We start from the raw sequence: 51,894 nt of genomic DNA, 5'->3' as shown, positions 1-51,894 counted from the left end.
AAAAACCGCCAATTGGCGGTTTTTTTATCGATGTACAAAAAACACTATTAGACTTTAAAGTATCCCAACTGCTGTCGCTGTTTCTCTGCCAATTGAGATAGCTCTTGGCTAGCTGCCGCTGATTGAGTTATGCCAATCACGTTTTGGCTGACCAGCTCATAAATGTTACCTAAATTGACATTAATATCTGCGGTCACTTGCCCTTGTTCTATTGATGCTGTCGTTACTTGAGTGTTGATGCTTGACAGTTTTGTAATGGAATCACAAATCTCAGTCAATGCCGCACTGACTTGGCCTGAAAGCGTTTGGTTATTTTCCAACATGGTTAAGCTTGAATTCATACTCTCGTTTGCTAAGCCCGATTTTGATTGCAGCTCTTCAACAATCGCTTGTATCTCTTTGGTCGATTCTTGTGTGCGTGCAGCCAGCATTCTAACTTCGTCGGCGACCACAGCAAACCCTCTTCCACTCTCACCTGCACGTGCAGCTTCAATGGCAGCATTCAGTGCAAGCAAGTTGGTTTGCTCTGAAATACTTTCGATCACTTCAATGACCTTGCCAATTTGCTCTGACTGGTTTTTAAGTGAGTGGACAACCTCAGCCGCATCATTAAGTTGATCCGCCATTTTGTCGTTAGCACGATTGCTTTCTTCAAACATGGTTAAGCTGTTTATCGCCAATTCATTGGCTTGAGACGATGCGGTGTCTGCAATGTTAGCGTTGGCTGTGACATCACTTGCGGTGTGTTCTAACTGGCTAATCGCAGAGGCCACTTGTTCCATTTCGATTTTTTCTTGATCGGAATTTGCCGTTGATTGGGTCATCACAGTGGCAAGTTCTGTTGAAGCGGAGGCGACATCAACACTGATTCGAACTAACTCATCGACCGTACCATGAAGCTGTTTAACTGTAGAGTTGACATCTTTAGCCAAAGCCGTGATTTCATTATCACCGTCTTCATTCGCTTCCACGAGTAGATTACCATGAGCCACTTCTTTCATCGTTGCTTGAAGTTCGATGATCGGCTTAACGATAACGCCCGCTAGTAGCCAACAACTTAACGCACCCACAAACACTAGGGCAGCAAAACCGATCAGTGAATTATTGATAACGGCGGTGTGTTTTTGGCTATTTATTTCAACCCTTTGAAGTGAGAGCAGGTTGATTTTATCTGACAGGTCCGAGATCGCTTTCACCATCATTTTACCTGCATCGCGATATTCGTCTGAAGCACGTTGGTATTTTTCATCAAAACCCACGGGAAGGTTGTTCTGCTGCTTGGCATTAAGAAGTGGAATCATGACGTTTATCGAATGGTCAATATAGGTGTCCATAGCAACATTCATTGCGTTCACTTCTCGTTCCATCCCATTAATCTGAGACAGTGATCTGAGCAGTGTTTGATTCTGCTTTCTTCTTTCCTTTAACACGCTCGGTAATACTTTGACTTCATCGGCTCTGAATAGGCTGTATATTGCGCTAATTCGCATGGCATAAGTGTTATCAATGATTTCAGTCAGTTCATCTTTATGCATAATCAACTCTTCGGTTGAATCGGACACTTGGCTGAACGCGTGTTTTAAATTCGTCGTACTATAAATAATGCCGGTGAGTAAAAGTAACATCGTAAATATGACGGGGATGACTACTTGTATTTTTATGGATAAGCCGTTGAGTAACTGACGCATTGAGATCCTCTCTTTAATTATACTCAGATGCAAATTGTTCTCATTTGCATGGTGAGGGCTGATTGTAATCTTCCTGATGAATATATCAATAATTTATTGAACTAATCTCTCAGTTTTTACGACACACTACTATGCACTTTAAAACCTCAGTATTCATCACGTTCGTTTTTTGTACTGCGCCAAGTATAGGCAGGTATAGGCTGCTGGAGAGGTCGGTTATAAAGAGAATGAACATTTATTGATTTTGGTCAGGTTATTCGCTTTGTCACAGAGGCTTAAATTAACTGAAACACAACTGTCACACTTGACGCCTAAAGTGAGCAGCGTTCGAGTAAAACACAACGGCAATTCGGCCACTTAAGGAAATAGTGATGAAAAAGACAGTTATCGGTGCAATCGCACTTCTAGGCGCAATGGCAGTAACAACCGTTTCTGCAAAAGAAACCATCTCTGCTGTAGGCTCTAGCAGCGTTACTCCACTGATGGAAGTTTTCTCTGAAACTTATATGAAATCAAACGATTCAGTTTTTATTGAAGTTCAAGGACCAGGATCTTCAGCGGGTGTGAAAGCGGCTAAAAATGGCACCGCAGATTTAGGCATGTCTTCTCGTAATTTAAAAGACTCTGAAAAAGAACCAACGCTAGTTGAAGAAGTGGTTGCTCGTGATGGTATTGCGGTGGTGGTAAACCCAAACAACAAACTAAAAGGTTTAACGGCAGAGCAAGTCACAGCGATTTATAAAGGCGACATTACGAACTGGAAAGATGTCGGTGGTGCAGACAAGCCCATCGTTGCGATCACTCGTGATACCGCTTCAGGTACTCGTGGTGCATTTGAAGACATCATGAGCCTAAAAATGAAAGTGTCTGGTATCAAAGTATCGGCGATTTCTCAGCGCGCTCAAGTTGCCAACGGTAACGGAGCACTGAAAACAATGGTGGCTTCAAACCCATACGCTATCGGTTATATCTCACTTGGCACTGTCGACGAATCGGTCAATGCGCTAGCGGTAGACGGCACTGAAGCTTCTGTCGATAACGTTAAGAACGGTTCTTACAAAGTTGCGCGTCCATTCCTTGTTCTTTACAAAGAAGGCAAGCCATCGGCAGAAACTCAAAAGTTCCTAGACTGGATGCTAACAGATGAAGCGCAAGCGTTAGTGGCTAAAAAAGGCTACATCTCAGTTAATTAATTACATCGTTACTTTTGCCTGGCCCACTTTGGGCTGGGCGTTTATCCACTTCATCAGAGTTATTGAACACTGTGATTGAAGCATGAGATTTTGATATGACCATCGCAAATAGTGAAGAGCTTATGAATACGCAAGCGACTCAAGTTAATCGATCTGGCCTGCGCACGAAAAAACGTGTGGATTGGAAAGAGCGAATTTTCCACGGTTTATTCTTAACCAGTGCCATTATTGGTATTGTTTCCTTAGCCGTTATTGCTTATTTCATCGTTAAAGAGAGTATTCCTGCATTCCGAGAAGTCGGAGTGTCTGGGATTGTTTTAGGCCAAAACTGGTTACCGCCAGCGTTGTATGGTGTTGCAACAATGATTGTGGCATCGGTGGTTTCAACGTTAGGTGCGGTTGTCGTTGGGGTGCCGATTGGTGTTCTGACAGCGATATTTATTGCTGAAATAGCCCCTAAGCGCGTTGCCGACATTATTCGCCCAGCGGTAGAGCTTCTAGCGGGCATACCATCGGTGGTTTACGGCTTTTTTGGCTTAGTGATAATTGTTCCCCTGATCCAAAACATCTTCCAAGTCCCAGCAGGTAACACCATTTTAGCCGGGATTATTGTACTAGGGGTGATGATTCTTCCTACCGTCATTACTGTGTCTGAAACATCCATTCGTGCAGTGCCACGAACCTATAAAGAAGGCTCACTGGCGCTCGGTGCATCGAAGATTTTTACCATTTTCAAGTTACTCGTTCCCGCGGCAAGATCCGGCATTATGACGGGTGTCATTTTAGGCATTGGCAGAGCGTTGGGTGAAACCATGGCGATCATTATGGTGATGGGTAATGCACCGGCGATGCCAGAAGGTATTCTGGATTCAGCACGGACGTTAACCGCGAATATCGCTATTGAAATGTCGTACGCAAGTGGCGTCCATGCGAATGCATTGTATGCGACAGGGGTCGTTTTATTGGTGTTTATTATGATGCTGAACGCGGCGCTTCTGTATCTAAATCGTGAGAAGGCGAGGTAGTGACAATGAATAGAGTGAAATTAAAGCAGTCTCGCCAGTTTAAGGACAATGTTCTTACGGCATTCGTATGGGCTGCAGCAGGCTTGACGGTTGGTTTTCTGTTTTGGATTATGTGGTACATCCTGTCCAATGGTCTTCAACACGTAGATTGGGCATTCATTACTGGAAATTACAGTCACACTGGCGATTCTCAGGGTATTTTCCCTATGATCGTGTCTACTGTTTACATGGTCATTGCTTCCATTTCGGTTGCGGCGCCTCTGGGCATTATGACCGCTATTTATCTCACAGAGTATGCCAAGGTGGGCAGTAAACTGGTTAAGGTGATTCGATTCTGTACCGAGTCATTAGCGGGTATTCCGTCGATAATCTTCGGCCTGTTTGGTATGACCTTCTTTGTGGTGATCATGGGCTTTGGGTTCTCGATCTTATCGGGTGCATTAACGCTGAGCATATTGATTCTTCCGGTCATCATTCGAACCACGGAAGAAGCCTTAATGGCGGTACCACAAACATACAGAGAAGGCTCTTATGGATTGGGTGCGCCAAAAATTTACACCATCTGGCGCTTAATCTTACCAAGCGCAATGCCCGGTATTATCACTTCGGTCATTTTAAGTATTGGTCGAGTTATCGGTGAATCCGCCCCTGTATTTCTCACGGCGGGTATGGTCGCTCGAATTCCGGATTCTTTAATGGATTCTGGACGTACATTGACTGTCCATTTATACAAATTAACCACTGAGCTTTTTACCATTGAAGAGTGGAATCAAGCGTATGGCACTGCCACGGTTCTTATTGTTGTTGTATTGCTTATCAACACAATAACCAAATTGATTGCAAGTCGTTTTAACACCGCTACTTACTAACTTGAAAAAGCATGAATGTGAAAAGCACTAATTCGCAAAATCATTAGCGAAAAAGAGTATTCAGAGTAAGGCTCAGGACATATAAGAGCCGATATAAAGCGTGTTGAAATAAGACGATTGACCGAATTTAGAGATAAACAAAATGAATAAATTTAATATTGAAAACCTGAACCTGTTTTACGGCCAGAACCAAGCGCTTAAATCGATTAATTTGCCGATTCCGACTCGCCAAGTGACGGCATTAATTGGCCCGTCAGGCTGTGGTAAATCGACCCTTTTGCGTTGTCTTAATCGTATGAATGATCTGATTGAAGGGGTGACGATTAACGGCGGCCTTGAAATGGATGGTCAGGATATCTACGGCGATATTGATGTATCAGACCTTCGTATTCGAGTGGGGATGGTATTCCAAAAGCCCAACCCTTTCCCAATGAGTATCTATGAAAATGTCGCGTATGGATTGCGTGCTCAAGGCATTAAAGACAAAAAGCATCTTGATGAAGTCGTAGAGCGTTCGTTACGTGGTGCTGCATTATGGGATGAAGTGAAAGATCGTTTAAAAGCACACGCATTTGGCCTATCAGGCGGTCAGCAGCAGAGACTCTGTATTGCTCGTACCATTGCGATGGCACCGGATGTGATTTTGATGGATGAGCCGACTTCTGCCCTTGACCCAATCGCGACGCACAAGATTGAAGAGCTGATGGAAGAGCTTAAGAAAGACTATACGATTGTTATTGTGACGCACTCGATGCAGCAAGCGCGTCGTATTTCAGATAGAACGGCGTTTTTCTTGATGGGTGAGCTCGTTGAACACAACGATACTCAAGTGATATTCAGTGATCCAAAAGATGACCGTACTAAAGGCTATGTTAACGGCGACTTTGGTTAGAAGCTCAATATCATACTGGGGATGCTGCTTGGGAAAATGGGAAAACGCTCGGCAGACGAACTGGTGTATAAAATTAAAATAACTATAAGCGATGGAAACTTTGCCCCTCTTAATGAGGGGCTTTTTTATGTGTTGCCTAGTGCTATGTGCTGCCTAGTGTTATGTGCGGTCTAGTGTAACGCTTGGGTAACGACTAAAAATCCGCATCGACTTGAAAGTGCATTCGCTCTTTGCTGTAAGGGTGTTCAAAAGCCAGAGACTCAGCGTGTAAGTGCAAACGGTTTGATTTTTTACCGTATAGGTCATCACCGACAATAGGCATATTGAGCCCATCTTGATGTGCACAGTGCACACGAAGTTGATGAGTTCGCCCTGTTTTAGGGTAAAGGTATACTTTAGTTCGGCCGTTTGTCGTGGCGATTTTTTCCCAATGTGTTTCAGCGGCTTTACCATGTTCAACGCAAACTAGCTGACGAGGCCGGTCGTACAAATCACCGCGTAACGGAAGTGACACATCGCCACTTTGTTGCGTGAGCTGTCCTTCTATTAGCGCAACGTACCGCTTCTCTACCACACGTGTAATAAACTGTTTTTGCAAGCTTTTGTTAGCCCGACGCGTTAACGCAAAGACCAGTAACCCTGATGTCGACATATCTAGTCTGTGGATCACAAATGGGCCTTCTGCATCCGAGAAGGTTTCAGCCAATCGTGTCGCAACTGAATCGTGAATATGCTTGCCTGGGACTGAGAGAAACTCTGCGGGCTTGTTCACTACCACAATGGCATCGTCTTGATAAACGATATCGATCTCTTTGCCTTCGGCCGGGTTTTCCAATAGAGGATTAGGATCCAATTCAATGCCTTCAAGCATGTGGGTCAAAATGGGTAAGCATTTACTCTGGCAAGATGGATAGTATTTTTTATGTTGACGTATTTCAGACTTAGGGGATACGCCCCACCAAAACTCAGCCAAACATACGGGTTCAAGTTGATGAGTGAATGCGTATTGCAGTAGCTTAGGCGCTGCGCATTCACCTGATCCTGCTGGTGGCACTGGTGTTGATGTTGCGTTGAAAATAGCGTTGAGTGACTTTTCTACCCCAGCTTGGTTCAAAAACTGGTACTGTTCAAACAACTTATGTTGCAGGGCGTTCGACATGGCTTTGCGCTGTTCAAGCATCGCGGTTATCTCATCCGTTAATTGAGATAGTTGGTATTGAAGCTTAGACAGGGTTTCATTTTGAATCGCTTTCAATTGCTTCAAGTCATTTTTTTCCGCCACACTTTCTCGACCCAACTGAATCAGTGCCGCTTGGTTGGTTGCATCATTTTCGTCTATCAGTAAACGCTGCTGTTTCCTGTGTGCTCGTTGCTCAACCATAGCTTGTCTGTGTGATGCAATTTTCTGTTCGAAGTAATCCGACTGTTGAAGCAGCTTCGTTTCTAACTCTGCGATCTTCGGGTTAGCTTGGCATTGCTTGATATCGTTACTTATATGAGTAATCTCAGCGAGTTCTGAGCGAAAAAAACTGTCACTGCTTAACATATCAAACACGGGTGGCACGAAACCGGGAAGAAGATTTTGATCGGCAATTTTCCCTGAAAAAGCGCTTAAATACCCAAGCTCTCCTTTTGAGTTCTTTACCACCAATACCCCAAACATTTTGCCTGTACCGCTCTTTGAATCGTTGACTAGCCCAAAATCATGTATCCAGTCTATTTGGGTGTCGAGTCTATGTTGTAATTCATGGGCCGCTTGCTCACACAGTGGGTGAGGCTGATAGTAGAACGGAAAAGTAAAACGAACGGGCAGCGAGATTCCGTTCGTGGAAGCGATAAATCGAGTAAAACAGGGCTCTGAGCTATTCATATCTAGACTAAAATTGGCTTAATGATGAAGTGAATGCTGATTTTACTCGTCTGTTTCTCAATTACTAGGCCTCTACTGGGGTATCTGTTTCCAAATATTCCCGTTGTCTCATTTAAAGTGGTGAACCCAAACACGCAAGAACCTCGCGATATCAATGCAATAGGTGCTATATTTTGAGTATGCACGTGATCAATAGAAAGGAGGCAAAAATTGAGAAGCGCAGTCATCGTGTTAGTTTGTATGCTATTAATGAGTTGCGGGACGAAATTTGCCTATCGCAACGTAGACTGGTTTATCCTGGAATATCTTGATGATTTTGTTGATCTAACGGGAGATCAAGACGATATATTGACGCTCCAAATTCAGCAATTGAAAGATTGGCATAAAAAGGAAGAGCTTCCTTTGTATGAAGCACATATTGATTCGCTGTTACTGATTTCCCCAGACACGCTAACGCCAGACGCGATAGCCCAACATTTTAAAAAAATAGAGCAGCACTCCGAACGATTGTTAACACGAGTTGCCCCGGATCTTTACTCGCTGATTCAAACGTTAACCGATGAACAGGTAGAGCAACTTCTTGAGAATCTCTCTAAGCGTCACGAAGAATACAGAAACAAGTACCAAGATTTATCAGAGCAAGAAATCCACGCACGGTACCAAGAGCGTATTGGTGATCGAGTCGAGACTTGGTTAGGCCGGCTGAATAACGAACAGCAGAAAATCGTTGATCGCTGGTCCAAAGATCTCAGGATTTCAGCCTATGAATGGATGGCCTATCAAACGCGAATGCGTGAAGAGTGGCGACGTCTCTTGGATAAGCGGGATGAGTTGAGTTACTTCCAGCCCAACTTTCATCGATTACTGTTTGAGTCTGATCAGTATTTTTCGCCAGAGCTTAAAGACATGATTGAGCACAACCGCTCAGTGAGTCAACGCTACATTGTTGAGTTGTTTAAAACCATGAGTGATAAGCAGTTGAAACGATTTCGCAGTGAATTAGTCGAATGGAAAGAGATCGTAGCGGACTTACAAACGCCATAAATTGAGGTGTTTTATCGCCTCAAGGTTTTTTGCGAACATCACATGAAACCTTCTTGTTGATTTAATAAGTAGTCTGATTACTTTTAAATCAATAACGTGTATGTTGGGTCAACGTATCGTTTTAGCTTGAGACAAGGAAAGTCAATGCTATTAGAGTGGGTGTTGTTGTTTAGCGCAGGTGTTGCTGGTGGAGTATTGAATTCTGTTGCTGGTGGGGGAAGCTTTATAACGTTTCCTGCGCTTCTTGCGTGCGGCGTTCCGCCTATTGCAGCTAACGCGACGAATACGTTTGCAGTCAGTTCCGGATACTTAAGTGGTGCTTATGGTTTTCGGCATGAACTGACAAACGATAAACAGTTACTAAAACTCATCGTCATCAGTCTTTTGGGTGGCGCGCTCGGTGCTTACCTGCTTTTGAGTATCCCAGAGAATACTTTTATCGTTTCTATTCCATGGTTACTTGGGTTTGCAACCCTCCTGTTCATCTTTGGCCAACCCATACAACAGATAGTGAAACGTTTAGTTCCTCAGGGGCAATATTCAAAAAGATTGGCAAGCATTACGTTGGCACTGATCTTGTTGTTTGTCTCTGCGTACGGCGGCTTTTTCAACGCAGGATTAGGTATTGTTGCCTTAAGTTATCTGGTTTTGGCCGGCTGTCAAAATATTCACCAAATGAACGGGCTCAAGCTGGTTATTTCTTCTTGTGTGTCTCTTTCGGCCATTGTGTTGTTTATTTTTGAGAATGTGATTGATTGGCATCGCGGTGGAGCGGTATTGGTTGGTTCTTTAGTTGGAGGCTATGCTGCGGCGAGAATATCTTCAAAAATACCTCAAGCGTACATTCGTTACTTTGTGATTGGTTCTAGTGTTGCGATTACACTTTATTTCTTCTACCAAACTTACCATTAGACAGCGTTAGGCACCTCACAAGTGAGTAGATAGCGGCTTCTCTTCTCTTGTGGAACTATGCTTGTGCGCATCTCTAGGTCTAAAGCATGAGAAAGTATGATCTCAAACTAGGGCCAAAATGCTGATATTTTCATTCTTTTTGTCATCACAATGTGTTGTTAAAATAGCCACATATCCAGTGTGGCGGTTAGATTCATTTACTGTCATTTAATTTTAGTAAATGCGTCACCAGGAGTCAGACATGAATGAAAGTCAGCGTACTAAGGTAACCTTACTATCTGAACTTAGTATGCAATCTAACCTTCTTAAGCAATCGTTAGAATTTAATTTGGACCTTTCTGTAGAGATTGTTCCTCTTGCTTCTCTTTCGGACAATAGAACTCAGCAACTTGCTATTCACCCTATAGTGTTAGCGGACTTTTCAGCATTCAATGATGAAAACTTTTCAGTCTATGGCCGCCTTCGTGTTCAAGAATCTAACTCGCTAAAAGAAGTACTTATAAACTGCCCCAAAAATGTAGAGTCTTCAAAGTTATTCAAGTGGAGAGACCTCGTTGGCGTATTTTATGTGGATGATAATATAGACAATTTCGTAAAGGGTATGACAAAGATTCTTCAGAATGAAATGTGGTTATCTAGGCGCTTTGCCCAAGACTACATTCAATATTTTCGTGGGAGTAGGCAGTATACGGGAACTAGGGAGTTTGCCAGTTTAACCAAAAGAGAGAAGCAGATCATTCAGCTACTTGGTCATGGGGCTTCAAACATGCAAATTGCAGATAAGTTATTCGTCAGCGAAAATACGGTTAAAACGCATTTACACAATATATTTAAGAAGATAAATGCAAAAAATCGATTACAAGCACTACTTTGGGCAAACAATCATATTTGAATATAGCGTAGAAGATGAAAAACTAGTTATAAAGACTTTTTTATATCCAACGCGAGTTCATTCAAAAGTTTAGAATAATAGTAAAGTTGATGTTTCACTTTTGAGATTCTAATGCTTTCCTAATGTTTCCAAATATTAATGACCTAATTTTTACTATATATTGACCATCTTGTTATTTGAGTCTTTTTGTTTGTAGATTTAGTGTTGTTAGCACTTTGGAAGTATTAGTTAAAGGGAATGTATGAAAGGTCTAAATATGGGTTTATCTGAATCAGAGGTACAGATTTTAATGATGACTCAATACAATCTACAGAGTGAAAACTTTTGTCAGATGCTTCAGAAAGCGACTCAGCTTAGTATCAGTAGTGTCGATCCATCCAAAAAAATGGATGTCGCCACTATTCCTTATAACAGTATTGTTATCGTTGATGTCTCAGCATCGGAACAGCTTGAAGAAGTAAGTCGAATAATACAAGAATCAGACAAAGTAATAGGAACCGTTTTATTCAACGCAGATGAAGATATGAGTGTGGAAGAGGTTCTTAGCTGGAAATCTTTACGTGGTACTTTTAGTGCTAAAGATACGCTACCACAGGTTTGCCAAGGTTTGAAATCCATTGCTAGTGGCGATAATTGGCTACCTAGGAAAATAATCAGCAAATTAATCAGTTACTATGAACTAAATATAAATACGACTCAAGATCTAGGGTATTTAGCAACTGAGCTAACACGACGAGAACTAGAAATATTGGAATCTCTTAAAACAGGAGGTTCTAATGTGGAAATAGCAGACTCTCTGTTTGTAAGTGAGCATACAATTAAGTCCCATTTGTATAATATTTTTAAGAAGTTAGAAGTAAAGAACAGAACTCAGGCAATGGCTTGGGCTAAAAAACACTTATAGTAATTTGCTGTAATGAATAAAAAAAGAGTCTATGAACTAGTTTATAGACTCTTTTTTTATTGAAAGATCAACACGCCCTAAAGATCCGAATCTCGAAATGCTCTGTTTAGCGATATTAGTAACGGGTTTAATAAATAATCCAACACAGTACGTTCATCTAAAAGAATCAGTACTTCGGCGGGCATGCCTGGGTAGAGCTTTATGTGAGTGTTTTTTTCAACTGTCTTCATATCTAGCTCAATATTTATGGTGTAGCTAGATTGATCTTTTCGCTCGTCGATAATGCTGTCAGCAGAAATGTAAACGACCTTACCAGTAATGGGTAATAAGCGGCGATAGTTATATGAAGTTAAACGAACTTCAGCCATTTGACCAAGTTGCAGCGCATCAATATCTTGAGGGGTAACATTGGCTTCAACAATAAGATTACTATCTACAGGTATGACTTCCATAAGAACTTCGCCACTGGTCACAATACCACCTAAGGTGTGAATGTTGAGCTCAACGATCTTGCCGTTGATTGGGCTAGCGATAGTTGACCTGCCTAGCTCTTCTTCTGCTTGGGATAAATGTTCTTTCAGTTCTATAATATCTCGCTCTGCAAGTTCTAGTTCTTCAGACGCGTCTTTTATAAACTCTAATCTTAAGTTAGCAATGCTCTGTTTTGCTTCGGCAATCAGTAATTCTTCTCTCGCCATAACAGCATCGTAGTCGTCGATTCGACGTTGGATGTCAAGCCTTTCACGTTGTGAAAATAAAAGCTGTTCACGTGATGCAAACCCCTTTTTTGAAAGCTTGGCTAGCATGTCGACCTGTTCATCAAGTAAGCCAAGCGCTTGGGCGTCCACCTTACTTCTCGCAACGTATGAATTTAGATTTTGTTTGGCTTGCTCCATCTGTTTTTTTGCAATTTCGATCGCACCATTTAGTGCTTCCATTCGTATCTGTCTGAGCTTAGTTTGTGTAGCGACTGCTTGAGCAATCAATGCGTCAGACTGGTCTAACGATGGAATAAATGCAATCTCGCGCGTTTCATTGATTTCTGCTTGAAGCCTATTATATTTTGCGAGCGCATTGTAATAGCGAGACTTTATTTGTAAAAATCGTGTTTTTGCTTTGGTTGAGTTTAGCGTGACTAATGGATCGCCAACCGACACTAGCTGCCCATCTTTGACATAAATATTTTCAACAATACCCCCATCGAGGTGTTGGATTTTTTTTCGATAACCTTCAACGGTGATATGGCCCTGAGCAATGGCTGCGCTGCTGAGTGGAGCAAAGTAAATCCAGTTAACGATCACTCCGCCGCCGATCACCAGTAATGCCAGACCACATTTGATCCAAAAGTGAGTGTGATTGGTTGGATTGTGTAGCTCGGTTTCATGTCTAGCCATTATTCGACACCTTTTTCATTGGTATTTTTTGCGCGGCTGCGATTTTTTTTGTTTCGGTATCGCTTTTAATCGTGCCATTTTCCAAAAAGATGATGCGATCGCTAAACCCGAGTAATGAAGATTGGTTGGTGGTAAAAATCGTGGTTAGCCCCATTCGTTTTCTTACGACCAAAATTTGGTGCAATAGCCTTTCATCGGTAGGTCCAAGAAACGCATTAGGTTGATCCCAAATAAGCACTTTAGGTGTCGAAAACAACGTGCGTGCCAACAATAGCTTATGGTATTCCGAGCTAGAAGGTCTGATATCTTTAGTGATGTCGGTTTCGTACCCTTTTGGCCATTTTAAAATTTGTTCGTGCAACCCTAAGGCTTTACAGGCGTTATAGACGTTTTCGACGTCGTACTCCGATTGGAATAATGACAAGTTTTCAATGATAGAACCTGGTAGAAATTGTGAGTCGGTAGAGTAATAACCGAGAACATCAGCTAGCTCTTCGGAATACCATTGTAAATAGGTAGCACCATCAAGTCTGACTTGCCCTAGGCTTGGTTTAATTAATCCGGCGAGTGCTTTTAATAGTGTGCTTTTTCCGCTCCCGGAATCACCGACGATAGCAATGCAGCTGCCAGAAGGAATATCAATATTAATCCGCGATAAAAAAGGTTTGTTGCTGTCAGGATACAACAGCATCACATTTTCTGCGGTGAGTTTGCCTTGCGCTGCTGGTAGGCTGGCTTCTTGTGGTTCTTTTGGGTAACTGAGTGTAATGCTAACGAGTTCTTTCCAGTAACGATTCGCATTAATCCAAGGATAAAGGTTACTGACTAACGCTTCATAGGGGGAAAATACACGTGCTGAAAGCATGGTGGCTGCAATCATGGCACCGGCAGTTATTTCTCGTTCTATGACTAAAATAGCCCCTATCGCAACCAAAGAGACCTGTGCTAAAGCTCGCAGAAATTTAGAGGCACTGGCTATATTTGTGCTTTGCCCTAAGCCAATGACCATTTTTTTGTACACGGTAGAATCTTGAGCGCTTGTGATCGCCGCGATATTTTTCGTCATGCCCATAGCGCGCACGCTGTTGGTGTCTTCAATCGAGGTTTGGGTTAACGACAGTTGTTGAAGGTTGGCTTTACTTCGGTAGTGGAAATTGAGCATCGCTAATCCAATGAGTAGCGCAATAACAAATACGCAAATCACTCCATATAAAGGATGAAGGCCAACTAAAAACAGTAAAATTAATGGTGTCCATGGTGTATCAAAAAGCGGGCTCAGCGATGATGACAGTGTATTTCTCACGCCCTTCATTAAGTTTATGATTTGGGCATTGTTGGTGTTGCTGTCGCTACTGGCAAAGATAGAGGCACCATGAAGTGAGGCCCCAATATGAGAGCTCCACTGCTCACTCGCTGATAACAGCATGCGTTGTCTGATCCAATCAAGAACTGCATGCAAAATAATAAACGCGATAGTGATGATAGAGAGTAGCCAAAGGGTATCAAGGCTTTGAGAGGTTAACACTCGGTCAAAAACTTGCAGTGAATAAAAAGGAAGCGCCAACACAAATATATTGATAAAAAATGAAAAAAAGAGCACCCAGAGTAGACTAACTTTCAATTGCTTTTCAGCGCGTGAAAATGTCTCTCTGGGGGATGGTTTAGGAGTGTTATTACTGCGCAATGTGGGTTCCTCGACATCAATCGTTCACTAACGAGAAAAAGGTGAAAGCCGAAACTTTCACCTTGTATATAGTTAGAGAGTGCTAGGATTAAGCAGGCATCATCTCAGACATATCAGCCAAAGATTCACCGTTCCAAGTGATGTCTGATTCTGACAGGTCAGTGACAATAGTAACAGCATCCACACCTTCACCAAAGGTGTACGCATGAAGATCAAGCACGCCTTCTGGTACGTAAGATAGACCAAGCATTTCAATATATGCCTGCTCTTGCTCACCTGTAATATCTTCAGAAGTGAAATTAAGTTCGCCGTCTTCTAGGAATCTCCAAACGCCTTCTAATGAAAGCCCTTCAAGCCCGACTGCAATAAACGTGTTATCGGTATCAGGTGTTGCTTCGTCTCCATCATCTTGAGATTGAAACAAAATGTTAGAAAGACTGACATTAGCGAAAACGTCCTCAGGACCGTAGCCCACAATCGCTTCTACAGAGCGCGCTTGAGTAACCAAGTCGAAAAAATTGTCGCCATTTTCTTCTGCGCGCATGTAGACAGTGTCAAAACCATTACCACCGGCAACCATTTTGTCATCAACACTTGCAGCGAGTTGGTCGTTACCTGCGCCCCCTCTAAGTACATCTTCTCCTACCCCGCCAATAATAATGTCATCACCAGCATTTCCGTCGATAATATCATCGCCAGTATTTCCAGATAGGATATCATCGCCTGCACCACTAAAGATAACGTCATCACCATGCAGAGCGAATACTGTTGAATCGTCTTGTCCTGTCGTGATGGTATCTTCTTGGTTTGTGCTTGCATTAGGGTCGAGAAGTGTTTTCGCTTCTTCTAGAGCATCGTATATATGTTGAAACATGTGAATTCCTTTTTCAGTGATAGATTTTTGAAAAAACAGTGCTTATTAGCAACGTCCATTTTCAAAAGTTGAAACTGAAATATCGAATGGACAAGATTAATATACTGGATTACAGTGTTTCATATGTACGATATAAGCATGAAACTAATGTTCTTAATTTTCAGTGGTTTATTTTTTACTTATTGTGATCTTTCTGGGTAGCCCTATATTTGAATGAATGCATGAGATATAAAATTAAAAAAGTATGAGTTTATATTACTAATGGCAGGGTTTTTGGTAGACTCTAACGTAATCGACTTTTAGTTTTTCAGATGTGAAATCTTCACTCAAGTTACCTCCCCACCCGCCAAGAGCGAGGTTGATGATGAGATAAAATGGCTTATGAAAAGGGTTGTTTTCGGTTCCCATAGCTTCGATATCCACTCGGTGAAATGGCTTATCATTAATAAAATAGGTAATGTGCTGCTGTGTCCATTCGATAGCGTACTTGTTAAATCTATCTACTGAGTCATGATCAATATGCGCGCCAACACTGTCTCTTTCTTTCTTGTCATGATCATAATAAATCGCATTAGCATGAATAACGCCAGGGTTGCTACCCACATGCTCCATGATGTCTATTTCACCACTTCTAGGCCAGTAAACTTGCCGTATATTTGCCCCAAGCATCCATATTGCTGGCCAAGTTCCTGGCGCGACAGGTATGCTGGCAAGAACTTCAATCTTGCCATATTTCCATGTTGCTCTTTTCTCTGTGGTTAAGCTTGCCGACGTATAAGGTTGTGAGGTTGATAAGTGATGTTTAGCTTCGATAGTAAGTATACCATTATTAACGTAGCTGTTTTCTAGCGACTCTACGGTGTAATATTGCAGCTCTTTATTTCGAACATACCCTTCTTCGTAATTCCACTTACTACTATCAGGAAGGCCTGAATAGTTAAATTCATCAGACCACACCAACTCATAATCTTGAATCTCACATTCGCTAGCATTGGCATTAGAAAGCGTATTGAAAAGTAGCAAAGAGAAAATACTAACAATTTTTAACATATTGAACACTCGATGTAATAGGTATATAACGACAAAAAATTTTGTTATAACTTTCTTAAAAAGGTAGAAGCTAGCTGCACAAATTTAGGTCTACTGGATGCTAATAACCGCCATGAATAGAGTGGTTTTGCAATAACTCGCGGAGAGAAAGTAATAGAAATCCACCACATAGATAAAATCATTCTATTGATTGTGCTTAAGTTTTGACTGCTGATGCTATTCATTGCTTTTTTGACGAGATTTAGGCGAGATGTCGAAGCTAGGTTATTCTTTGGTTCAAAAAGTGCCAAACACATGATCTGGTTTAAATGAACCATGTCGTTGTACCAAAACTCATTTTCTAGTGGTAGTGATTTGTTCTCGGTGGCTTTTTTAAGGGCTGAATGCCGCATATTATTATGCTCAAGAAGCCACTTTGCACGATCCGTTAATTGACTTGCAAACGCAGAATGATTGAGTCCGTGTTGTCGATAGGCTGAGAAACAATGTTCACTGCTCGATACCATGGTAAAAATTGGTGCGAGGGTAACTAAGTAGCCATCACCACCTTGACGAAAAGATTCTTGTGGAATAGGCATCACGTTTTCTAAATACTCGCGTCTAAACAGTAACCCTGAAGTGACGGTAGATTGGTATTGGCCACAGTGGAGTAACTTTTCTTTTGCTTGATCGCCTTCATCAAAATGGAGCTCTTGTTTGGGGAATATATCAAACTGAGTACCTTGCTCATCAACAAGGTGCATTCTGTACTGGCACATACCGCTTTGAGCCGGAAATTGTTCTAAAGCGTTCTCTATGGAGTTAGGAAGTAGGTAGTCATCTGCGTCAAGAAACATAATAACGTCGCCACTAGAAGCATCATAACCAGTATTGAATGCGCCGCCATGGCCTTTGTTTTTTTTATGAAAAGCGGGGATTAATCGGTCTTGATATCCCATAATAAGTGCTCGTGAATTGTCTTTTGAACAATCATCGACCACGATCAACTCTATATTAGAATAGCTTTGATTAAGTACGCTCTCTATACTTGTTTGAATGAACTTTTCATAGTTGTAGCAAGTAATGATCACACTGACCATTGGTCGGTTTTTGCCTTGAGTCGACTCAGTGCTTAGTGTCTTAGTTTCCATATAGCTCTACATCCTTTTGTGCGATAAGGCGTGATATTACTCCAATGTGGAGGGAGCCTCTTATTGCCCACTTACGCCACTTAATTTGATCAAATAGATTGGCAACGGCCATAGCGAAACAAGCCGTAGCTTTGCCAAGCGCGAGTACGCTGTGCTTGGCGCGGTAAGATAGTGTACTGTTTGTATGTAGCAATAACCTTGCATGTGTCTGACCAAATCTGAACCGGCGAGTTATCAGCCATTGAAAATTTGAACGAGAACTCGGAACCGGCTCATAAACCCATGCATTGGGTGAAAAATAGAGTGGGATCTGTGCATCCTTAATGGCTTCAAAAAACATCGTGTCTTCACCACCAGTTCGGCCAAACTGCAAATCAAAGCGTAATGCAGCTATGACTGGGTTTGCTCTGTTAATCAATACATTACAGGTATATCCAGAACAAATTGTCTGCTCATTAAATGTCGGCTCAGTGTCGTGAAATCTTCCTTTCGACATCCATGATTGGTTCAAGCTAGTCGGGTAGTTGGCTTTGACTGGGCCTAACACAACCTCTGCACCGTTATTTTCGACGGTTTTAAATAGCTCAATCAACCAATCTTCACTGACTATTTCATCATCATCTACAAATGCTACCCATCCATTTTGACTATGTTCAAGGCAGGCATTTCGCGCTATGGAAATATTTTGTTTCGGTGCGTGTAGGTAATGTAGGCTAAGTGGTGAATGTTCGGAAAAATCCAAAACCAGCGACTGCGCAGTAGGGGTGATGTCGTTGTCTGCGATGATAATGCGCAAGTTCCATTCAGGATCCAGTTTTAACTCTTGTATCGACATCAAGGTTTGCTTTAACGACTCTCTGCGATAAGTGCAGATACAAATATCAATGTTCATGGCTGACTTCACGCTTATTTTTAGATTGGAGAACATGCTTGCTCAGTTGCACGCAAAACCCATATGACCAAGCGATGTGCATGATCATTGCCGGAAACCAAATGGCGTATTTTAAGGTGGAAGGCTCGGTGTTATTTTTTACGGCAATAACGATACCGGCTAGTAACGTAGCAAAAAACCAGGTCAGAGCAGGGATTGAAAAAATCCAATGTAAAACGCTAAAAGCGGAAAGAAGAACACATGGAAAGACGAAAACGGGCACTAATTGGCGAAGACGAGGCTTTTCTTGGTGTTTCAACAGGTTTTGGCAGCGGCCTTTTCCATAACCTGCGTATTGCTTCGCAAGTGGTAAAAACTGACTGCGAGGATAGTAAATAAGGTTAGTCGCATTGGTTAGCCAAATTTTAAAACCGGCTTTAGTCAGGCGAGCATCTAATTCGGCATCTTCGTTGTGAGAAAACGATTCATCATAGCCATCAACCGACAAAAATGCGTGTGTTTTCATTAACGCATGATGACCATGTTCGACCCATTTCCCCGATTCTTGTGTATTTCTGTGGCTCGAACCACCATTACCAAGGGCTGAATTTTGAGCTAACGCGATTAACGATTGAGTAGGATTTTTCCCTTGCGTATCCATAGAGACAACAACGGAATCTGCATTATTTACTCTAGCTTGCTCTAATAGAGTGGATATATAGTTCTTGGGATAGCTAGCGTGCACATCTATCCGTACGAAATAGTCAAAGTCATGCCCAAACCGTTGTACCGCTAGATTAACCCCTGCGCTTTGTATTCTCTTAGCATTATCAAGAACGGTGAGGTTCGGCAGTTGTTCAGACAGCTTTTCTAAAATGAGTAACGTATTATCGCTGCTGCCACCATCTGCTACCACTATATGAGAAGAGGACCCAAGTGTTTCTTGGTGACAAAATTCTACAATGTCTTGAATGTAGTCTTCTTCGTTTAGGCACGGGATGACGACCAGGATTCCATGTTGGTCAGAGTTCATTGTTTGTCCTTATGATATTCAAATAGTAACTAAAGTGCCCATTGTTCGGTGACACCTGGCCATAATTCCAATAAAACGGCCTTAATATCGGCTTGCTGCTGAGTGGTAAGCTTGGTTTGCCACGAGTTAAGCCGGGTCGACATATCAATGTTGGTTCGGTCAGATTCAGAGACTACTGTCGCCTTACCAGATTCGATCTTAGCTATGATAGGTTGATTGATAGTGTTGGCCATTTCAGTAAAACCAGTTATTGGGTTTTGTAATAACGATTCGTATTTGAATCCTTTCACATGCTCCTGTTCATAAGCGAAACGTTCACTTAATGCCCATAGCGCTGCAATTTTTCGTTCTGGTGTTTCACTGCGAAATGACAACAAGCTATCGAATATTGCTTTTTGTGTTTGAGGCAATTGAAGTCGAGATTCTTTGAGATAAATTTGCGCATAATCGACATCTTTAATGTGCCATTTCCAGTTTGTTCTCAGCATGCTATAAGCGACTGCCATTGGGTGGCGGCTAATGTGAACAACAGTAGATAAATCATAACGATCAGCTAAAAAGGGAATGAGAAATTGGCCTCTTACGAGTTTAATCACCACTTTCTTTCGCAAAGATTCACTAAGCGATTTACGGCACAGATAATTAAACCCTGAACGTTTCGGGCTGATCCCTGAAAAAGAAAGATCTAATAACCTTAAATCTTCAGCATTGAGAACGTCGTGAAAGAGAGGAATATGAGCCGATGATTCCGCTGAACAACCGTCGTGTAAAGGCAGAAAAGAGCTAGGATCTAACGGTTCAAATAATGTTTTTGCTCCGATAGATTGTGCTAACACCTCTTGCACCCACGTTGTCCCACTTCGCCAAAAGCCACTAATTAATATCGGGGTCGTATTATGAGTTCGTGCAATTAAGTGATCGAGCACGTAGCTTGTCTTACACATGAGTTCTCTAGAAGTAAATTGCATTTAGCGTCCCAGCCTGTGAGTCAATTGATGTTGAACAGTTTTAGAGAGATTTATGGTGTCTTCTCTAGCAAAAATTAAACTAAATAAGCCATAAGAGGCGAGAAATATAGAACCACCATAAATAATCGAAATGAAGTCATGGCTCGGTGATAGTTGGTGTATAAATTGGTGCGAAATATAAGTTAAAAGTGTGCTGGACACTAACACTAGGGTAGATGATCCAATACTGGACATTAACGCGTTGAATTCAAATTTTAGTACCGTGACCATCACCATGAAATAAGCGATGGTGAGTATAGTGTTGGCCAAGGCAAATCCGACGGCAATGGATTCAACTGTGTATTGGTTAAACCACATCAACGTCGTGAACAAGAGAATCAGTCCAGTGCGCAGAAAGCTCAGAGCGGTCATTAGGCCTATCTTGCCCGTTCCCTTGAGAAAGCCAATAAAACCCCCGGTTGAACTAATAAACAACATACCAATACAAAGCCATTGAAATACTTGCCAATGTGGTGCAAATTTTTCACCCAGTAATAAACCGGTAATCGGTTCTGCTAACACGCTGGCTAGTGCGTAAATACTGCCTAAGACAATCAGGTTTAACTTGATGGCCCAAAATAGACTGTTTTGCTGACTAGATTGGCTTTCATTCTCAGCATTACTGTCAGACAAACCAGAGAAAAACGACATCATGAACCCTTGTCCGAATACCTCTCTTGGCAGTGAGGAGGTTCGACTCATCATGTTATATATTCCGGTATTGGCTGCGCCAGAAACCTTGGATGTCAGTAACAGCGGTGCTTGATCGCCCGCCCACATAACGGTGTTATAGGCAGATGTTTTATAATAAAAAGGCAAAAAAGCTTTTAGTGTAGGAACATCAAATACTTGTGTTGGTTTGATATCTGATGCGCGAATAAAGTAAATGGTTTGAATCAAATGCATTAAAATATGCTGAATGACTAGGCTCCATGCGCCAAAACCAGAGAAAGCCAAAATAACAGCAAGGGTCGTAGCACTGGTTGATGCAACCGCACTGATTTTAGCAATATACCCAAACCTCATTTTTGCAATCAGGCGGCCTTGGTAAACCGACTGAATCATCAGCAAAGGAAACAACATGCATAATGCTTGTATGTAGGGCAGAGCATCGGGAGCATTCAACCAGACAGTCAGTGCAGGTGATAAAAGATAGACAATCACGCCAAGTACCATACCAACCGCCAAATTAAACCAGAATAAGGTTGAAAAGATATGCGGGCGCTTTTTAGTAAAATAGACGATGGTATCAACCGCGCCACCATTACCAAGCACAGTACTAATGAACATTAGAACTGCCATCGCTAGTGCAACATTACCAAAATCTTCTGGGCTCAGTATTCTGACCAATATAGGGATGGTTAGAAACCGAATGCCGGTTGAAAACAGACTTGCGGCAGAATGCCAGAGTGCATTGATGGTCACTGCCTTTCTATTTAGTGACACGGATAAGTCCTTGTAAATCATTTTTATTATCTCGAGATGCTTCTTGAGATAGAAGTTGAATCAGAGATTGGCATTGGACGTTGTCATAACACCATCGAGATGACGGAACCGCCTGCATATTTAGCCGTAGTGATTGATAACTTGCATCGTCAATCGAGGTTAAAAAGGACTGCAATGCTTGGCAAAAATCTTCATCGATAGACGTGCCTAACTTGAGATCCTCAAGAATTTTAGCCATAAAGGTATTTGCACGATAGATCGGTGGAACATTAAACAAACCGCCTTCATATATGCGGTTTGGCAATAACCACTCTGAATTTCCGCCTTCCTCGAAAAAATCTAAAGTCCAATTAAAATCAGCGTGTTGGTATATTTTTGCTAGGTCATCTGGGAAGCAATATGGCCCCTTAAATTCAATGTATGGTTCATTATTGACTAATGCATCAAAGTCAGAAAACTCTGTATAGGCAGGTTTCCCCCAAATCGTGACAGTGACTTTGCCTTTTAGTTGTCTTGTTACCTGTGACAATATCTTCAGCGAGCGATGGCAACGAATAGCGCCATTCCAAGCAATACTGATATGCTCTTTATCAAATGTTTTTTGCGTCGTATGAGGTAACGGTGCTGTGCTGAATACTTTATTTTCTAAAATATAGTAGGGCAAATTAGTGTTAGAGATAGGCTCAAAATAGTTATCTATAAACCCTTGAGAGCTGGTAATGAGTAGAGAAGCAGAATGACACAGTCGTTTTTCCAGATGTCGAAATATACGACCAACCCAATTTTTAGCAATGAGAAAGCGGTGGATATCAAGGCACTCATAAATTAGGGGGATATTGAGCAGTGACTTTGCTTTATTTCCTATCGCTAACATATCGAGGTTTCGGGCCATAATGACATCGAAATGGCTGGTGTGTCTTAGTGTTGTTTTTAAGTCAGTGATCGCCTGTACAACCTTAATTATGCGTTGCATGAATGAGGCATCAAACGTTTCGCCAAGCGATAATGTTGGGCAGCCGCACAGGGTTGATTCTGGCTTTTTACCGCGATAGAAACCGATTAATGTTACTTCTGCACCGCCATGGGCAAGCATTGAAACCCTGCGTTTGACTGCTGCATCGTTAAGATCATGAACAATGTACAAAATTTTCATGCTTTTCCCTCAAATACGACGATTGTTTTTTTTCCACAATCAAAAAATGTTTTTCTGTTTAAAGTCATCCAAATAAGACAAAGATTAAAGTGGCTAAAATGGAACTGTGCAAAACCGGTCGTTTCAACGAAACTCTTGGCGAAAAAAAACAGAAACAGTATAAAAATAAAAATATCGAACAACTCCATTCCATGAGTCGCTCTAAGATATGCTTGCTTTATGCAACTTCCAACAATGGAAACGATGGACAAAAAGCCTAATATTCCAAGCTCAACATAATAATGAATATAGAGATTATGAAAACCAAACAAAGCACCGATCTCTTTATGCATTAACTCCCAAATTTCGATCGCTCCTGGGTTATCTATATTCCAATACGCGCCATACCCTACGCCTAAGAAAGGGTTATCTTTAATTGAGTCAAAACCTATCTCCCAAATCATTGTTCTTCCGGTTATAGTGGGATCTTTACCAAGTGAATACATCAAATCTTCGTAATAACTAAAATTGAAAAAATAAATCACACTAAGAATAAACAGAATGAAATATCCAACGATGAGTGGATTGATAATACGTCGATTTATAATTGATATATTTCTTGTGGAATAAAAAAATATGGCTAAAGCAATCGCTAACACAGTGAAGAAAGCGAGGTTGGTTCCTAATGACTTAGCATAGTAAAAAACGACGATAGAAAGTAAGGTACAAAACCCGCCAAGAGCCTTCATGTGTGGACGCATTGTTGGGATACATAATGTGCTTATTCCTACCATTGCTGAGAAGGCCGCAAAGCTAGACATATTATTTTTACTACCAAAATGTCCTATACGGACGACCTCACCAGTGTATGAAATAATGACCGTATTATTCGAGCTTAACCCGTAGAGCATTAACGTCACCAAGCTGACAGTAAGGGCTGTAATTATCACTTCTTTTTTTACTGTGTAGATTAATGAAACACAAATTAGCGTGGTGCAAAATATTTGAAGCGCCCACTTTAAAGAGGATGCAGGTGTCTCTGACCACAATGTCGACATAATGGCAACGATTGAAAAAGAGAATAGGGGCCAGCACTCTTTGCATGCAGCCAGTGAATATTGATAACGCTTAACGCAATGAAATAATCCTGACAGTAGAAATATAAAAGCCGCAGCTGAACTAATTAATGAGGCAGAGATTAATGAAAATATAATAATATGCGTGATTAGTTCATCATACTTGATGGACCGATTCTCGAAGGAAAGATGTTTATCGTATCCCGCATTAATTTGTACTTTCATAGATCCAGTCATTAATTGTATTGATCATATTTTTGACAACCAAGTTTGATCCTTGCTCAGAGAGATGGCCGTAATCGCTGTAGAGTAAAATATTTTGTTGCTTATATGGGCAAGCGCCATCCAAGCATAGGTTATTCATTGGGTTAATGAAGTTCTTGTGGTTAAGGATGCGGCCTAATTCATTGTTTATATCTGGTCCAAAAGTAATAGGCCAAGAGTGATTCGATTCGTTTTTACCTTTTAGATCGTTAATAATTGACACATCAGTAATAAATTGAGGAGACTGGCCAATAACTAAGTAGCGGACACCAAGAGCATCAAGTTCCAGCAAGGTAGATTGAATATGTTCTAATCCATTTTTCACATGGTCAGTCCATTTAGCCGAAATAATCACTAAGTCATATTGGTTCTCTTTAATGACATCGATCGCGTTGCGGTTAAAATCATTACAATAAGGCAGGGCATAAGATTCAAAGTTAAGAATTGGCGGGCAACCTGCGGAAGAATACTTAACAAACTGAGCATTCAGTTCCTTCCCGTTCAATTTTATGCCAGGAGCATAGTGATTAAGAAAAGAATCGCCCCAGAGTAAGATTTTTGGTTGATTACCGTGACGGTTGTTAATGGTGCACTCAGACTCACTCCATTGTGAATAATTTTTAGCATCCATTAAAAAGCACGGTGATGTAGGCGCTTTATTGACAGTATTTGCAAGTGTTGGGCGCACTGCGGATTGTGAGTTGAAATGCAATAATATGACCGCAGCTATTGCAAAGCTTGCCATTCCTGCGCCAGTGAATGTGAACACAGATGAGCGTTTAGCTCCTTTGCTATAACGGTATGGTTTTTCAACAAAGTGGTAAGAAAATACTGCTAGAGTGACACTGATTAACAGTATTCCCACCGTATGAATCGCGGTAAGCGGCGCTAATAATTGATATCGGAAGAACACGGTTACAGGCCAGTGTAGTAAATACAGAGAATAAGAAATCGTTCCGATGTATAGGAGTGGTCGCGTTGCGAGAAACGATCCAATAGGATTATCGGTTGCATGGCTGGCTGACGGTCTACTTCCCGCAAGTATGATGAATGCTGTGCCTAAACACGGAATAAGCGCACTATAGCCAGGGAAGGGTGTGTACTTGCTATAGTAAACAGCCGAAAAAACAATCATGCCTAATCCTAAGAAGCCTAGAATCCAAGATTGCCAACGAGATGATACTTTAAACGGAGGAGCTGCTGCGATAATGGCACCAAGCAGCAATTCCCATCCACGAGTAGGAAGCATAAAATAATTGGCTGATGCAGCTTTGTCGATTAAATAACTGCTTAATACTAGGCTGATAATAAAAGGTGGATATAGAGCGAGTTTCCAATTTTGTCCGAAATATCGATAGACTAAGGCAACATAAATGGGCATGAAAATATAGTATTGCTCTTCTACAGATAATGACCATGTATGCAGCAAAGGTTTTAGCTCAGCTGAGGCACCGAAGTAATGTGTGGTTGACCAAAAGTAAAAATTTGATACAAAGCCTAGCGAGGATAATAAACTTTTTAAATAATCATCAAAAAGAGAAGGTAAAAACCACACATAGCTAAAAATAGTGGTTATTAGCAGCATGAAAAATAAAGCAGGCATGATGCGCCTAGCTCGACGGAAGTAAAACTCAGCAATAGAAAACGTACCGTCCTTGAGCATTTTGAGCATGCTCAACATAATGACGTAGCCAGAGATGACAAAAAAGACATCAACACCAACAAAACCACCACTGATGCTCTTTACACCCGCGTGATAAAGAACAACGACTAATACCGCAATAGCTCTTAAGCCATCGATGTCAGGGCGGTAGGTGTGTTTACTTTCCATCATACTTTACAAGTACCTTCCAGAAGTGCTGTCTGCCCAATCTGCTAACGATGACTTTAAGGTGTAGCGGTAGGTATAACCGTTGTTTGATAAGTAATCGGCATTGATATTAGTGGAGCGAACAAGCTTTGTTATACGTTCAGGGTTAATACCCAAACCAAATCCTTTAAAATATGAAATAAGTTTGGCGGCACCAAAAATCAGCTGTTTAGGGATGCAGACTTTTTTTACATTTGGGAAAGAGACTTCGGTAAAAGTATCTACGATTTGCTCAATATTGTATTTGGTAGAAAACGCGCCATTAAAGGTGATTACGTTGTTATCAGAAGTGTCTGACAGATTCGATTGGTGGACAAACGCTATCGCGGCCAATAGTTCTTTGACATAAATACAGGCTTTGATGGTGTCTTTTCTTCCTGGAAATGGGAAGTAACCCTTACGCAGCACTTTAGCAAGCCGAGTGAAGTTGCCTCCTTCCCCTTCGCCAAATACGACTGCGGGGCGAACAATGGTTAGCGTTCTAGTCTGATCATCTTGAGCCCAGGATTGATGAATTTTTTCCGCTTGGGCCTTGGAAAAACCGTACGCAGAATTTGGTGTTAACGGCGATAGTTCTGTGCGACTTTCTTCATTCGGGCCATAAACTGAAATTGAGCTGGTAAAAATAATTTCGTTTACCGCGTGTTGTTTTGCAAATTTGGTCACTTCTAACGCTCCGAAAATATTGGTGTCAAAATACTCAATATCCTCGTGACCCGGTGTGGTATGTACTGCCGCAAAATTGTAGATACGATCAATAGGTTCACTTATCGTCAGTTGGGAGAGATCTCGAACATCCGCGGTAATATAGTCAACGTGAGCATGTTGTTCGCGAGCGGGAAGAATATCGAGTGCAAAAATACGATGCCTTTGAGTGGCAAGTTCACGAATTAGGTGTGTCCCAATGAAGCCACTCGCTCCAGTGATCAAAATGTTCATAATGGCCAATTTCCTTTTAGCTAGATTTAGAGTCGGCTTTATACGCATAGCTGGCGTAATATGCATTTGACTTGCGAGAGCTGACTTCACGGCTCTTGTTTAGAATTACACCGTCTATTTTGATGTCATGATTTAAAATATCCGATAGCGTCTTACGTACATGTCTCGTTTTGGTTGACCCCGCCTTCACTACCAGCATTAGTGCATCAGTGAGGTGGCCAATAATAAGGGCGTCACTCACGATCATTGCAGGAGGACAGTCAATGATGATTTTGTCAAAGCGTTGCTCTAACGAGGTAAGTAGTGATTCAAATTTCTTACTGCCGAGCAATTCTTGTGGATTGGGTGGAATGAAACCTGCGGGCAAAACCGTTAACCCCGAGGCTTTATCTTGATATAAACACGCATCTAGATCTTCGTTAAGCAGTAGATAATTACTCAACCCACTGCGGCTCATAGATAGGCCAAATAATTTTCCAACAGAGGGGCGTCTTAAGTCGGCATCTATGATGATCACTCGTTCCATTTTTATGAGCGATAACGCTAAATTGGCAGCGATGGTACTTTTTCCTTCTGCCGGAAGCGGTGAGGTAATGGCGAATCGCTTTCGGCCTGTGTTAGAGACTTTAAGTAGCAATCGTGTTCGTAATGACCGAATAGCTTCGGAAAAAGGGCTGCTCTCTGCTTTGATGAAGCGATCTAACTCTCGATTCGGTTTTGTAAACCATGAACGTTTTAATTTTGGCACTGAGCCGATTGGCGATAAGCCAATTTTTTCTTCGATGTCGCTTGGTATTTCAAGATCATTTCTCACTGACTCTCTTAAAATCACAATACTGCATAATCCAATAAACGTGAGCGCGGATATCAAGATGACAATTTTCAATTTACTTGGTTTGCTAGGCTCTAGCGGCATCAAAGCATGATCGGTGATCCTGGCAACTGCGGCTTGATAGTCACTTGTTACTGAGGTTTCTTTTTGGCGCGTAAGAAATAGATCATAGAGTTTTCGATCGTTTAGCACTTCACGTTCTAGTTTTTCAAACTCAGCCCGCTTAAATGATAAATCTTGAAAATCTAATTTCTTACTTTCTAACTCACGCAATAGCCCTCTCTCTTGCTGGCGGGCTGCTGAATATTCTTTCTCTATGCCTTTAGCTAATTGCGCAAGAACCAGCAATGAACGTTCTCGGATCGAATTCAGTTCGGCTTGGGCTTGAATCATTTTGTCGTGCTTAGGGCCGTAACGTTTCGCCAATTGGGACACGTATTTTTCTTGATCAGCTTCGCTTAGCCTAAGGTCACGAATTTGAGGGTGATTTGAAATTTCAGAAATAGCGTATAGATTCGCGATACTCTCATTCTTGTTTTGCTGAAGGACGGTATATAAAGATTCCGCAGCGAGCCTTCTATCACGTGCATTGGCGATTTGGGTGGTGAGATACGTCAGCTCATTGGTTTGTAGTGAGTCGATGCCTTGTGCATCGACTAGCCCCTGATCTTTTTGAAAGTTGGTTAGCTTGGTTTCTGATAGGCGTAGGCTACGAGCGAGGTCGTCAAGCTTTGCGGTTATCCATTCCGTTGCTTCTTGGTTAATCAATAGTTTAGCTTCAATGTTACTATCAATATATGCCTGACCAACAGCATTAGCCAGCGTTGCCGATGTCACTGGACTGTATGATTCGAACGTGATTTTCACTAGCTGAGTCTTTCTGATCGGGCTAATGGTGAGTTTATTTTTAAAGTTCTGTAGCACCAACCGTTTGGTATACAGAGACTCACTCAATGAATTTCGTTCGTTGGTCTCATCGGGGGTAATAATAGAATCGCGAAGCGCGTAGATGTAGTGAAAGAGGGTTCCTCGGATACTGAAATGGCGCGCTTCGCCATTAAATTCAGGGTTATTGAACAGCTGGAACTGTTTGATCACCTTTTCTGCAATATGATTAGAGCGCAAAATCTCATATTGAGTTTGGTAGTACTCTTGTTTGCTTGAGTCAATGCCAACAATTTCTTCAATGGAGACGGCTTTGCTCGTGTTTGCTTCAATCAAAATCGTGGCGGTTGCGGTATATACCGGCGACATCTGTTTGGTTACAGCGTATGTCATTGCTGCAACTGTGAATACAATAAGCATTATTACGATTGAACGCTTTTTCAAAGCAGAAATATACCGACTCACATCGATAACGGTTTCTTCAATTTTGAATGTTTCTTTTTCTCTATCCATGATTTGTTCGCTTAGAAAAAGCTTTCCTCGATTGTGATAATGTCACCAGGGCGAACATTTTGGTCTAAGGTAATTTTCGATGACAAACTGCCTGAGGCATCATTTGTTACCGTTATATTTCTTTTAGAAGCGCGCTCTGTGAAGCCGCCTGCAAGCGCAATGGCTTTATCAACGGTTAAACCAGGTTGATATTCATACCCTCCTGGGTTTTTAACCTCACCATTAATATAGATTTTACGAAATGATAAAACGGTAACCATGACTTTAGGTTCAATTAGGTAATCACCTCTTAAGCCTGAACTTATTTGATCTTTCAATTGCTGAGTGGTTTTATTGAGTGCTTTAATTTGGCCTAAATACGGATAATCAAACAGGCCGTTTGAGCTAATGAACAATTGATCAAAAGAGAGTTCAGGCTCACCATAAACGTGGATCTGAATTCTGTCTCCTGCCCCTAATCGATAGTTCGTTTCGTCGGCAAGCAGAGGGGAGCAAATCAGACAATTAGCCGCTAGAAAAATGAAAAAATTTCGCAATGTCATAGTTATAACTCGATTTTTGTATAGAGCCCAACCAACTGCTGTTTATAGCGATAGGTCAGCCAGTTAGAGTCTTTATCTTCCGATGACAGATAAAACCCGAAGTTAATAATTCGACTAAATTGGTAGTTGAAATCTAAGGTATATAGGTAGGTATCGTCTTCACGACTACCAATTGGCGAGTCGGCTGTAAAATCATCGTTTTCCCAACCAATCGATGCGGTGGTTGAAAATCGTTCGAACCAATCTTGCGTCCAATCGAGTTTAATGATGGTTTCGTTAACGTAGTCTCCAAATTGGTCTGGATCTTCTGCAATGAGTGAGGCGTTTAACGTGAAGGCAGTATGTCGCTGTGGCAACCATTGACCTTTAACACGGTAACTCAAGCCAGAAAAATCTGTTTTTTGGTTAGATTTAAACGATTTATTTTGTAGGCCTATAAATGCTTCACCCTTGCTTTTATCAGACAAGTCCCAGCGGGCACCAAGCGAGTAAAAATCATCGGTGTTATCTCTGCTTTCTTGATTAGTGTATTGGTACTGTTTGTCATTTCTTTGTGCTGACAATGACAGTTGGGTTGATCGGCCCAACAAGTACCAGAACGCAGTCGAGTATTTAACAGCACTAAAGTTGCTGAACTGACTACCAAACTGATTTCCGTCTATCTCATATTGTTGATAATTGGTGTAACTTTTGTCTTGATAGCCGAGTCCAAATCTTAATTGCCCCTTCGCAGTGTTAGCGCCATAGATATATTCGGCGTTGACGTTATGGTCGGTAAATTTAACAGGCTGATTAGTGGTTATATTCTCGAGTGCTCCCTCGGTTAGCCCGGTTCCACGTTCTTCATGCGATTTGTTGTAGGTATAGATGAGCGATACGTTATTGCGTATGTTAAAGCTGATAAGGTTGTTCGACTCAAAATAGTGGTCGGTATAATTATCATCTTTGCTATCAAAATAGTGCCCTGAATCAATGCGATACAGAACACTGTATCGACTAGCCGATGGCTTGTAAGTGTAAGCAAAACCAGGGATGACATTGACGAAACTTGACGAAATAGCATCATTACTATTACGTTCTCTGGTTAAGTTATTATTGTATCCAGTCTCTAGATCGACCATGACGGTAAATGGTGAATCTTTAATCTCATCAAATTCATAGTAGTTTGAGCGCTTAGCGTAGGTGACACCACTGGTCAGTAGCGACAGCAATAAAATAGGCAATATTTTTTTACTGTAAGTCATCCATAACATGGTGTTTCCCCAACAGTTAGTATGCATTTTTACCGGTAAATCCTTTGAAAACAGTCAAAAATACAATTTTAATATCCATCCAAATTGACCAGTGATGAATGTAGGCCAAGTCAAACTCAACCCGTTTTTCCATTTTGTCTAACGTATCGGTTTCACCTCGATAGCCGTTCACTTGCGCCCACCCGGTAATTCCTGGTTTTACTTTGTGTCTTAACATATAGCGGTCTACGATTTGGCGATACTCTTCGTTGTGAGTAACGGCATGAGGCCTTGGCCCTACGATTGACATAGAGCCGCCAAGAGCATTAAAAAACTGCGGTAGTTCATCTAACGATGTGCGACGTAAAAAACTGCCTAACGGAGTAATTCTCGCGTCATTTTTAGTTGCCTGTTTGACCTCACTACCTTGCTCCATGGTTGTCATTGAGCGAAATTTCCACACTTTGATTTTTCGTCCATCTAGGCCATAACGATCTTGCTTGAATATAACCGGGCCAGGAGAGGTGAACTTCACCGCCACGGCAATCACAATCAGTAGCGGAGAGATCAGACAGAGGATAATCGTAGAAAGCACGATGTCTTCTAGGCGCTTTATCCATGAAGCAATACCAATGAAGGGAGTGTCAAACACACTCAATGTCTGCACGTGGCCGACTTGATCCCAGCGTGAGTGAAGTAGGTTGTAGGTAAAGAAATCAGGCACCAAATAGGTGTTGGCGGTGGTGTCAGAAAATTGCGTTAAGAACTTGGCAATCCGTTCATTAGCATGCATTGGCATGGCAATGTACACGTAATCAACCGCGCCGATTTTGGCTTGATTGAGCGCGTCTTCAACATTACCTAAAATCGGGTAGTCTTCTTTGCTGTCTGTGCGAAACGTGTTTCGTTCGTCGTAAAAGCCTTCAAACTTAACCCCATGATAAGGGCGATTTAATAGCTCTTGAGCCAAGCTTTTCCCTTGCTCTGTGTGCCCAACAATGATGGCTCGCCTAGCGTTGTAACCAATTCGTCTTAGTGCATTGAGGCTGATTCTAATAATGCAGCGCCACAGACCTAATGTTAGCGGGGTGACAAGAAACCAAGTACCAACCACCACGCGAGAAAATTGATCACTAAGTTTGGTGAAATAAATCACGGTTACTATAGTAATGCAACAGATAAACCAACAGCTAAACGTAACGATAATGTGAGCGCTAAGAGAGGTGGTTCTCCATGAGCGGTATAAGTTGACCGTTTCGCCAAACAGCAGGAACAATATGGTTCCTAGTGCCCCAATGAGCAGGTAATCTTTTGTGAAGGTAGGAAGATAAAAATGCCCAATAATGAGCAGAAGTGAGAAAACAATACTGGCATCGGTAATGCGATATATAAACGCAAACCCTGTTTCATGTGAACGTATTAGCCCTGTATGATTCATAGTCTCATTCCATGTGTATTCTGTACGCTACCGCTCATGAGTTATTGTTCTCAGTGATCGTGCAGTTCGTCCTTTTGGCTAGTGATATTGCTATTTCTAACGTCACTAGAATGTTTGAGCAGTGTAATGATTTGGCGCTATGTCGGCAGTGGAATAAAGAATGAAATTTAGACTTTCGGATAATATGATTTGTTAGTAATAAAGTCGTACTTGAGTACCAAGTAATGGAGAAAGCATGAGAAGGGGGGCTTAAATAATAGAACCAAAGGTGTACTTTGTGGCATTAGAATCTCAATAAAAAGGCAAGATAATCGGATCAGTAATCATCAGCGTAGTTATATTGGTTTACTTATTGTAAAGGATGCTAAGAGTAACGCGTGATTTCAGGCCCGAAACCCATTTTATGATGTTGACAAGGCCTGATGATAACAATAAAAAGAGGGCTAAATAGCAGAGTTTGTGATGGTGAGGTATTCGTCTAGGTATCGTTGTCCAGCTATTGGTAATGCCAATGTAGACTGTACATATTCTCTAGGCTGAAATGAGTCGTGTTGCGAAATGAATTGGTCGCAAACCGATTCAAAATGCTCAGTTTTAAAGGTCATCCCACAGCGTTCATCAAAGTAAGGAACCGAAGATACATTAAGATCCGCACGGTTGTATTTGGCCAGTTGTGGGTCGATGATTGTCTCTTCATTCCACGCTAAGACAGGGATGTTGGAGGCTAGCGCTTCTTGGTATGCTAGCCCTTGTGTTTCATGCTCACTAATGTAAAGCAGTGCCCGCGATGATTTTAGCCCGTCGACAAATTGTGAGAAATGATGTTGTCCATACCTCACGCTAGTGTAGGTAAGATTGCGTTTATCTAAGTGCTGTTTAATTCGCTCTATTACCGAGATACTTTTCTGCTCTCTGTTCCAGTGGATTTTGTCGTAGATGAGAAAGTCATATTGTTTCTCGTGTTTTGATAAATCGTCTAACTTTTCGCAATCAATGCCAGTAAACCATGGCATCATTTTGTCGCCACAAAACGGTTGGTAAACTTTAGTAAACCATTCACAAGGCTGTATTAATTTCTTAAAACTCGGGTCGTTGCTTACACGTTGAGATTGCTCGGGTAGGCCAAAGTCACCGGGGCCAAATATCTTAGGATTAGGCAAGTCGACGATATCTAAAACCGAGGGAAACCCAGCGACGCCAATTGGGTAATCGGGGTGTTTACGAGCAAGCTTGAAATCATTCACCCGCACATCACATCCAACCGCTTCTAAGCTCTTTATTAAGCCTAAGAAAGCAGAATAAAACCCAGTAAATGACTGCTGCTTACAAAAGGAGCGTTTACTGTTTCTGATCTGATGATGCATTTTCGAAAGCAGCTGGCCTGTAAAACCTTCTCGTGCTTTAAGGTCGTAACCATCGAAAAAAAGTAACACTAGCGGGCCCTTTGACGTATGCATTAAACCATGATTTTCTTTGGATTTTTGGTCTTGAATGACACCGCTCATTGATGGCTCCTAGCTAGATAAATTATCGAAAGATTCAAAACAAGCCAATAGCTTACTGACAACAGTAATCAAATGAAATCGGGCAAACCTAAGTTAACAACGCGGTGTAGTATGGTTTTTGTATTAAAGCATCATGCCTTAGTTAAGAACAAAAGGAGATGGAGGCTTGAAGTAGGTTATTGATAAAAAAGATAAAATAAAAAAAACAAAGAGCCGCCCAGAAAAAAGGGGGCCCTTTGTACGACATCGACTCATTCCTTAGTCGTAGATAGTTGGAATAGGAAGACGCTTATGTTGTGTCACCGTATAGATATGAACCAATCGATCAGACGCTTCTTTGCTCACTTCTTTACCTTCTAAGAAATCGTCAATTTGATCATAGGTTAGCCCGAGTGCGGCTTCGTCGGCTTTTTGTGGATCTAGCTCTTCAAGATCAGCCGTTGGAACCTTCTTAACTAATAGCTCTGGAGCACCTAAGGTGTTTGCTAACTCACGAACTTGGCGTTTGTTCAAACCAAACAGTGGTGCCAAATCACACGCGCCATCACCAAACTTAGTGTAAAAACCCGTGATGTTTTCTGCTGAGTGATCGGTGCCTAATACTAAGCCGCCAACATACCCAGCAATTTCGTATTGAGCGACCATGCGAGCACGAGCTTTGACGTTGCCTTTTACAAAATCAACTTTGGCTTGATCGGTGGGCAGCAACCCTATGCCATCAAGAGCGGTATGCGTGGCGCTGTGAATACCGTCCACCCCTTGCTTAATGTTAACGGAAACCGATTGTGTCGGTTTTATAAAAGACAACGCAAGTTGTGCTTCGTCTTCGTCTTTTTGCTCACCATAGGGCAATCTAACGGCGATGAACTGGTAGTCCTTGCTTGACGATTGTTCGTTAAGATCATTGATGGCGAGTTGAGCTAAGCGACCGCAGGTTGTTGAATCTACGCCACCGCTGATGCCAAGTACCAGTGACTTACAGCCAGATTGCTGTAGCTTGGTTTTTATAAAATCAACACGACGTGAAATCTCAAAGTGTGGGTCAATAGATGGGAGTACGCGCATTTCATCACGAATTATCTGTTCCATTAGTAGTCCTTTCCTGCAAGCAATAGTGTTCAAATCATCATTTAGTATTATCATACCTTAAACATTGAGTTAGAAAACTGAGAAAAGAGTTTTCATTTACGAACAGGAAAGAAAATGAGCAAAGTTGCAGTATTTGGTAGTGCGTTCAATCCGCCAAGCCTAGGGCATAAAAGTGTGATTGAATCACTTGTTCATTTTGATCGGGTCTTGCTGCTGCCGAGTATTTCTCATGCTTGGGGGAAAGATATGCTGAAGTATGATATTCGTTGCCAACTCGTTGATGCCTTCGTACAAGACTTATCCGTGAATAATGCGCAGCGAAGTACCATAGAAGAGGAACTCTTTCAGCCAGACTGTGCGGTGACGACCTTTGCTGTGCTTGATGCGTTACAAAAAAAACACCCTGATAGCGAGCTTACTTTCGTACTTGGACCCGATAATCTGTTCAATTTTTCAAAATTCTATAAGGCAGAGGAAATACTGCAACGTTGGAGTTTATTGACTTGTCCAGAAAGAGTGAAAGTGCGCAGCACTGATATCCGAGAGAAACTTGCCCATGGTTCCAGCATTGAAGGCTTAACCACACAAAAAGTCGCGTTTTTATTGAAAGAACTGTCAGTATATTAGATAATCCTGAACATAATGATGTATCTGGAAAGAGCGAATGAGACTCAAGGCAGTAATTTTATTATTGCTCGTCATTGCTCCTTTTGGAGTGAGTGCGTGTGATCTTTTTGAATCCTCTACGAATTACCGTGTTGATTCAGTTGTATTAAGTAACAGTTCTAGTGGTATTAATAACGGTGTTTGTTTTTCTGTCGATGACACACTCAATTATGCTCAAAAGCAGTGGATAGCATTAAGCGATACGTTTGACGATGAACCAACTGTCATTGGCTCATATTGGGATGACTGGGTCATGAATTCTGCAACTGATCCCTTTGTAACCCAGAATGTGTCGTCCAATTATTTTGGTCTTGGCGTATGGATGCCTACCGTACTGGAAGATCAGGCAAGCTCAATGAGCACGGAAGAGTGGCTAATGAGTCACGGTCTGCAATTGAGTGTCGGCTTTGGTGATAAGAAATCAGGTGAGCCTAGAATGCGTTTTGACTATCGCTGGCACGAGAAATACAGCGGCGATGTGATGATGCAGTTTGAAGTGCCGTTTTAGGAGACTCCAGAACTTGGGGTTGAGATAGAAAAGTGAAAAAGGGAAATGATCATCATCATTTCCCTTTTTTTATTCCTAAACTTACCCATAACGGCATCGCTGGTAGCTCATGAACCTAAACTGAGTGACATTCTACTTAGGTGTGTGAAAAGTACAGTGATGCATGAAGTAAATGTAGAGTCACGGCAAATTGGAGACAAAAAAAAGCCAACTGCAAAGTTGCAATTGGCCGATATATCTAGTGTGAACAAAAAGGTTCACTAACAACGTCAGTTGGCTAGGTGACCCTCGGCTTAAGAAGGGTCATTTAAAGTATTGCAGTATATGTGCCAAGTTTTAGAGTGTTTAATTGACTGCAATTGCGTCAGTTTTGATTGGTTTTTTAAACTCACTATACAAGATTTATGCAAAGTGGTTTGCAATTTGCGACAGATTTCAATATTGCAATTAACATATAAATCAGTATGCATTTATGAATGTTAGGGGTAAGAGGGGGTATTGCGCGAAGTGGAGTCCGTTGAGTCTAGCTAAATGAACGATCATGGCTTGAATGGCTAGGTTGATACCGAAACAGCAATAAATAGGTTAAATGGAATAACGTTATATAGTTTAGTGCGTATCTATAATGATATGATTTCTCGTCGATGATCAGAAGTGACAAGAAGGCCATTCAGAAAATGGAAAGAAAGCGGTTTAGCAGGCGGTCGGTGCAAGTTGTTAAGTGTACGTTAGTGCTTTTTTGGGCTGTTATCGGACTCCATTTAATGCCCGTTGCCTATGCAAAAGAGAATATTACCGTCTTTGCTGCTTCGTCGTTGACCAACGTATTGTCAGAAATAGCTCGTGACTATCAACAAGACCACAAGGTGAATATCCGTTTATCTTTTGCTTCCTCGTCGGCTCTTGCACGACAGATCGTTTACGGTGCGCCCGCGGATATTTATTTTCCCGCCAATCAAAAGTGGCTAGATTATGTGATTGAACAAAAAGCTGTGGATGCGAATAGTCGAGTTACCTTGCTGAATAACTCGTTGGTTCTTATTGCCTCAGAATCCAGCGATCTATTAGTTGAAAATCATGTGTCAGAATTCCAACCATCAAGCTTAGTCGACTCACTCCAAGGTGGGCGATTAGCAATAGGCGATCCTGACCATGTGCCTGTCGGCGAGTACGCAAGAGAAGCTTTGATGTATTACCAACAATGGGACACTATCAAATCACATGTGGCTCGGGCGAATAATGTTCGAGGTGCATTGGTCTTGGTTGAAAGAGGGGAAGCGCCTCTCGGGATAGTCTATCAAACCGATGCCATTATATCTTCTAAGGTTCGCTCTATCGCGACATTTTCCCCACAGAGCCATGATGCAATTGAATACCCAATGGTTATGGTCAGTGATGAGCCGTCAAAAACGAGTCAGGCTTTCTTTCAATACTTGCAAAGTGAAGACGCGAAAGCCGTTTACATTCGGCATGGTTTCGGAGTCATATAGCTGTGCTAACTGAATATGAAGCATCGGCGCTGCTGCTGAGCATCAAAGTTTCTACTGTTGCGGTATTGGTCAGCTTACCCTTCGGTATTCTTGCTGCATGGGTGTTAGCTCGTAAGGAATTTCGTGGCAAAGCACTGCTTGATGGGATGATTCATTTACCTCTCGTGCTTCCTCCGGTTGTGATTGGGTATTTACTGCTGGTTGCAATGGGTCGACAAGGCATCATTGGGCAATGGCTTTATCATGTTTTTGGCGTCAGCTTTTCCTTTAGTTGGCAAGGTGCGGCTTTGGCTTCAGCGGTCGTTTCATTCCCATTAATGGTGAGAGCGATTAGGCAATCCATAGAAGCGGTTGATACGCGTTTGGAGCAAGCAGCCCGAACATTGGGAAGCAGTCCATGGCGAGTCTTTATGACCATAACCTTACCGCTAACCTTACCTGGTATCATTTCAGGCGTGATCATTGCTTTTGCTCGAAGTTTGGGTGAGTTTGGTGCCACGATTACCTTTGTCTCCAACATTCCTGATGAGACGAGAACGATTCCCCTAGCAATGTATTCCTTTATCCAAACGCCGGGCGCGGAGTTTCAGGCCATGCGCTTATGCATCATTTCTATTGCCATTGCCTTTGCTGCTCTGATTGCGTCGGGTTGGCTCACTAAGAAAGCGCAACAGAAAGGGGCATCGACATGCTAACCATTCGAGTTCATAAGCAGTTAGGGGATCTTGTACTCGATGTACATGCCGACATTCCTCTGCAAGGAGTATGCGCTATTTTTGGTCGTTCAGGGGCAGGGAAAACCTCATTGGTTAATCTGTTAGGCGGCCTTTCTACGCCCGACCATGGTGAAATTCGATTAGGTGATGTGACACTTTTCTCCCGTAGCGAAACCTCCGTTAAGCAGAAATGTATCAATCTTCCTCCAGAGAAGCGAAACATTGGTTATGTATTTCAAGAGGCGAGATTATTTCCCCATTATACGGTGAAGGGGAATCTTAATTACGGTGTTAGCTCGCCGGATGACAATCACTTTCAAAAAATCATCACCCTACTTGGATTAGAGACGCTTTTAGACCGTTATCCCAGCTCTTTGTCTGGGGGAGAAAAGCAGCGAGTAGCGATTGGCCGAGCATTACTGACATCACCTTCCATGTTACTTATGGATGAGCCACTTGCCTCATTAGACCTTCCGCGTAAGCGTGAATTGATCCCGTATTTACAATCATTAACTAAGCAGTTGAATATTCCGATTGTGTATGTAAGCCATAGTCTTAGTGAAATATTGCAGCTCGCCGATCACATGTTGGTTCTTCATTCTGGAAAAGTGATGGTTCAAGGCCCGCTGGCACAGGTTTGGAATAGTGATGAAATGCGCCCTTGGATCCCAGCTCAAGAACTCAGTTCATTGCTGCACGCTAAAGTAACCTCTCGCCACGGCCAATATCCAATGACACGTTTAGATCTAAACGATGGCAATCACTTATGGGTCAATGGTTTACTCGATGAAGCACTGATCAATACGGTATTGAAAGTGAGAGTTGAAGCGAATCACGTTTCTCTGTGTACGTCCATTCCCAAAGATACCAGTATTCGAAATGTATTAAAGGGAATCGTCCGCGAACTGCATTCCAATGAAAATGGTGAACAAGTGCAGGTGAAAATTGCGTTTGGAGAGGATGAACTTTGGGCCAATGTGACGACTTGGGCATGTGATGATTTGAGGTTAGAAAAAGGAATGGGTATTTACGCGCAGATAAAAGGAGTGTCAATGGGGCCGACTGATATAGCGCACTCGCACTAGATTGGCGCACTCAGATTAGATTTTTCTTATGAGGAAACACCAAAGTTTCCTCCCCCACACAATTTTTAACGTCTGGTGTTCAGTCTTGCTTTTATCTGCTCCACGTTTGAAAATGGTAGGGCGCTTTTCTCTCTTCTCTCTTCTCTCTTCTGGTGCGCCTCTAAGTCGTGCTTTTTAGAGCGAGTAATTGTCTGGTAAATTCTGCAAACCCGTATCCACCGGGTCTATCGATCACGACAGAGGGTTTGGCAGAGAGCTTGTCCCAGTAGTGGTTGATATTCTGAACCCCTGCACTTTTAGGAAGAGTGGCAAACATCTGTTGATCATTGAGTGAATCTCCGACGTAGCAACAACGACTAAAAATCTCTTTTTCCGATAAGCCCTTATCTTTAAGAAATGCCATCGACGTCTGCTTTTTTGAATGTTGCCCATACCAGGCGTTGATATGAATAGAACTCGCGGTAGCGTGCGCCCCTAACGCATGAATTTTAGCGATAATATCGTCGGTAATACCACTGTCCAGCTTCGGTCGATTTTGACCGATATCGATAGACACTTCACAAAGGCGGTAGGATTGATCGAGTGTCAGACTCAGCTCAGGGTAGTCTTTTAATATCTCAAGTACCTGGCTTTTTAACCGAGTTTGCCTCTCCTTGAGTGTTTCAAGCCCATCATCTGCTTGCAAAGTGAGATAGCTTGATTGTTTTTCCATAATAAACGCGCCATTTTCACCTAACACCGCATCCACCGGCCAAAGCTGAGCAATATGATCACACCATCCTGCGCAAGCACCGGTCACCGCAATCACTGTAATGCCCGCTTGCTGTAAATCGTTAAGTGCTATCAGTGTTTCTGGCGGGAGTTTCCCCTGCCAGGTTAGTGTGTCGTCCACATCGGTTAACACCCAGTCAACGCAGGCCCAGTTAGCATTTAATTGGTTTGGAACTGATTTCATAAATGGGTCCTTAATACTTTGATAGTAAATTAGGCAAGAACATGACTAACCCTTCCGAATAGGTCAGGATCATCAATACTGCTAATAAGGCAAGCAGCAGAGGCGCCACCTCTCGTACAAAGTCGATGATTTTCACTTTTAATATGGAGCATACGGTGAACATCATCGAACCGAATGGTGGCGTTACCCCACCGATCATGATGTTAACGATGACGATAACGCCGAAGTGTACTGGATTCACACCTAAATTAAGCACAGCTGGAAGTAGGAGAGGGGTCAGTATAATCATTGCTGCCCCTCCTTCGATAAACATACCGACCACCAAGAGCAGTAAGTTGATGAGTAGAAGCAGAATCAGTTTGCTATCGGTCAATTGAATGAGTGCAGACGCCACGTTTTGCGGGATTTGTTCAAGCGTCATGTAATAGCCAAATACCATAGCGCCGATAATGATAAACATAACTGCGCTGGTGCCTTGAATCGTTTCCCTCAGGATCAGTTTGAAGTGATGCAGTTTAAGCTCTCGATAGATAAGCGCACCGATGAGAGTACAAAGTAAGACAGCGATGGCGCCCGCTTCGGTTGGGGTAAACAGGCCAAAACGCATGCCGAGAATAATGCCAAATGGAATAAGCAATGCAGGTATGGCTTTCGCAAAATAGTGAAACCGCTCTTTCGCTGAAGCCGGAACAGAACGCGATGGCTTATAGCCACGTTTTTTAGAAATAAAGGCAATAGTCATCATTAGAGCCAGTGCCATAAGCAAGGCCGGAACGTAACCGGCAATGAACATTGAATGCACAGACACATTAGCCAGTAAGGCAAAAATAATCAGGTTAATGCCTGGTGGAATGACAGGGCTGATACTGGAAGATGCCGCTGTGACCGCTGCCGTAAAGGGTAAGTCATAACCCCGTTTGGTCATTTCGGGTGCTAGGATCTTAGATTGCATTGCTGCGTCGGCATTGGCAGAGCCTGAAATCCCGCCCATTAAGGTACTAAGCAAAACGTTAACGTGTGCTAGCCCTCCTGTTTTATGACCAATCATAGAGTCAGCAAAGGAAAGCAGACTTCGACTGATGCCTGCGTAATTCATGATGGAGCCCACCATGATAAAAAACGGTATCGCCAGCAAAGGGAATGAGGATGCAGAGGAAATAAACCGTTGCATCACAAGGCTGACCGGAATAGAGGTATTGATAAAGAGAAAGTACCCCAAGGCTGACGCGATCAATGAGAAAGCAATGGGTACATTAAGTAGAAAGAGGATAAACAGAAGAATAATTGGCAGATAAATGTCCACTTTGATCACCTAATGAGTATTGGCTGACGAATCGTGAGTCGAATGCGTTAAATCGTCTTTGATAAATCTCAGGGTATGTATCGCCATAAGAGAAAAACAAAGGATCAGCACGCCATTAATAGGAAAATAAGAGATGCCCATTACAGGGGTGACTTTCGTGGAAAGCATGGTGTAGTCGAAACTGAGATACGCCATGATGACGTTGAGTATGAGTAAAAACACAGAGATGACTAAACGAAAAGGGCGTTTCATTTTAGTGGGCAATAAAGTCATGATGACATCAACACCCATATGAAGTTTATGTTTATAACATGAGCTGATACCGAAGTAGACGGCCCAGATAAAGCAGATCACCGAGAGCTCTTCACTCCAAGGAACAACAAAGCCGAAACCATAACGTAGAAATACATTAATGATGACCATTAAGACGGTTACTGAAATGGCCACAGAGGCTAAGATTTCTTCAAGGTTTGCTAAAAAACGCATGTTGACTCCAAAAAGCAAGCGCAGAGCCGAAGATGTACGCCCCTGCTATCAATACGCAGAGGCGTTAACGGGCTCCAAAGGAACACTTTCATCTAAAAATTAACTATCCCATTTAAAAGTAACTATTGCATCGCGCGGATTTTTTGCAGCTCAGCATTGATCGTGGCGTGTATGCCTTCGCTCCATGCCGGGAACTGGTTATAAACATCAGCCGTTAGCTTGCCAAACTCAGCGGTATCGACCTCGTTAAACGTCACGCCTAAATCTTCTAGTTTTTGCATGTATTCCGAATCAAGTTTCACCAACTCGCTGGTGTTAGAAACCGCACCGGCTTCTAGCTCTTCCATCACAATAGTCTGTTGCTCAGGCGTTAGTTTTTCCCAAACTTTTGGGGAGATGTACAAACCAACTGTGCCGAGGAAGTGTTTAGTGAAAGACATGTTTTTCGCCACTTCATACATCTTAGTTGAATACATGGTTAAGATAGAGCCTTCCAGCCCGTCAACGACGCCTTGCTGCACACCTGCATAGGTTTCAGGGAAGGGCAGAGAAGCCGGCGATGCACCCATTGAAGATAAGGTACTGATAAATAACTGGCTTCCAGGTACACGAATACGCATGCCTTTCATGTCAGCAGAGTTCTTAATTTCTTTGTTGGTGATCATGTGGCGGAAGCCAAACATGTAGTCGGCATTCAGAATCTTGATGCCTTTATCTTCTGCTTGTTGTGTGAGATCGGCAACGAAATCAGTCTTCATCATTGCGAGATATTCGTCATAAGAGTTGTATAGCATTGGGCCTGCTAGTGCTGCAAAATCTGGCACATAGTCACCAAGGTAGCTTAAATCTTCTACTGCAATCCAATCTGCGCCATTAACAACCTGCTCTAGGTTATCTTTATAAACGGGTAGCTGTCCGCCTGGGAACACTTTGATGTTCACACCGCCATCGGTACGGGTGCGGATTTTTTCCGTGACTTTAATCAGCTCTTTGGTCAGCAACTCATTTTGAGTAAAAACCAAGCTCATATTGATATTGACAGGATCTTGTGACGCGGCCATTGCCGATCCACTTCCTGTGACGCCGTATCCAAATAGCGTTGCAGCCGTCAATACCGTTCCCAGTAGTAGCTTTTTCATTATCTTAACCCTCTATTGTACGAAGTAAGGTGTCCATTTTATTGTCACACTCGATTAGGAGTGCCTGTGTATATCTTGAGCATTTATGTCATTGGAGAGCGTACAATATAATATCCACTGTTACGTTCATATGAACAAATTAATATTCACATGAATGTTGTGATCTTGTTAACGAAATGAAGTCAGTGAAGATTAAAGCGTTCTATTGCCTTGAAATTGGGAAAGGTAGGCGTAAGATGAGCCGGTCTGTTTTCATATGAATATTGAGGTTGAAAATGATAGTAGGTCATCGCGGAGCGGCGGCGCTCGCACCAGAAAATACACTGTCTGGAATCAACGTTGCTGCCGATGTCGGAATACAATGGGTAGAATTGGATACGCAGCTTACCGCAGACGGCGTGCCTGTTATATTTCATGATGAAGGGCTTGATCGCTGTACAAACGGTGTAGGAAATGTCGAAGACCATACACTTGAGCAGCTAAAAAAACTGGATGCCGGAAGTTGGTTCAGTAGCACGTTTGTCAATGAACGCATTCCAACATTGGAAGAAGCGTTGAAAACCTGCATTGAACGTAATATGAGTATGAATCTGGAAATTAAAATACACCACGAGAGACAAGTAGAACCTTTGGTCAAGAAAGTGGTTGATGTTATCCATTCAGTGAATTTTCCATTTCATAATCTGCTTATCTCCAGCTTTTCCAAATCCGCATTGAAAGAATGCCAACGACGTATTCCTGACGTCAGACGTGGTTACATTACCGAGGAAACCTCAACGGATTACCTTCAAGAGATACAAGCGCTGGACCTGTATAGTGTGCATGTCGATCAAAATATTCTTACCCAGTCGATGGCCCAGTCGATATTGAAATTGAATTATGAACTGAACATTTGGACACTGAATGATCTAAGTAAAGCGCAAGTATTTACCAATATGGGTGTGACCAATATCATTACCGACCACCCCGATGCCTTATAATCAGGAACAAAAGTTATGGAACTGACGGATCGCCAGCAACAAATACTGAGCTATTTGAAACAACACAGCGATGTGCAAATAGGCGCTCTTGCGTCGATGTTTGCAGTCACCACACAAACCATAAGAAGAGATGTCAATCTATTGTGTGAGCAAGGGCTAGCGAGACGTGTACATGGTGGGCTGAGCTTGCCGGCGATTTTAACCAATACCACCTATCAGTTTCGTCGAGAGGTCGAATCCGACATTAAACGGTCGATTGCCAAAGAAGTGGCACGCCAGATCCCGGAAGGGTCGACCATTATTATGGGTATTGGTACGTCGGTCACTTACGTCGCGGAATTTTTGATTGGTTTTCAGGCATTGAGGGTCGTGACCAACAATCTGCAAGTAGCAAGAATATTAGAGGCGAACCCTAATATCGAGGTTTACCTCACCGGCGGGCGGGTACGTTGTGAACATCAGGATCTCATCGGCCATAGTGTGCTGGCATTTTTTGATGACTTTGAAGCGGATATTGGAATTGTCGGGTGCGGCTCAATTACACCGAACCTTTCGGCGATGGAACACGAGTTGCCAGAAGCTGAAATCTCTAAAGCGATACTGTCCAATTGCCGACAGAACTGGTTATTGGCCGATGCAAGCAAGTGGGGGCGTTTTGCCTCGGTGAAAGTGGCGGGGTTGTCTTCATTCTCTCGAATCTACACCAATAAAGCTGGCTTACCTTCCGATCTGCCTATCTACTCCGTTGAATAGGCTAACCGTTTTCCTTTAATCTATGATTGCAGTGGTTCGCGGTTAAACGATAGTATAAGGGCTCTTTTATTGGTACAAATTTCACTATATTGGTACAAATTTCACTATGTCAGATGAAAAACTAGCGCTAGAGTGGATGCGTCAACAAGCTCGTAAAATTGACCCATACACGGAAGATCCATCATTTGATGATTGTGTTGAACTGATTGATCCTATTTTTAAAAAGGGCAAGAGCGTTGCGCAACTGAGGTTTTTACTAGGGGAAGCGGATCGTCGAGCTGGCGCAGCGGAGCGCAAACATGCAGCCTTAAAATACGCGAAAGAAAAAAGCCCTAATGCAGGTCAAATACTGCGTCTTCAAAGCAAACTTCAGCAAGTAGAGTTAGCGTTGAAATTGGCGACGGGCGACAACAACATGACGATATCGCAATTCTGCTCTGAGTATGAAGTCCGCAAGCGCGATGGCAGTGCAGCGTGGAATGAAATATTGGTTCAACAGGGTAAAAAGGTCCAGAAGAGTAAAAAATAAAGAACCACCAAGCTAAACCCGTTTCAGTTCCAATAAATTGATGGCTTCAATAATCTTGCCTTTGGACCCTTTCATTAACCTACCACGATAAGTGATATACCAATCGTTATCGCCACCATGGTCATTTTTTAGTTTGAATTCTTTATAATCGAAGGTGAGTTGATCGGAAAGTTGTGGCTTGTTTTTTTCAAAATACTCTGGAGCCACAATGACTTTATGATTGCACCATTGGTCGACAGACATCTTTAAGTATTCCAGTTTACCAACCAGAGATTTGTCACTAATGGTAGCGCTCCAGAAATCAGGGTGCGCAGGGTTCCGTTTAAGCAGATGGCCTCGATAGAATTCCGTTCTCATCATATTTTGTTTTTTAGACGAAGAATTTTTTATTCCAAACAACGTGCGCATTGCGGTTGCCATTCTGCTCATAATTCCTCCTTATTGGTGCCCAAATAGTGATCTTGGTTCAATATATCAGCCATAGAGTACTCTATGTTCTTTAAACTCATTTTTTGAGAATGACCACATACTAAAAGTACTAAACAAGGACAGTTCAAGAGAATTGTTCGAGGCAGATCTAAATACGACCCAAGCCACTCAAGTGAGTGGCTTGGGTGAACAGAGAATAGAAGAATATAGGATAGAGGACAGAGAACAGTAGGCTAAATGGTTTGCTGCCTATCACGCTTTAACCAACGGCTCCAAGGCAATGACAACAGTGTAAAAACAGTCACGGCGTACAGCATCGACCAACCAAGGCAAATGAAGACCAGTGTACATAAAATTAATGACACAAGAGCCAGCCCTTTTTTGACACCATTGAGTAATTTATAAGCAGCAAGCATCGCCAGCAGGTAGACCAGTACAAAAATACCGTTGGCGAGTTTCAAGAAGAATTCTAGGTTAAGCCCTGAGATTTCCCCTCCGATACAAGAAATGAGCAATATCGCGCCAACTACCAACGTCGCATTGGCCGGAACGCCTCTCAGTGAAACTCTTGCCATCGCCCCTTTAGGCTGATACTCGCGAGCTTGAGCCCAAACCATTCTCGATAAGCTTTGAGTGTATAAGTTCACACTGGCAAAGCAGGCGGAAAAGCCAAGCACACTGATTAAGAGCGAAAACTTTGCGCCAAATAACAAGTCACTGAGAAAAGGAATCGATGCGTGGTCAAATTCAGCACTGCCGTACGCGGAGTACTTTAAAATGACAACGGAACATGCCCAATAGGTCGCGCCAGCAATAAAACAGCCGACGAGAATCGCGATAGGAAAGTCTCTTTGCGGGTTTTTGAATTCCTCTCCCATATGGGCAAAGGCTTCAATGCCGACAAAGCACCAAAACATCACCCCAAGCGCTGCCGATACTGGCCACAATGACTCAACAGTAAGAGGTGGCATTGTCATGTCTGCACTGGTGATATCTCCTTTCCACAGAAAAGCGGCAATGAGCGTAAAAATGCTTAAAGCAATGATCGTTTGTAAGCGACCTGAGGACTTTGTGCCAAGTAAGTTAACCCATATTAATAAGCATACTGTGATGATTTGCGTTAACCATGCCGTGTTGAAAGGCGAGGGTAGGATCTGCTCTAGAAAGCCTGCTGCCAATGCGACGGCGGCAGGCACGCCAACTGGAATGACGCTGACAAATAGCCATGCGACACTGCGTTCCAGTTTTTTGCCAAATGCTTTACGTACGAAGAAAGCAGTACCACCGGCACTTGGGTATTTTTTCCCAAGCTCCGCAAAGGTCAAGGCTATCGGGCAAATTGCCACGAACAAGAGCAACCATGCCCATAAAGAGAGGTCTCCTGCGATACCAGCGGCAATGGCAGGTATCATAAATAAGCCCGTGCCCATCAAGGTGGTAGACAGTTGTCCGATGCCTGATATTAAGGTGATGTCTTTTTTTAATTGGCCCATCAATTCGCTCCATGAATATTTCTGACGCTTAGCTTACTCGTTCTTGTTGTGAAACACAGCTAGCAATTTGTCTTAGTTTGCCAACAAAATGACGGTTTACCCAAGAATGGCCGCCATTTTGCTAGATAAATGAATAAATAGATAAACAAGGGAATAAGTGAATAGATGGTACGGTGTTTCTTTCCCTCGTACTTCTATCTATCGTGCCACCGTACTCCGTAGGCTTCAGAGTAGTCTGGCTCTGTGAGTGAAGGATCCAAATCTTCGCAAGGCTCCAGTGGGCCAACAACCGTTCGATATGGAAGCACGCCAGCCCAAGCGGGAAAATCCAAATCGGCTAGGTCATCATTGACGCCAGAGTGACTGATCTTAACCGAAGCTTCAGTAAGAGGAATGACCAAAAGTTCAGTGGCGTCTAGTTCTTTCTGGTTTCCTAAGCGAACTTCATTGCATCGACCCGGTGCGATTTGCTCGATAAAGACATTCAGTAATCGGTCTTTCTCTGAGGTGCCTTCAATCGATGAGAACTGTCCCAAAACCACCGCTGACCGATAGTGAGCACTATGATGAAATGCCGACCTCGCAAGCACCCAACCATCAAACAGAGTAAACGTAAGGCATGTCTGCTTGGCTTTCTTGAGTTGTCTAATTAAACGGCTGTTTTTGGCACCATGGATATAGACGTTGTTTTCCACGCGCCATGCCAACATAGGGATGACAATAGGGCCCGTTTCATCCTCAATAGCAATATGAGCGATCAGACTTTCATCAATGATCTGGTGAAGGTTCTTAGGATCAAAGTTCGCTTTTTTTGCCCCTTTCTTAATGTGTGTTCTTTTGCTTTCAGATAGCATATTGATTCCTTTCTCATAACTGATGTTTGCAATATTAGCGATAACTGGTAGCTTAAATAGAGCCAGTTTTTAAATAATCATGGATCCAGTTATGCAGCCTATAGATGTTGGTGATTTAGCCTTTGACCGCCATTCTTCCTCACTTCAAAAGCAACTATTTTCAGCGATACGAAGCAAAATCTCAGAACATCTATGGGCTAAAGGAGGGAAACTGCCGTCAACACGAAAATTATCATTAGAGCTGGGTATCAGCAGAAATACCGTGATAGCCGTTTATGAGCAGTTAGTCGCCGAAGGGTATTTAGAATCTCGGGCTGGGTCGGGATTTTATGTGGCGATTGAATTGCCTGACTATACGTTTTCAGATTATACGTTTCCAGATCATGCGTTTCCTGAACATGTGAGCTCGACCAGTAAAAACGTGGCAACTCAAAAGAGCGAAGTCTCCTCGCAAGAGTTAAACCGTAGCTTCGCGCCTGGCGTCCCTGACTTAGCGCAATTTCCTTTGATTAAGTGGAATCGACTGCTGCAAAGACACGCAACCAGAGTGAGTTTACTTGGAAGCCAAGATATTCAGGGTGATCGTCGATTAAGAGAGGCATTGTGTGACTACCTTTCAAGCAGTCGCTCTGTGAGTTGTAGTGCCGATCAAATTGTCATTACAGCCGGTGCGCAGCAAGCCTTAACCATCGCTTTGATGGCGACACTCAAACCAAACGATCAGGTTTTGATGGAAAACCCAGGTTATGTTCAAATGCGAAAATCCATCGATTTATTGGGCCTACAGTTAGAGCCCGTTGAAGTGGTTCCAAAGGCGGGCATAGATCTAGACCATATCAAGGCGAGTACGGCTAAGTGCTTGTATGTCACACCCAGTAATCAATACCCAATGGGTACAAGCGTTCATTTAGAGCAAAGGATAGAGTTAGTGCGTTGGGCGAGAGAGAAAAGCGGTTGGATAATCGAAGATGATTACGACAGTGAATTTCAATTTGCTCATCGGCCCTACCCAAGCCTTCAAGGGTTATCAGCAGAAGTAGGGGCAAAGGAGCGTATCTTTTATATCGGATCCTTAAGCAAAGTGATGTTCAATGGCCTACGACTCGGGTATTTAATCGTCCCTCAAGCATTGCTTTCCCGGAGCTTAGAAATAAAAGACGCGTTAAGTGGAGATTCACCGTCGCATGTTCAAGCGGCACTCGCAGACTTTATTTTAGAAGGGGATTTGCTACGGCATATTAGGAAAATGCGGCGGCTATATAAGCATAAATACGAATTGATGATGGAAGCCATAGGTACTCATTTTGTAGGGCGTGTGGAGGTTATCAGTCAAGCGGCTGGGCTTCACATTACCTTTCGTTGGAAAGAAGGGTGTAGCGAGCTTGAACTATGCCAAAGGGCCAAAGAGAAAGGCATCACGATCCGCCCGTTGTCCATGTATGAGCATCAGCCCCACACAAAACGAGACTGGCAAGCTGTGGTGTTGGGTTTTGGTAATATTGAACTGGATGATATTGATCCCAAGATAGCAACGCTTGCACAGCTGCTTTAAACATGGTTAATTGACTGTTTACGGAAGAATTGAACGAATTGAATTGGCAATAGCGCAAACGAATCAATAAGGTACGTTCATAGAAGGGAAATCATGGACAAGTTTGATCAGATTATTGTTGATATCTTGAAATGCAATGCGCGCCGTTCGATCAGTGACATTGCAAGAGAAGCGAACCTATCACGTTCGGCGGTGACCGCGAGAATAAAAAAGCTCGAAAACGAACACGTTATTTTGGGCTACCATGCGCAGCTTGCTCCAGAAAATAAAAAAGAAACCATCTCCGCTTATTTGGCGCTCAAATTTGATATGACAAGTACCACACAGCACTGCGAGAGCTATGCGCAGAAAATTTATCATATTGATGGCGTGAAATGGTGCCATGCCATCAGTGGAGAAACCGATATGATGCTGTTTGTGCAGGTTGAAAGCATGACTAGGTTGACCGAGATCCGTGATGAGTTGCAATCTTACCCTGAGCTTCGACACTTGATTACGCACACTGTATTGACTGAATTTTTTAATACCACTCACTCGCATTCAGCGATCATCAACAAATAGGGCTCCCATGACATTTACCATTTGGTTATCACTTCTTACTATCTGCTTATTAGGGGCTATGTCACCGGGTCCTAGCCTAGCGATGGTTGCAAAACATAGCTTAGCGGGCGGACGAGCTAATGGTTTTGCAGCAGCATGGGCACACGCTTTTGGTATTGGTATTTATGCGTTCATTACGTTGATCGGTTTAGCGGTTGTTTTGCAGCAGTCGCCGTTGCTATTTAAAACGATCAGCTATGCTGGGGCAGCTTACCTGGTGTACTTAGGGATCAATGCATTGCGTTCAAAAGGGGGGGTCGCTGAGAAGTTAGAATCAGGAGAGGCGGTGAGTCTGTGGCAGTCGGCGAAAGAGGGCTTTCTTATTTCTCTGCTGAGCCCCAAAATTGCGCTGTTTTTTATCGCACTCTTTAGTCAATTTATAGCGATAGGCAGTGATGTCCTGAGTAAGAGTTTGATCATACTGACCCCGCTGGTGGTCGATGGTTTATGGTATACGCTCATCACCTTTATGCTTTCTAGCCCGCTACTACTTGAACGGATCAGAACTAAAGCTGTGCTCATTGACCGACTGTCTGGGATCGTATTAATTCTCCTTGCTCTTCGAGTGATCGTGACGGTTTAACGCGCCATTAATGAAAGTGATGGGGCAACTATGCCCCATATGCTTTTTAAACACGATAGTGCTCTATTTCGTTACGCAATACTTCTGCTAACTGGGCTAAATCTTGGGTCGCAGCGCTGCTTTGCTCCGTGCCAATCGCATTTTGGTTGGAAATCTCACTGATGCTACTGATGTTGGCGTTGATCTCTTCCGTAACTAAGCTCTGCTCTTCAGCTGCGGTCGCAATTTGAGCGTTCATAGCGGTGATTTGATCGACACTGGCTTTGATTTGAGTCAGTGCATCACCTGCCTCACGCGCTTTGTCGACGGTTGAAAGGGCATTATTGGCACCTGTTTCCAAACGCTGCGTTGAATCGCGGCTTCCTTGTTGAAGGAGCTGAATAGTTTGTAGAATCTCCTCAGTTGATTCTTGAGTTCGGCTGGCTAGTGTGCGCACTTCGTCTGCAACGACAGCAAAACCTCGCCCTTGTTCACCTGCTCGCGCTGCTTCAATGGCTGCATTGAGCGCTAATAGATTGGTTTGTTCTGAAATACCTTGGATGACATCGACAACACTGCCTATTTCTTCAGAATGCTTAGCCAGTTGGTGCATCGACTCCACCGATTCTTGCATCTCCTGTGATAAGCTTTCGATCATGGTGACGCTATCCATGACGACTTGCTGGCCGTTGGCCGCTG

48 protein-coding genes are annotated in these 51,894 nt (G+C 42.6%); 19 read left to right on the top strand and 29 right to left on the bottom strand.

Features of this window, described 5'->3' with window-relative positions:
* Nucleotides 1-47: 47 nt before the first annotated feature.
* Nucleotides 48-1,688 (bottom strand): methyl-accepting chemotaxis protein, encoded by a 1,641-nt coding sequence (locus A1QO_RS09870; RefSeq protein ID WP_017039421.1) that lies wholly within the window; start codon nt 1,686-1,688, stop codon nt 48-50.
* 371 nt (nt 1,689-2,059) lie between these two features.
* Here A1QO_RS09870 and A1QO_RS09865 point away from each other — a divergent pair, with 371 nt between their 5' ends.
* From A1QO_RS09865 to pstB, 4 genes are all read left to right on the top strand, one after another.
* Nucleotides 2,060-2,881: a phosphate ABC transporter substrate-binding protein gene (locus A1QO_RS09865; protein ID WP_017037266.1), complete on the top strand. Its 822-nt coding sequence runs from the start codon at nt 2,060-2,062 to the stop codon at nt 2,879-2,881.
* A 95-nt stretch (nt 2,882-2,976) separates the two neighbouring features.
* Nucleotides 2,977-3,906, top strand: a complete 930-nt coding sequence (pstC, locus tag A1QO_RS09860) for a phosphate ABC transporter permease subunit PstC (RefSeq protein WP_017033193.1) — start codon at nt 2,977-2,979, stop codon at nt 3,904-3,906.
* Nucleotides 3,907-3,911: 5 nt separating this feature from the next.
* Nucleotides 3,912-4,775, top strand: a complete 864-nt coding sequence (gene pstA, locus A1QO_RS09855; protein ID WP_017033194.1) for a phosphate ABC transporter permease PstA — start codon at nt 3,912-3,914, stop codon at nt 4,773-4,775.
* Nucleotides 4,776-4,917: 142 nt separating this feature from the next.
* The gene (pstB, locus tag A1QO_RS09850) at nt 4,918-5,667 is read left to right on the top strand and encodes a phosphate ABC transporter ATP-binding protein PstB (RefSeq protein ID WP_017033195.1); all 750 of its coding nucleotides are present in this window, start codon (nt 4,918-4,920) and stop codon (nt 5,665-5,667) included.
* Nucleotides 5,668-5,860: 193 nt separating this feature from the next.
* On the opposite strand, the gene A1QO_RS09845 is transcribed toward pstB, so the two are convergent.
* Nucleotides 5,861-7,537 carry an RluA family pseudouridine synthase gene (locus A1QO_RS09845; protein WP_026027087.1) on the bottom strand — a complete coding sequence of 559 codons (1,677 nt, stop codon included), beginning with the start codon at nt 7,535-7,537 and terminating at the stop codon, nt 5,861-5,863.
* A gap of 210 nt (nt 7,538-7,747) precedes the next feature.
* Here A1QO_RS09845 and A1QO_RS09840 point away from each other — a divergent pair, with 210 nt between their 5' ends.
* The 4 genes from A1QO_RS09840 to A1QO_RS09825 all read left to right on the top strand — a co-directional run bounded on the left by A1QO_RS09840 (nt 7,748) and on the right by A1QO_RS09825 (nt 11,289).
* Entirely contained in the window at nt 7,748-8,581 is an 834-nt protein-coding gene (locus tag A1QO_RS09840) for a DUF6279 family lipoprotein (protein WP_017041635.1), read from the top strand.
* A gap of 144 nt (nt 8,582-8,725) precedes the next feature.
* Nucleotides 8,726-9,493, top strand: coding sequence for a sulfite exporter TauE/SafE family protein (locus tag A1QO_RS09835; RefSeq protein ID WP_017033198.1), 768 nt, complete (start codon nt 8,726-8,728; stop codon nt 9,491-9,493).
* A 241-nt stretch (nt 9,494-9,734) separates the two neighbouring features.
* Entirely contained in the window at nt 9,735-10,385 is a 651-nt protein-coding gene (locus A1QO_RS09830; RefSeq protein ID WP_017033199.1) for a LuxR C-terminal-related transcriptional regulator, read from the top strand.
* Between the two features lie 241 nt (nt 10,386-10,626).
* Complete coding sequence (locus A1QO_RS09825) at nt 10,627-11,289, top strand: LuxR C-terminal-related transcriptional regulator (protein WP_017037270.1); 663 nt, start codon at nt 10,627-10,629, stop codon at nt 11,287-11,289.
* A gap of 77 nt (nt 11,290-11,366) precedes the next feature.
* Here A1QO_RS09825 and A1QO_RS09820 read toward each other — a convergent pair whose 3' ends face one another.
* From A1QO_RS09820 to nadE, 19 genes are all read right to left on the bottom strand, one after another.
* Nucleotides 11,367-12,683, bottom strand: a complete 1,317-nt coding sequence (locus A1QO_RS09820; protein WP_017037271.1) for an HlyD family type I secretion periplasmic adaptor subunit — start codon at nt 12,681-12,683, stop codon at nt 11,367-11,369.
* Nucleotides 12,676-14,367 carry an ATP-binding cassette domain-containing protein gene (locus A1QO_RS09815; protein WP_017041634.1) on the bottom strand — a complete coding sequence of 564 codons (1,692 nt, stop codon included), beginning with the start codon at nt 14,365-14,367 and terminating at the stop codon, nt 12,676-12,678. The genes A1QO_RS09820 and A1QO_RS09815 overlap by 8 nt, the downstream gene beginning before the upstream one ends.
* 88 nt (nt 14,368-14,455) lie before the next feature.
* Entirely contained in the window at nt 14,456-15,241 is a 786-nt protein-coding gene (locus A1QO_RS09810) for a calcium-binding protein (protein ID WP_017033203.1), read from the bottom strand.
* 258 nt (nt 15,242-15,499) lie between these two features.
* A complete protein-coding gene (locus tag A1QO_RS09805) occupies nt 15,500-16,291 on the bottom strand; it encodes a glycoside hydrolase family 16 protein (RefSeq protein ID WP_017033204.1) in 792 nt (263 codons plus the stop codon).
* Nucleotides 16,292-16,335: 44 nt separating this feature from the next.
* On the bottom strand, nt 16,336-17,421 hold the full coding sequence (locus A1QO_RS09800; RefSeq protein WP_017039424.1) for a glycosyltransferase family 2 protein: 1,086 nt from the start codon (nt 17,419-17,421) through the stop codon (nt 16,336-16,338).
* Nucleotides 17,411-18,313 carry a glycosyltransferase gene (locus A1QO_RS09795; protein WP_017033206.1) on the bottom strand — a complete coding sequence of 301 codons (903 nt, stop codon included), beginning with the start codon at nt 18,311-18,313 and terminating at the stop codon, nt 17,411-17,413. The genes A1QO_RS09800 and A1QO_RS09795 overlap by 11 nt, the downstream gene beginning before the upstream one ends.
* Nucleotides 18,303-19,325: a glycosyltransferase family 2 protein gene (locus A1QO_RS09790; protein ID WP_017041633.1), complete on the bottom strand. Its 1,023-nt coding sequence runs from the start codon at nt 19,323-19,325 to the stop codon at nt 18,303-18,305. Before A1QO_RS09790 ends, A1QO_RS09795 begins: the two co-directional genes overlap by 11 nt.
* A 29-nt stretch (nt 19,326-19,354) precedes the next feature.
* Nucleotides 19,355-20,293 (bottom strand): sulfotransferase, encoded by a 939-nt coding sequence (locus A1QO_RS09785; RefSeq protein WP_017041632.1) that lies wholly within the window; start codon nt 20,291-20,293, stop codon nt 19,355-19,357.
* Nucleotides 20,294-21,778: an oligosaccharide flippase family protein gene (locus A1QO_RS09780; RefSeq protein WP_017040456.1), complete on the bottom strand. Its 1,485-nt coding sequence runs from the start codon at nt 21,776-21,778 to the stop codon at nt 20,294-20,296. It lies immediately after the preceding gene.
* On the bottom strand, nt 21,765-22,931 hold the full coding sequence (locus tag A1QO_RS09775; RefSeq protein WP_017040457.1) for a glycosyltransferase: 1,167 nt from the start codon (nt 22,929-22,931) through the stop codon (nt 21,765-21,767). Before A1QO_RS09775 ends, A1QO_RS09780 begins: the two co-directional genes overlap by 14 nt.
* Nucleotides 22,928-24,211 (bottom strand): O-antigen ligase family protein, encoded by a 1,284-nt coding sequence (locus tag A1QO_RS09770; protein WP_017033211.1) that lies wholly within the window; start codon nt 24,209-24,211, stop codon nt 22,928-22,930. The genes A1QO_RS09775 and A1QO_RS09770 overlap by 4 nt, the downstream gene beginning before the upstream one ends.
* Complete coding sequence (locus A1QO_RS09765; RefSeq protein WP_017033212.1) at nt 24,195-26,084, bottom strand: acyltransferase family protein; 1,890 nt, start codon at nt 26,082-26,084, stop codon at nt 24,195-24,197. The genes A1QO_RS09770 and A1QO_RS09765 overlap by 17 nt, the downstream gene beginning before the upstream one ends.
* Nucleotides 26,085-26,087: 3 nt before the next feature.
* The gene (locus A1QO_RS09760) at nt 26,088-27,059 is read right to left on the bottom strand and encodes an NAD-dependent epimerase/dehydratase family protein (protein ID WP_017040458.1); all 972 of its coding nucleotides are present in this window, start codon (nt 27,057-27,059) and stop codon (nt 26,088-26,090) included.
* A 16-nt stretch (nt 27,060-27,075) separates the two neighbouring features.
* Nucleotides 27,076-29,289 carry a GumC family protein gene (locus tag A1QO_RS09755; RefSeq protein WP_017040459.1) on the bottom strand — a complete coding sequence of 738 codons (2,214 nt, stop codon included), beginning with the start codon at nt 29,287-29,289 and terminating at the stop codon, nt 27,076-27,078.
* Between the two features lie 11 nt (nt 29,290-29,300).
* Nucleotides 29,301-29,831 carry a polysaccharide biosynthesis/export family protein gene (locus A1QO_RS09750; protein WP_017033215.1) on the bottom strand — a complete coding sequence of 177 codons (531 nt, stop codon included), beginning with the start codon at nt 29,829-29,831 and terminating at the stop codon, nt 29,301-29,303.
* 2 nt (nt 29,832-29,833) lie between these two features.
* A complete protein-coding gene (locus tag A1QO_RS09745; RefSeq protein ID WP_206743879.1) occupies nt 29,834-31,084 on the bottom strand; it encodes an outer membrane beta-barrel protein in 1,251 nt (416 codons plus the stop codon).
* Nucleotides 31,085-31,100: 16 nt separating this feature from the next.
* Nucleotides 31,101-32,501, bottom strand: a complete 1,401-nt coding sequence (locus tag A1QO_RS09740) for an undecaprenyl-phosphate glucose phosphotransferase (protein ID WP_017033217.1) — start codon at nt 32,499-32,501, stop codon at nt 31,101-31,103.
* Nucleotides 32,502-32,944: 443 nt separating this feature from the next.
* Nucleotides 32,945-34,006 carry a glycosyltransferase gene (locus tag A1QO_RS09735; RefSeq protein WP_017040461.1) on the bottom strand — a complete coding sequence of 354 codons (1,062 nt, stop codon included), beginning with the start codon at nt 34,004-34,006 and terminating at the stop codon, nt 32,945-32,947.
* Nucleotides 34,007-34,264: 258 nt separating this feature from the next.
* Complete coding sequence (gene nadE / locus A1QO_RS09730; RefSeq protein ID WP_017033219.1) at nt 34,265-35,095, bottom strand: ammonia-dependent NAD(+) synthetase; 831 nt, start codon at nt 35,093-35,095, stop codon at nt 34,265-34,267.
* 114 nt (nt 35,096-35,209) lie between these two features.
* Here nadE and A1QO_RS09725 point away from each other — a divergent pair, with 114 nt between their 5' ends.
* The 5 genes from A1QO_RS09725 (at nt 35,210) to modC (ending at nt 39,560) form a co-directional block, all read left to right on the top strand.
* The gene (locus tag A1QO_RS09725) at nt 35,210-35,722 is read left to right on the top strand and encodes a nicotinate-nicotinamide nucleotide adenylyltransferase (protein WP_017040462.1); all 513 of its coding nucleotides are present in this window, start codon (nt 35,210-35,212) and stop codon (nt 35,720-35,722) included.
* Nucleotides 35,723-35,759: 37 nt separating this feature from the next.
* Nucleotides 35,760-36,269: a hypothetical protein gene (locus tag A1QO_RS09720; protein ID WP_017033221.1), complete on the top strand. Its 510-nt coding sequence runs from the start codon at nt 35,760-35,762 to the stop codon at nt 36,267-36,269.
* A gap of 707 nt (nt 36,270-36,976) precedes the next feature.
* Complete coding sequence (modA, locus tag A1QO_RS09710; protein ID WP_017040464.1) at nt 36,977-37,759, top strand: molybdate ABC transporter substrate-binding protein; 783 nt, start codon at nt 36,977-36,979, stop codon at nt 37,757-37,759.
* Between the two features lie 2 nt (nt 37,760-37,761).
* Entirely contained in the window at nt 37,762-38,454 is a 693-nt protein-coding gene (modB, locus tag A1QO_RS09705; protein WP_017033224.1) for a molybdate ABC transporter permease subunit, read from the top strand.
* Complete coding sequence (gene modC / locus A1QO_RS09700) at nt 38,448-39,560, top strand: molybdenum ABC transporter ATP-binding protein ModC (RefSeq protein WP_017040465.1); 1,113 nt, start codon at nt 38,448-38,450, stop codon at nt 39,558-39,560. The genes modB and modC overlap by 7 nt, the downstream gene beginning before the upstream one ends.
* Before the next feature lie 160 nt (nt 39,561-39,720).
* Here the strand turns inward: modC and A1QO_RS09695 are convergent, their stop codons facing one another.
* From A1QO_RS09695 to A1QO_RS09680, 4 genes are all read right to left on the bottom strand, one after another.
* Nucleotides 39,721-40,515, bottom strand: a complete 795-nt coding sequence (locus A1QO_RS09695; RefSeq protein WP_017040466.1) for an HAD-IIB family hydrolase — start codon at nt 40,513-40,515, stop codon at nt 39,721-39,723.
* Between the two features lie 10 nt (nt 40,516-40,525).
* The gene (locus A1QO_RS09690; protein WP_026026515.1) at nt 40,526-41,818 is read right to left on the bottom strand and encodes a TRAP transporter large permease; all 1,293 of its coding nucleotides are present in this window, start codon (nt 41,816-41,818) and stop codon (nt 40,526-40,528) included.
* A 9-nt stretch (nt 41,819-41,827) separates the two neighbouring features.
* A complete protein-coding gene (locus tag A1QO_RS09685) occupies nt 41,828-42,304 on the bottom strand; it encodes a TRAP transporter small permease (protein WP_017040467.1) in 477 nt (158 codons plus the stop codon).
* 122 nt (nt 42,305-42,426) lie between these two features.
* On the bottom strand, nt 42,427-43,443 hold the full coding sequence (locus A1QO_RS09680) for a C4-dicarboxylate TRAP transporter substrate-binding protein (protein WP_017033230.1): 1,017 nt from the start codon (nt 43,441-43,443) through the stop codon (nt 42,427-42,429).
* 275 nt (nt 43,444-43,718) lie between these two features.
* On the opposite strand from A1QO_RS09680, the gene A1QO_RS09675 reads away from it, so the two are divergent.
* The 3 genes from A1QO_RS09675 (at nt 43,719) to A1QO_RS09665 (ending at nt 45,705) form a co-directional block, all read left to right on the top strand.
* Nucleotides 43,719-44,423 (top strand): glycerophosphodiester phosphodiesterase family protein, encoded by a 705-nt coding sequence (locus A1QO_RS09675; RefSeq protein ID WP_017033231.1) that lies wholly within the window; start codon nt 43,719-43,721, stop codon nt 44,421-44,423.
* Nucleotides 44,424-44,438: 15 nt separating this feature from the next.
* The gene (locus A1QO_RS09670; protein WP_017033232.1) at nt 44,439-45,176 is read left to right on the top strand and encodes a DeoR/GlpR family DNA-binding transcription regulator; all 738 of its coding nucleotides are present in this window, start codon (nt 44,439-44,441) and stop codon (nt 45,174-45,176) included.
* A gap of 106 nt (nt 45,177-45,282) precedes the next feature.
* Nucleotides 45,283-45,705, top strand: a complete 423-nt coding sequence (locus tag A1QO_RS09665; RefSeq protein ID WP_017033233.1) for a hypothetical protein — start codon at nt 45,283-45,285, stop codon at nt 45,703-45,705.
* A 12-nt stretch (nt 45,706-45,717) separates the two neighbouring features.
* On the opposite strand, the gene A1QO_RS09660 is transcribed toward A1QO_RS09665, so the two are convergent.
* From A1QO_RS09660 to A1QO_RS09650, 3 genes are all read right to left on the bottom strand, one after another.
* On the bottom strand, nt 45,718-46,134 hold the full coding sequence (locus tag A1QO_RS09660) for a DUF3319 domain-containing protein (protein ID WP_017033234.1): 417 nt from the start codon (nt 46,132-46,134) through the stop codon (nt 45,718-45,720).
* Nucleotides 46,135-46,367: 233 nt separating this feature from the next.
* Nucleotides 46,368-47,627, bottom strand: a complete 1,260-nt coding sequence (gene yjeH / locus A1QO_RS09655) for an L-methionine/branched-chain amino acid transporter (RefSeq protein ID WP_017033235.1) — start codon at nt 47,625-47,627, stop codon at nt 46,368-46,370.
* Between the two features lie 194 nt (nt 47,628-47,821).
* Nucleotides 47,822-48,481 (bottom strand): pyridoxamine 5'-phosphate oxidase family protein, encoded by a 660-nt coding sequence (locus A1QO_RS09650; protein WP_017033236.1) that lies wholly within the window; start codon nt 48,479-48,481, stop codon nt 47,822-47,824.
* A 91-nt stretch (nt 48,482-48,572) separates the two neighbouring features.
* Between A1QO_RS09650 and A1QO_RS09645 the strand changes: the two genes are divergently transcribed.
* The 3 genes from A1QO_RS09645 (at nt 48,573) to A1QO_RS09635 (ending at nt 51,216) form a co-directional block, all read left to right on the top strand.
* A complete protein-coding gene (locus tag A1QO_RS09645) occupies nt 48,573-50,033 on the top strand; it encodes a PLP-dependent aminotransferase family protein (RefSeq protein ID WP_017040468.1) in 1,461 nt (486 codons plus the stop codon).
* Nucleotides 50,034-50,126: 93 nt separating this feature from the next.
* Entirely contained in the window at nt 50,127-50,594 is a 468-nt protein-coding gene (locus tag A1QO_RS09640) for an Lrp/AsnC family transcriptional regulator (RefSeq protein WP_017040469.1), read from the top strand.
* A 7-nt stretch (nt 50,595-50,601) separates the two neighbouring features.
* Nucleotides 50,602-51,216, top strand: coding sequence for a LysE family translocator (locus A1QO_RS09635; protein ID WP_017033239.1), 615 nt, complete (start codon nt 50,602-50,604; stop codon nt 51,214-51,216).
* 46 nt (nt 51,217-51,262) lie between these two features.
* Here A1QO_RS09635 and A1QO_RS09630 read toward each other — a convergent pair.
* A partial coding sequence (locus tag A1QO_RS09630) for a methyl-accepting chemotaxis protein (protein WP_017041630.1) occupies nt 51,263-51,894 on the bottom strand: 632 nt, incomplete at its 5' end.

Origin of the sequence: Vibrio genomosp. F10 str. ZF-129 (assembly GCF_000287055.2) — a bacterium.
Taxonomy (GTDB): Bacteria; Pseudomonadota; Gammaproteobacteria; order Enterobacterales; family Vibrionaceae; genus Vibrio.
This window is presented reverse-complemented; position numbering and strand designations above follow the sequence as displayed.

What these genes read in the sequence shown, in the direction of transcription:
- A1QO_RS09870 (WP_017039421.1), bottom strand. Translation starts at nt 1,688, where the DNA reads ATGCGTCAGTTACTCAACGGCTTATCCATAAAAATACAAGTAGTCATC.
- A1QO_RS09865 (WP_017037266.1), top strand. Translation starts at nt 2,060, where the DNA reads ATGAAAAAGACAGTTATCGGTGCAATCGCACTTCTAGGCGCAATGGCA.
- pstC (WP_017033193.1), top strand. Translation starts at nt 2,977, where the DNA reads ATGACCATCGCAAATAGTGAAGAGCTTATGAATACGCAAGCGACTCAA.
- pstA (WP_017033194.1), top strand. Translation starts at nt 3,912, where the DNA reads ATGAATAGAGTGAAATTAAAGCAGTCTCGCCAGTTTAAGGACAATGTT.
- pstB (WP_017033195.1), top strand. Translation starts at nt 4,918, where the DNA reads ATGAATAAATTTAATATTGAAAACCTGAACCTGTTTTACGGCCAGAAC.
- A1QO_RS09845 (WP_026027087.1), bottom strand. Translation starts at nt 7,537, where the DNA reads ATGAATAGCTCAGAGCCCTGTTTTACTCGATTTATCGCTTCCACGAAC.
- A1QO_RS09835 (WP_017033198.1), top strand. Translation starts at nt 8,726, where the DNA reads ATGCTATTAGAGTGGGTGTTGTTGTTTAGCGCAGGTGTTGCTGGTGGA.
- A1QO_RS09830 (WP_017033199.1), top strand. Translation starts at nt 9,735, where the DNA reads ATGAATGAAAGTCAGCGTACTAAGGTAACCTTACTATCTGAACTTAGT.
- A1QO_RS09825 (WP_017037270.1), top strand. Translation starts at nt 10,627, where the DNA reads ATGAAAGGTCTAAATATGGGTTTATCTGAATCAGAGGTACAGATTTTA.
- A1QO_RS09820 (WP_017037271.1), bottom strand. Translation starts at nt 12,683, where the DNA reads ATGGCTAGACATGAAACCGAGCTACACAATCCAACCAATCACACTCAC.
- A1QO_RS09810 (WP_017033203.1), bottom strand. Translation starts at nt 15,241, where the DNA reads ATGTTTCAACATATATACGATGCTCTAGAAGAAGCGAAAACACTTCTC.
- A1QO_RS09805 (WP_017033204.1), bottom strand. Translation starts at nt 16,291, where the DNA reads ATGTTAAAAATTGTTAGTATTTTCTCTTTGCTACTTTTCAATACGCTT.
- A1QO_RS09800 (WP_017039424.1), bottom strand. Translation starts at nt 17,421, where the DNA reads ATGGAAACTAAGACACTAAGCACTGAGTCGACTCAAGGCAAAAACCGA.
- A1QO_RS09795 (WP_017033206.1), bottom strand. Translation starts at nt 18,313, where the DNA reads ATGAACATTGATATTTGTATCTGCACTTATCGCAGAGAGTCGTTAAAG.
- A1QO_RS09790 (WP_017041633.1), bottom strand. Translation starts at nt 19,325, where the DNA reads ATGAACTCTGACCAACATGGAATCCTGGTCGTCATCCCGTGCCTAAAC.
- A1QO_RS09785 (WP_017041632.1), bottom strand. Translation starts at nt 20,293, where the DNA reads ATGCAATTTACTTCTAGAGAACTCATGTGTAAGACAAGCTACGTGCTC.
- A1QO_RS09775 (WP_017040457.1), bottom strand. Translation starts at nt 22,931, where the DNA reads ATGAAAATTTTGTACATTGTTCATGATCTTAACGATGCAGCAGTCAAA.
- A1QO_RS09770 (WP_017033211.1), bottom strand. Translation starts at nt 24,211, where the DNA reads ATGAAAGTACAAATTAATGCGGGATACGATAAACATCTTTCCTTCGAG.
- A1QO_RS09765 (WP_017033212.1), bottom strand. Translation starts at nt 26,084, where the DNA reads ATGATGGAAAGTAAACACACCTACCGCCCTGACATCGATGGCTTAAGA.
- A1QO_RS09760 (WP_017040458.1), bottom strand. Translation starts at nt 27,059, where the DNA reads ATGAACATTTTGATCACTGGAGCGAGTGGCTTCATTGGGACACACCTA.
- A1QO_RS09755 (WP_017040459.1), bottom strand. Translation starts at nt 29,289, where the DNA reads ATGGATAGAGAAAAAGAAACATTCAAAATTGAAGAAACCGTTATCGAT.
- A1QO_RS09750 (WP_017033215.1), bottom strand. Translation starts at nt 29,831, where the DNA reads ATGACATTGCGAAATTTTTTCATTTTTCTAGCGGCTAATTGTCTGATT.
- A1QO_RS09745 (WP_206743879.1), bottom strand. Translation starts at nt 31,084, where the DNA reads ATGTTATGGATGACTTACAGTAAAAAAATATTGCCTATTTTATTGCTG.
- A1QO_RS09740 (WP_017033217.1), bottom strand. Translation starts at nt 32,501, where the DNA reads ATGAATCATACAGGGCTAATACGTTCACATGAAACAGGGTTTGCGTTT.
- A1QO_RS09735 (WP_017040461.1), bottom strand. Translation starts at nt 34,006, where the DNA reads ATGAGCGGTGTCATTCAAGACCAAAAATCCAAAGAAAATCATGGTTTA.
- nadE (WP_017033219.1), bottom strand. Translation starts at nt 35,095, where the DNA reads ATGGAACAGATAATTCGTGATGAAATGCGCGTACTCCCATCTATTGAC.
- A1QO_RS09725 (WP_017040462.1), top strand. Translation starts at nt 35,210, where the DNA reads ATGAGCAAAGTTGCAGTATTTGGTAGTGCGTTCAATCCGCCAAGCCTA.
- A1QO_RS09720 (WP_017033221.1), top strand. Translation starts at nt 35,760, where the DNA reads ATGAGACTCAAGGCAGTAATTTTATTATTGCTCGTCATTGCTCCTTTT.
- modC (WP_017040465.1), top strand. Translation starts at nt 38,448, where the DNA reads ATGCTAACCATTCGAGTTCATAAGCAGTTAGGGGATCTTGTACTCGAT.
- A1QO_RS09695 (WP_017040466.1), bottom strand. Translation starts at nt 40,515, where the DNA reads ATGAAATCAGTTCCAAACCAATTAAATGCTAACTGGGCCTGCGTTGAC.
- A1QO_RS09685 (WP_017040467.1), bottom strand. Translation starts at nt 42,304, where the DNA reads ATGCGTTTTTTAGCAAACCTTGAAGAAATCTTAGCCTCTGTGGCCATT.
- A1QO_RS09680 (WP_017033230.1), bottom strand. Translation starts at nt 43,443, where the DNA reads ATGAAAAAGCTACTACTGGGAACGGTATTGACGGCTGCAACGCTATTT.
- A1QO_RS09675 (WP_017033231.1), top strand. Translation starts at nt 43,719, where the DNA reads ATGATAGTAGGTCATCGCGGAGCGGCGGCGCTCGCACCAGAAAATACA.
- A1QO_RS09670 (WP_017033232.1), top strand. Translation starts at nt 44,439, where the DNA reads ATGGAACTGACGGATCGCCAGCAACAAATACTGAGCTATTTGAAACAA.
- A1QO_RS09665 (WP_017033233.1), top strand. Translation starts at nt 45,283, where the DNA reads ATGTCAGATGAAAAACTAGCGCTAGAGTGGATGCGTCAACAAGCTCGT.
- A1QO_RS09660 (WP_017033234.1), bottom strand. Translation starts at nt 46,134, where the DNA reads ATGAGCAGAATGGCAACCGCAATGCGCACGTTGTTTGGAATAAAAAAT.
- yjeH (WP_017033235.1), bottom strand. Translation starts at nt 47,627, where the DNA reads ATGGGCCAATTAAAAAAAGACATCACCTTAATATCAGGCATCGGACAA.
- A1QO_RS09650 (WP_017033236.1), bottom strand. Translation starts at nt 48,481, where the DNA reads ATGCTATCTGAAAGCAAAAGAACACACATTAAGAAAGGGGCAAAAAAA.
- A1QO_RS09645 (WP_017040468.1), top strand. Translation starts at nt 48,573, where the DNA reads ATGCAGCCTATAGATGTTGGTGATTTAGCCTTTGACCGCCATTCTTCC.
- A1QO_RS09640 (WP_017040469.1), top strand. Translation starts at nt 50,127, where the DNA reads ATGGACAAGTTTGATCAGATTATTGTTGATATCTTGAAATGCAATGCG.
- A1QO_RS09635 (WP_017033239.1), top strand. Translation starts at nt 50,602, where the DNA reads ATGACATTTACCATTTGGTTATCACTTCTTACTATCTGCTTATTAGGG.